Source organism: Halorubrum sp. F4 (genome assembly GCF_027257195.1).
In the GTDB taxonomy this organism is placed as follows: Archaea; Halobacteriota; Halobacteria; order Halobacteriales; family Haloferacaceae; genus Halorubrum.
This window is the reverse complement of sequence record NZ_JAPDFS010000001.1, coordinates 626,118-680,836: the sequence shown is the minus strand read 5'-3', so window position 1 is coordinate 680,836 and position 54,719 is coordinate 626,118. Positions and strand designations below refer to the sequence as shown.

Here is a 54,719-nt window from a genome sequence, read left to right as displayed (position 1 = left end):
GGCGCGCATAACGTCGCCTCCGCGGAGGGCTCCGAGTCCGACTTCGAGAGCGGTGACGCCGTCGCCGAGGAGGGTACGACGTTTGAGCAGTCCTTCGACGACACCGGGATCCAACTGTACTACTGCACGCCACACCAGTCCAACGGGATGCACGGCGCGATCGAAGTCGTCGAGTAGTCGCAGTCATCGAATCGACGCGATCGTCGGGTAACACCGACGCCAGCCGGTTTCTCTCCCGTCCGTGGGTGTACAAGTGTCCCCGGCGCGTAGCTCGGGTATGACCCAGTCCCTCGAGACGCCCGGGATCCATCACGTGACCGCGATCGCCGGCGATCCGAACGCCAACCACGCCTTCTACACCGAGACGCTCGGCCTCCGACTCGTCAAGCGGAGCGTCAACCAGGACGACGTGGGCGTCTACCACCTGTTCTACGCCGACGACGCCGGCAATCCGGGTACCAGCATGACCTTCTTCCCGTACGTCGGGGCCCGATCCGGCCGCGTCGGGGCCGGACAGGCGTCGACGGTGTCGTTCACGATCCCGGCCGCGTCGGTCGATTACTGGGTCGACCGACTCGCGGAACGAGGGCTCGACGTCGAGACGACCGAGCGGTTCGGCGACGCGGTCGTCGGCTTCGAGGACCCCGACGGACTCCCGCTCGAACTCGTCGCCCGCGAGGACGCCCCCGCGGGCGATCCGCCGACCGGCCCCGTCCCGGACGAACACGCGATCCGCGGGTTCTTCGCGGTCGAACTCTCGCTGTCCGATCCCGACGCCACGGTCGAGTTGCTGGAGGCGATGGGATACGAGGAGACCGACGGCGACGAGGCGGGCCACCGCCGCCGGTTCGAGGCCGACGGCGACCGCGGGTTCGTCGTCGACGTCGTGACCGACCCCGCGACACCGCAAGGAACTCCGGGTGCGGGGACCGTCCACCACGTCGCCTATCGCGTCACGGACGAGGAGCAGGAGGAATGGCGGACGCTGCTGCAGGAACACGGCCTCCGCCCGAGCGAGGTGATCGATCGCAAGTGGTTCCGGTCGGTGTACGCCCGCACCCGCGGCGGCGTGCTCTTCGAGTTCGCGACGGCCGAACCCGGATACGACGTCGACGAGCCGCGCTCGTCGCTCGGCGAGCGTCTCGTGTTGCCCGACTGGCTGGAGAACCGCCGTGACGAGATCGAGTCGGGACTCCCCGAACTCGAGACGACACCACCCGCGACGGAGTGACGACGGCGCCCCGCTACCGCAGACACGGCCACCGCACGTCGACGAGCCGGTCCCGCTCCCCGCTTATCGTCGGACGCGCGAGGTGGTCGTTGGCGTCGACTCCGTGTGCCGCGAGCCCGAGAAGGGCCTCCTCGAGCGAGCGGTCGGACCGCTCCACGCTGGCGTCTCGGACGTACGGCACGTCCCGCGGCTCGTCGATCGAGTTGGTCGTCTCGATCCGGTCGGTGAGGTCGCTTCCGAACGCGTAGGGGGGCTGGTGGAACTCCCAGCCGTCGACGGTGACGAGCAGCCAGACGTCGCCGTGGACCGCGTGGTACTCGCCGGTGACCGCGGCGGGATCGGCGGCGACGATCCGGTTCAACACTTCCGTCTTCGTCCGATACAGCGCGTCCTTCCGGGCGGAAGAGACGTTGCTGTCGGTGACGTCGCCGCGGTCGTAGGCGGCGGTCGCCTCGTCGGCGAGCCGCTTCGCGACCTTGTTGACGACGTAGAGCGATTCGAGCAGGTCGTCGTCGGGTTCGAGCGGTTCCACGGTGTCTCTCGTCATTCGGACCGGTGCCGGTCTCCGAACGCCGGTGGCCGGTGACCGACACGGTCCGCGATCGATAGCAGGTCCGCGCGTCACGGGCAAATGCGTTTCGGGGCGGCGACGTCCCGTGTCCTCGGTATCGTCGCGGAGTCGACGTCGATCCGCGAGCCCGACCGCCGGCCCCCCGGATGGTTAATTCTTTAAGCACGCGGACGAAGGTCATCTCAAGAAATGTCGTCCGACTCCGTCAAACTGTACTCGGCGATATACGTCGCGCTCCTGATCGCGGCGATCCTGAACTTCGTTCTCTTCGAGGTCGAGTTCTTCGGCTTCTCGTACTGGGAGGCGTTCGCCGGGACGATGATCATCTCCGTGATCAAGACCGTCCTGATCGTCGCGTACTTCCAGCACCTGCGCTGGGAGAACCCCTCGTTGACGTATCTGATGGGACTTGCACTCGCGTTGACCATGCTCCTCATGGCCGCGGCCGCGTACTCGATCTCGTGAACGCGTCGCGGATCTTTTTGTAGTCGCGGAGACACTCCTCGGTATGGACTTACGAGAGGCTACCGCCGACGACGTCGGATCGATCCGCGAGGTAGCGTTAGCGTCGCTCGCCGCGTCCTACGGCCACGCCGTGGACGAGACCCTGCTGTCGGAGGCCGTCGAGAACTGGTACGGTGCCGACGACGTGGACGAGGACATCGCGGACCCGGACACCGTCTTCCCGGTCGCGGTCGTCGCCGGCGAGGTCGTCGCGTTCGCGGAGAGCTACGTCGTCGACCGCCGCGAGCGGGTCGGCGAGATAGACTGGCTCCACGTCCACCCGAACCACCGCGAGTCGGGGATCGGATCGGCGCTGCTCGAACGCGTCGAGGACGAGCTCCGCGACCGCGACGTCGACAGCATCGAGGGGAAGGTCCTCGTCGACAACGAGGCCGGGACCGCCTTCTACGAGCGTGAGGGATACGACCTCTCGGGCGAGCGGATCGTCGACATCGGCGGAGAGGAGTTCCAGGAGCGGCTCTACCGCAAGCGGATCGGTCGCGACGGAACCCTCCGAGAGGGGATCTACGAGACCGCCGACGGCGAGACGGTGTACGTCGCCTTCGACGAGGGCGAGCGCGGCTCGAAGGCACCGTTCTACGTCGCGTACGCCGACGCGGATCACGAGAGCCGGTACGGCTACTTCTGCGGGAACTGCGAGGGAACGAACGTCGCGATCGACACGATGGACGCCGTGGAGTGTCTCGACTGCGAGAACCGACGGAAGGCGGCGCGGTGGGACGCGGCGTACTGAGGGGTACGGACGAGCGGGGCTTTCCGACTCGTCGCAGCCGACGTCGACCGCCTACAGCGTCTCCTTCACGCCCAGGACCCGCTCTTCGGCGTCGCGTCCGGGGTCCCACTCGCTCCCGTCGCGGTCCGACTCCCGGTGGTCGGCGACGCTCCGTGCCATCGCCTCCTCGACGGGCGTCGACTCCCAGCCGAGGTCGGCGAGCGCGCAGGTGTCGAGCAGATGCGGGTACTCCCGGTAGAGCGTGAAGTCGGTCGGCTCGAGCCCGCCGGCGGCGAGCGCGTCCGCGCTCGCGTGGACGACCGTGACCTCGGTGTCGGCCACGTCGGCGATCGTCTCCAGCGTCTCCTCGAGAGTGAGCGCCCGGCGGTCACCAACGTTGTAGGCGGCTCCCGGTTCGCCGCGCTCCGCGACGATCCGGAGCGCCCGCGCCACGTCCTCGACGTACGCCCGATGCCAGAGGTTGTCCCCGTCACCGGGAATGACCACGCGGTCGTGTGTGAGGACCCGATCGATCCAGTAGTCGAGTCGCTCGGTGTAGTCGTGTGGACCGTACACGATACACGGCCGGACGGCCATGGCGTTGACCCCGTCCTCGGCGGCGGCGAAGACCGCCCGGTCGCCCGCGGCCTTCCGGTTGCCGTAGGTGGCGTCGCCCTCGTCGACCGCCTGCTCGGACGTACACTCCTCGAGGGGAGTCTCACCCTCGCGTTTCGGGACGTGTTCGGCCGCGTAGGCCGCCCCGGAGGAGATATACACGTAGCCGTCGACGTCCGCGAAGACCTCGGTCGCCGCCTCGACGTCCGCCGGATGGTACGCGACGCAGTCGATCACGACGTCGGGCTCGACGGACAGCTTCGCGGCCTCCAGGTCGCGGTCGTTCGTCCGATCGCCCTCGACGTGAGAGACTCGATCCTCGTCCGCGAACGGATCCTCGCGGTTCCCGCGAGTCAGCGTCGTGACGCGGTAGCCGTTCTCGAGGAGGTCCTCGACCGTGTGCCGGCCGATGAACCGCGTGCCGCCGATGACGAGCGCAGTGTCGGTCATACCGGCCCTCCGACGGGCGGCGGCAAAAGCGTGGCCGAAGCGGAAGCCGTGGGAGGACGTCGATCGCAGGTCGATGATCAGTCGTCCGCCTCGTCGCGGTCGGCCGTTTCGTCGTCGGTGTCGCGCGGGCCGTCGCCGCGCCACCGCTTGTACAGGAGATACGCCACCACGAACCCGCCGCCCCAGTAGGCGACGGCGAGGAGGGCGATCCGCAGGCCCGTGAGGAGCTCCGTCGTCGGGATCCCGGCCATGCGTCGATTCGGCATCTCGGAGGGATAAACGCTCCGAGGGAGGGACAACTACACGGCCCCGGAGTCCGTACGCCGGGACATGAGCGAGATCCGTCGACGGCGACCGTGGCTCGCCGTCCTGTTAGCGCTGTTGATATCCGGGCTCGGCCACGCGTATCTCCGCCGATGGGCCCGCGCGTTCGGCTGGTACGTGGCCATAACGGCGACGCTCGTCTTCCTCGTGCCGGACGCGGCCGTCGACCAGTTGTTGGCCCGGGAGGCACCGCCGGTGGCCGACATCGCGCCCGGCCTGCTCGCGGTGCTCGCGAGCGTCGTCGACGCGTACGTCCTCGCGGTCCGGAACAACCGGCGCTACGATCGTCAACGAGGAACGACCGATGCAAGGGTGACGGAACCCGACGCCGACCTCGGTGATCGGACCGAAAACCGATCCGAGGAGAACGGGAACGGCTGGGGGAGCCACGACGGATCCGGGACGGGGATCGACGGCCCGATCACCGGCGAGGGTGACGTCCGGAAGCCGGCCGGGACGGAACCGAACACGGTGGAATGCCCACACTGCGGGAAACGGACCGACGCGGACCTCGACTTCTGTCACTGGTGTACCGAGCCGATCGACGTCGGCGGGGCCGACCTCGACGGCTGATCCGGGCGGCGGGGCCGGGATCCGTTCTCGTCCCTCCGCGCTACCGGAGCCGTGCCTCGACGAACGCGACCACGTCGACGAGTTCCTCCCGACCGATCCCGTGACCGGTCGCGTACGTCTCGTAGGTCACGTCCGCGCCGATCTCGGCGAGCCGGTCGGCCGCCGCCTCGACCCTGGAATCGGGGATCACTCGGTCGCCCGTGCCGGCACCGACGAAGACGGGTTTCCCCTCGATCCCGTCCGGAGCCAGATCGACGTGTGAGTCGGGCAGGTAGCCGTGGAGCCCGACGACCCAGTCGTATGAGCCGGGGTCCTCCACGAGCAGCGAGAGGCTCGTGATCGCCCCCTGGCTGAACCCGAGCAGTCCGATCCGGTCCGGATCGAGGTCGTAGGCGTCGGTCGCGGCCGCGACGCTCTCCTCGATCAACTCGAGGCTGCGCCGGAAGTCCGCGGCGTGCGGCTGGCTCTCGTGGAGCCCGCCCCCGGAGAGGTCGAGCTCGTACCACGTGTATCCGCCCTGGAGCGGGTCGGGAGCACGGAGGCTGATCACGTGGAGGTCGTCGGGGAGCGACTCGGCGACGGGGAGGAGGTCCTCCTCGTCGGCGCCGCGACCGTGAAGCACGAAGACGGCCGGCGCGGGGTCGGCGACGTCGTCGGGAGCGACGTGAACGTGTTCCAGCGGGATCTCGGTCATGGAGGACCGTTCGCCGTCTCGGGGGTTGTATCCGTCGACCGCGGCAGCGGGGTAGGCAGGGCACGAGAGGACGTAGGTGGTGACGGTGTGGGACCGGTTCGATCGCTCCCGTATCGGGTCGTCGACGGAGACGAAACGAAGGTGGCTATATCGTCGAGTCGTGAACTTACCGACGAGACTGTGAGAACTACATGCTAGTGGTGTCAGTTGAAACGATCGTCGAGATCGCTACGACGATCTTCGTCCTCTCGACCATGTTCTCCATCGGGATGGAGATGTCACCCGATCGTTTACTGATCGCGCTCCGTAAGCACCGATTGATGGCGAGATCGTTGCTCGTCAATCTCGTGGCGGTTCCGGTCTTTGCGTATCTGCTCGTTCACCTCGTTCCGATGGAAACGGGATACGTAGCAGGGGTCGTACTGATAGCTGTGGCTCCCGGGGCCCCTTTCGGTCCGAAGTTTGCTGAGATATCGAAGAGCGGCATCGAATTCGCAAGCGGCTTGATGGCCGTACTCGGGATCATCTCCGTCGTGACGATACCGGTGAGTCTGGCGCTGTTCTTGCCCGGGGACGTCACCGTGGATCCGTTCGGGATCGGGTGGATGATCTTCGGTATTCAGCTCCTCCCGTTGCTGGCTGGAATCGGGCTCGAGTACCGTTACTCCTCCGTGGCAAACTCGCTGTATCCACCGGTACAGCGTCTCTCCGATCTCTCGTTTCTCCTCTTGATCGTGCTCCTGGTAGCCGTTTATAGTGACGAGATGATCACGCTCGTCGGGACGGGAACGCCGTTCGTTTCGGTCGTCATCGTCTGTGTCTCGTTACTACTCGGGTACGTACTCGGTGGACCGGACCGGAACACACGAGAGGTGTTGGCGACGACGACCGCCGCTCGAAACGCTGCGATTGCGCTCTTTATCGCCACGACTGGCTTTTCGGACCCGAGGGTTCTGATGGTCGTCCTCGCGTTTTCGTTCATTGGCGTCGTTCTCTCCGGACTACTCGCCGGAATCTGGGCACGACAACCCACGCGATGAACGAGAGCCGAGAGAGCAGGCGTCTACGCCGGCAGCCAGTCGCTCACTCCTGGTAGGCGACCCGCACCTGCTCCCACTTGCCGACCTCCTCGAGGTGTGCCTGGAGCTCGTCGGCGTACTCCTGGACGAGCCGTTCCGCCGCCTCCAACTCCTCGTCGCTCGGGCCGCCGTTTCCGCCGCCGCCGAGACCGAGCGCGCCCTTGATCGAGTCGACGATGCCGCCCCCCGAACCACCGGAGCGGCCGCCACCCGATCCGCCGCCCCCGCCGCCCATCGCGGCGACCTGTGACCGGACGTTCTCCAACTCGGGCATGATCGCCGGCAGGCTCGAGGTGTCGGCCACGATCCGCGCCGCGTCGGGATCCTCGGAGTTCTCGATCTCGAACTCCGTCGCGGTCATGATGAGCCCCCACTCCTGGCTGGAGAACCGGGAGGCCATCACGCGGTCGTTGAACTCGTTGTCGACGGTCATCCGCTCGCCGACGATCGCGTCGGTCCACTCGCTCATGTCCGTCCCTTCGGCGCAGTCGGTGAAAAACCCGTTCCCATCGATGGGGAGTCTCCGAGACGTTTTAGCGGATCGCGCCCCACCGCTCCGCATGGTCGAACGCAGCCGTCGCGCGCTCGTCGCGTCCTGTGGCGCCGCCTCGCTTTCCCTCCTCGCCGGCTGTGCCGGGCTGACCGGCGGATCGGGCGGCGGGAGCGACGCGGATCCGGTCGACCGGACCGGTCGTGAGACGGTCGACGTCGCCGTCGGAGCCGGAAACGGGCTCTCGTTCGAGCCGGCGAACGTCCGGATCGATCCCGGGACGACCGTCGTCTGGACGTGGACCGGCGAGGGCGGCGGCCACAACGTCGTCGACGTCGACGGCGCGTTCGAGTCCGAACTGATCGACGAGGCGGGCCACGCCTTCGAGTACACGTTCGAGGAGACCGGGATCCACGAGTACGTCTGTACCCCACACCAGACGCAGGGGATGCGCGGAGTCGTCGAAGTCGTGGTGTGACGATAGGGACCGACGTGAAGGTGTGTACGTGAAAGCTTAACATACCACATCCCGTAGATGGCAAGTATGAGCCACGACTCGGGTAAACTGTACGCGGGCGTCGAGATCGGCGAAACCGTTTACGACGAGGACGGCAGGACCCTCGGAACCGTTCGCGGGATCGACGACGACGGGTTCTACGTGCTCGCCCCCGAGGACGCTCCCGAGACGTCTCTCGCGGAAGCACGAGAACTCACCGGGCGCGACTACATCATGTGGCGATGCTGGGAGTGTGGTGAGATGGGCAAGATCGAGGGAACACTGCCGCCGAACTGCCCGGAATGTGACGCACCGCGTGAGGAACTCTATTACTGGGCCGAAGACTAGCTCCTCCACCTCGTTGATCGATCCGAACGGCTCGACGACGCCCTACCAGTCGTACTCCTCTCTGGGATCGACCCCGTCGCGATCGCGGTCGAAGACGTGCTCGCCGTCGACGAAGACGTGTCGCGTCCGGCTGTCGTTCTCGTAGAAGACGCCGTCCCAGACCGCCACGTCGGCGTCGGTCCCGACCTCCAGGGTGCCGACCCGGTCGTCGATCCCGAGGATCTCGGCCGGGTAGCGCGTGACCGCCTCCAGCGCCTCCGCCTCGGGGAAGCCCTCGCGGACCGCGAGCCCGACGCAGACGTCGAGGTGCTGTTGGGGTAACACGGGCGCGTCGGTCTGTATCGCGACCTTCACCCCGGACTCGTGGAGGATCCCCGGCGTCTCGAAGGTGATGTTGCGAAGCTCGTACTTCGCGCCGGAGTACAGCGAGGGGCCGACGATCGCGGGCACGTCCCGCTTCGCGAACTCCTCGGCGATCAGGTGGCCCTCGGTGGCGTGTTCGATCGAGAGGGACTCGATCCCGAACTCCTCGGCGATCCGGAAGACGGTCATGATGTCGTCCGTTCGGTGTGCGTGCACGCGAAGGGGGAACCCCTCGGTGAGCACGCGCGCGAGGTTCTCCATGCCGAGGTCGCGCTCGAACGGCTCGCCCTCGTTGCGGGCGTGCTCGCGCCGGTCGACGTAGTCCTCGGCCTCCATCAGCGCCGAGCGGAGGGTGGCCGCGACGCCGGGACGCGTCGAGGGCTGGCGACCCTGCTCCTCGCCGTGGAAGCGCTTGGGGTTCTCGCCCATCGCGGCCTTCATCCCGTCCTCGCGGATCAGCATCCCGTCGGCGGTCAGCCCGTGCGTCTTCATCGAGCAGATGATCCCGCCGATCACGTTCCCGGAACCCATCCGTGCCGACACCGAGGTCACGCCGTTCTGGAACGCGTGTTTCAGCTCCTCGTCGCGGGGATGGAACCCGTCGAGCGCGTTGACGTGCGGGGTGACCGCCGAGGTTCCCTCGTTGTAATCGCCGTCCTCGGGCTCGCCCCACTCGGCCATCCCGGCGTGGCTGTGGGCGTCGACGAGTCCCGGCGTCACGTGGTGTCCTTCCACGTCGATGGGAGTCGCCTCCTCGGGCGGTTCGACGTCGCCGACGGCGACGATCTCGCCGTGGTCCATGACGACGGTCCCTTCGATCGTTCCCTGCTCCGTTGCCGTGTGGACGGTCCCGCCGACGAGGGCGTACATGAAACTGCGTTCGGCGGCACGGTACTAAACCGTTCAGGACGCGGCTCGGACGGCTCGAACGCGTCGGCCGTCCCGTATGCGATCAGTACACTCGCATGCGTCCGGTCCTCTCGCATCGCTTTTCACGTCGGACGGCCCACTCCGGGTAATGAGTTACCGGATCGGTCTCGTCGGTAAGCCCTCGGTGGGCAAATCGACGTTCTTCAACGCGGCGACGATGAACGACGTGCCCGAGGGAGCCTATCCCTTCACGACGATCGACCCGAGCGTGGGCGAGGCGTACGTCCGCGTCGAGTGTGCGGCACCGGAGTTCGACGAGACGTGTACGCCGAACGTCGGCGTCTGCCGCGACGGCACTCGGTTCGTCCCGATCGAACTCGTCGACGTGGCCGGGCTGGTTCCGGGCGCTCACGAGGGGCGCGGGCTCGGTAACCAGTTCCTCACCGACCTCAACGAGACGGACGCGCTGATCCACGTCGTCGACTTCTCGGGGAGGACCGACATCGAGGGCGAGCGGACGGAGGGCCACGACCCCCGCGAGGACATCGACTTCCTCGAGGAGGAGCTCGACGCCTGGTACCTCGACGTGCTCGGCAAGGGCCTCGAGAAGTACGAGACGCGCTATCAGGGCTCTGAGGCCGCCATCGAGGAGGAGCTCGCCGAACAGATGTCCGCGTTCGGGACCACGAAGGACGAGATGAAGCAGGTGATCCTCGCCGAGGGACTCGAACTCGAGCCCGAGACGTGGGACGAGGGGGACCGCGAGGAGCTCGCCCGCGAGATCAGAAAGCGCACCAAGCCGATGGTCGTCGCGGCCAACAAGACCGACACGCCGGAAGCCAGGGAGAACTGGGCCGAGATCACCGACGACCCCGACTACGACCACCTCTCGTTCGTTCCCGTCAGCGCCCACGCCGAGAAGGCGCTCAAGAACGCCGACGAGGCGGGAGTCGTCGACTACACCGCCGGCGACGACGACTTCGAGGTCGTCGGGGACGTCTCGGGCGAGCAGGCCGCGGGGCTCGACGCGATCCGCGATCACGTGACCGAGTACGACGGGACCGGCGTCCAGACGGCACTGGAGGCGGCCGTCTTCGACGTGCTCGGCTGTATCGCGGTGTTCCCAGGGTCGGCGAACGGCTCGAAGGACGAGAAGGGCGTCTTCCGCGACTGCTTCCTCCTGCCCGAGGGCGCGACGACTGAGGACTTCGCGTATCACATCCACTCGGACATCGGCGAGGGGCTGCTCCACGGCACCGACTGCCGGAGCGGCCGACAGGTCGGGACCGACCGCGAGCTCTCCCACCGCGACGTGATCGAACTGATCTCGACCAAACAGGCCGCGCCGTAGCCGGCTGGGTCCGTCCCCGCCGCTCGCGGTCGAGTCAGCGGCCGCCGGCTTCGTCCGCGACGACGGTCCCGTCCCCTGCCGTCAGGTCCAGGAGGTCGAGCCGATCGAGGAGCTCGGCCGTCGGCCGCCCCGTATCGTCCCACTCCCTAACCGCGTAGTAGCGCTCGAGGAGGGCCTCGAACGCGTCGGGATCGAGCCCGTCGAGCGGGTCCGCGTCGTCACCGGCCGCTCGCGCGTCGCCGTCCCGCGCCCCCGCGATCGCAGCCGGCAACGCGTCGTCGTCGCGGTCGAACCCCTCGCGAACGTTGTACAGTCGGGTGAGCGTCCATACCCGCTCGCCGAGGGAGGCGAGGTCCGCGAGATCGTGGTGGTACCCGCGGGCGGCGAGCCACTCGGCGACGACTGCGGGGTCGAACACGTCTTCGAGGAAGTCGTCGGCGACGAGACACCACAGCGCGGCTCGGCGGTCCTGCTCGGCCGCGACCGCGCGAGCGACGTCGTCGGGATCGCGCGAGTCGGGTGCCATCGCGTCCACCTCGACCGGCCGGGCCCGACGGTGGCACGCGCCGCGGTCGCTGGTGGCGTATGCCAGCGCCATCGAGGTCGCCCCGCGCGGATCGTACGAGGAGAGCTCCATCCCCTTCACCGTCGGGATCAGGTCGTCGCCGCCGAGACGCGTCGTGGCCGCGGAGACGCCGTCGGCGAGGTCGTCTCCGAGCCGCGTCTCCCGAGCCGCGATCTGCTCGATCAGCGAGCGTGCGGCCGCCTCGTCTCCGAAGTCGACCTCGCGGTCGATCAGTCCCTCCTCGCCCGCGCGAACCGCCCAGGCGACCGCGTTGCCCGCGGATATCACGTCCATCCCGAGCCGGTCACAGACGCCGCCCAGCGCCGCGACCGCGTCGAAGTCGTCGATCCCGAGTCCCGCGCCGAGGACGATCGGGGTCGCCCCGCGAGGGACGCTGTCGGCGGCGGACGCGTCGTCCACGTCGGCCCCGCCGTCCCCGTCGTCCTCTCCGTCCGTCGCTTCGTCCGTCTCGTCGACCCGCTCCTCCGTCTCCCCCGTCCCCTCGTCGCCGGGTATTCGGAACCCGCCGGGAACCGGGTCGTCCGCACGCTCGCGCCCCGTCGCGCGCTCCGTGGCGCGTTCGATCCCGATCGCCTCCGCGCCCTCGAAGCGTCGCTCCTGCCAGCCGCGGGTCGGGAGCACGCCCGCCTCGTTCGCGAAGTCGACCGTCTCGAGGGTGTCTCCCGCGGCCAGCCAGCGTCCCGCGTCGCTGTCGGCGAACGCCGCCCCGTCGCGCTCCCTGAGGGCCGCGAGCCGTCCGGAGGGCTCCGGCGGGGGGTCGCGTGCGACGACCGCCTTCAGCCGTTTCGATCCCATCACCGCGCCCGCACCGCCGCGCCCGGCGTGGTGGTCCCCGCCGTCGGAGGCGATCGTCGCGTACCGCACCGCGTTCTCGCCCGCCGGGCCGACGCAGGCGACGGCCGCCTCCGGGAACCGGTCGTCCGCCGCCGCCGTGTCGAGCCCCCACAGGTCGCCCGCGGGCTCGATCGTCGCCTCGCCGTCCGAAACCGAGAGAACGACCGGCTCGTCGGCCGCACCGGTGACGAGCACGCCGAGGTGCCGCCCGAGCGAGGCGGCGAGCCGCCCCGGAAAGGTGCCGCCCCCGTACGAGTCGAGGAACGCGCCCGTGAGCGGCGACTTCGTGATCGCCGCGTACCGCTGCTCGCCGGGGGTGTACCCGGTCAGGGGTCCGGTCATGAACGCGAGCGGGTTCGCGGGCGACTCCGGGTCGATCCCGCTGCCCGCCGCGTAGAGGTAGCGAGCCCCGAGACCCTTCCCGCCGACGTACTTCGTGAGCCACTCCTCGGGGACCGGGTCGCTGTCGATCCGGCGGGCCGAGAGGTCGACGCGGAGGATCCGGTCCGGTGGGTCCATCGTCGTCGTTAGCCGCCGACACGGGATTAAACCCCACGGTGTCGGCGACGAGTCGAGGACGCCCCCACGCGAACCGTTCGGCGGACTCCTCCTGCCGGGATCGACGCGCTTTCGACGCGGGAATGCCAGGAACGGAACGAACGCCACCATGAACGTCGTCGACGCGCTGGATGCGGGCGAGGGGACGACCTGTCTCGTCGGGGCCGGCGGAAAGAAGACGACGCTGTACGCGCTCGCCGCGCGTCTCGATCGAGCGATACTCACCGCGACGGTCCGGATCCCGATCTTCGACCGACAGGTCTCGACGGTACGGACGGCGGCGGATCCGGTCGACGAACTCGCAGCGGTCCGCGAGGAGTACGCCGTGCGCGAGGAAGCGGTACCGTTCCCGCTCGGACTCGTTCCCGAACAGGAGCGGGAGGACCGATATCGAGGATACGATCCGGAGACCGTCGATCGCCTCTCGGCCGCTCACGACGGCCCGGTCCTGGTGAAAGCCGACGGTGCGCGGACTCGACTGTTCAAGGCTCCGAACGACCGCGAGCCGCGGATCCCCGCCGGAGCCGACACCGTCGTTCCGGTGGCGAGCGCCCACGCCGTCGGCGAGCCGCTCTCGGAGGCGGTCGTCCACCGGCCCGAGCGCGTGGCCGCGCTCGCCGACGTCGAGATCGGAGACGAGATCACGCCCGAGCTGGTCGGTCGCGTCGTCGCCGACGAGTCGGGTGGATTGAAGGGAGTCCCATCGTCCGCGACCGCGATCCCGCTTTTGAACATGGTCGACGACGACGACGACGAGGCGGTCGCTCGGGAGATCACCGCGACGATCCACGAGCACGCCGACGTGCCGCGCGTCGTCCTCGCGCGGATGCGCGAGCCGGCGGTCGTCGCGGTCGTGACGTGATCCGGTAGCCGGCGGCGTCAGGTGCCCGGCGGCCCGTGGACCGGTGGATCCTCCGTGGTCCCGTCTGCTTCGACGGGTTCGTTCGAGTCGGCGGCCCCGTTCCCGCCGTCGGTCCCGTTCGAGTCGCCGGTCGATACCACGCTGACCGCGTCGGTCATCCAGCAGCCATCGTACCCGCTCTCGCCACCGGTGAACGAGGCGGCGGTGGCGTTCACCTTCCGCATCCGGAACTCGTATTCGGCCGTCGCGGAGCCGTTCTCGTACGTCACGACCCGCACCGTGGCCCGGTCGTCGTCGATTCCGAGCGGGGCGTACCACACGGCGTCGTGAGTGAGCATCGGCGCGTAGTTCGTCCCCTCGAAGAGGTCGACGAACTGCCCGAAGGTGCTCACGACCTGGCGGTTCCGTGGCGACGCGAACCGCCTCGTCGTCCGGATCCCGTCGTTGGTCTCCGGGTCGTTGTATCGAAGCGCGTTCATCTGGATCTGGACGACGTGAAGCGGGCCGCGCTCACAGGTCGGCTCGAGGGCGGTCGCCCGTTCGGCCGCCGACCCGTTCCGGTCCGTCGCCCCGGCGTCGTCGAACGAGCCGAACGAGTCCGTCACGCCGGTGTACGTTCCGGAGTTACCCAGATCGACCGATCCGGTCGAGTCCATCGAGGATGACTCGCTCGAACCGCTCGAGGACGACTCGCTCGAACCTCCCGGCCCCTCACCGTCGTCAACCGTGTCCTCCTCGCCCGTCGACGGCGGGTCGTTGCCCGGATCGAGACGATCCCCGACCCCCCCGCTAAGCGACGGGCCGGTCACCGACGCGGCACCCGCAACCGCCGCGAGCAGGACCACGACGACCACCGCGGTCGCGAGCCGACCACGCCGGACGTCGGGGTCGTGCCGCCGGGATCCTGCGGCCCCGTCGTCGGATGCGGCGGTGGCGACCGTGCCGTCATCGGAGCCGAGCCTCTCCTCGCCGGGAGCCGCTCGGTCCGCGGCGACGCCGCGATTCGGACGGGACGACGACGCCGTCGGCTCCGGTGCGGTCGAGGCGGATCCAGTCGGTCGATCCGTCGCGATCGGGCCCTTAGTCGTCGGATCCTCGCCAGTTCGGTCCCCAACGACTCGGTCCTCAGCGGCTCGATCCTCGACCGTCCGATCCCCGACCACTCCCGCAGTTGCGCCGTTTCCTTCCGTCGATCCCCGGCCCCTCGATCCCCGGCCTCCCGACCCTTGATCTCCCGATCTCCGGTCGTACGACTCCGAACGGGCCGGCATTCCGAGGAACCGCTCACACGCCGACTCGGCCTCGGCCACCGGAAGGGCGTACAGGAGCCGGCCTCTGAGGTCATCCGCAGAAACCGTCTCGAGATCGGCATCGGGAGATACCGATCCCTCGTCGGGGAGCACGACCGCGTCGGGATCGGCGGTAGAGTCGCCGTCACGTGGATCGTCGACGTCGCCGGCGCGAATCGCCTCGCGAACGGCGTCCGACGCCGCGGGCGCGACGACGAGATCGGTTCGACTGCCGCCGTTCCGCACCGTGACGACCGGCGGATCGGCGTCGACCTCCTCGCCGGTCGCCGCCCACAACTCGGCGACGAACGCCACGAGGTCGTCCGGGTCGAGGGAGTCGAGCGCGTCCGCGAACTCGTCGGGCGGGATCGGTGCGGGATCGGTCACTGGTGGGCCCCCATGTGATACCGTTCGTATGGGCCGTGTTCACTTCCCGCTTGCGCTGCTCGTCAGCGACTCTGGAAGGGTCTCGGAGGGCCCGCGACGATCGAGCGGCGTCGATCGCGCGACGGTCGCGACGGTCGCGACGGTCGCCGTCAGAGCCGGTCGATCGAGTGCGCCGAGACGTCGAGGTCGGTCTCGCCCTCGGTCGCGAAGTCGGCCAGGACCTCCCCGGTGGCGCTCGCGAACTTGAACCCGTGACCGGTGAACCCGGTGCCGACGGTGACCGAGTCGTATCCCGGCACGCGCCCGAGCACGAAGTCCTCGTCCGAGGAGTACGACTGGATACAGGTCCGCAACGCCAGCGTGGGGCCGGCCCCCTTCGGGAAGAACTCCTCCGCGAAGCGGCGGTGAAGCTCCTCCTCGGCCGCGGTCGGTTCCCGATCCATCCGGTCGGGATCGACGACCTCCCGCTGGTCGCCGGAGTAGCCGAACTTGAACCCCGGCACGTCGTGGACCGGGAAGCCGTAGCCGCCGCCGTCCTCGCCCCGGAGCACGAAGACGGGGAACCGGTCGGGGGAGAACAGCTCCGGGTCCGCCGGCTGGAGCCAGGCCATGAGCGCGCGGACCGGGACCGCGTCGTCGGCGACCTCGGGCAACAGCTCCGCAGTCCACGGCCCCGCCGTCACGACGAGCTCGTCCGCCTCGTAGCGTCCCTCGTCCGTGCGGACCCGGACGCCGTCGCCCGTCTCCGACCAGTCGATGGCCCGCTCACGGGCGCGGACCGTCGCGCCCTCTCCGTGGGCGGCCTCGACGTGGGCGCTCACGCAGCGCTCGCAGTCGAGGTACCCGCCCTCGGGCTGGAAGACCGCCTCGAAGTCGCTCGGCAGGTCGTAGCCGGGGAACCGCTCGTTGACCTCGTCGCCGGAGAGGTCCTCGTAGTCGATGTCGTGGGCCGCACACGCCTCGCGGGCGTTCGCGACCACGTCTGTGCCCGGCGCGCCCGCGTGGACGGACCCGGTGACGGTCAGGAGGTCGCGGCCGGTCCGCTCCTCCAGGTCGCGCCAGCGCTCGTAGGCGCGCTCGACAAGCGGAACGTACTCCGGACCCTCCTGTTGGGCCTTCCGGATGATCCGGGTGCTGCCGTGGGAGGAGCCCATCGCGTGGGGAACGTCGTACCGCTCGATCCCGAGCACGTCGAGGCCGCGCCGCGCCAGCTCGTAGACCGTCGCGCTGCCGACGCCGCCGACCCCGACGACGATCGCGTCGTACCGGTCGTTTCCGCTCCGTGTGTCGCTCATGGTACCGACAGACGGCCGGAGAGGAAAGTCCCCCGAGATCCGGCGGTTCCATCCGGGAACCGCGAGCGAACTCGATCGGGATCGCGGGCGAACCCGACGAGCACCGCTGGGAACCGACGGACGACGCCGGACGCGCTCGGACGAGAGTATAATACCCGTCGCGTCGGAACGGAGGGTATGGAACGGATCGTCGAGGTGGTGCCGGAGGCGGGGTTACACGCGAGACCGGCCTCGAAGCTCGTCAAGACGGTCAACCGATTCGACGCGGACGTCTCGGTCGGCCGCGCCGCCGACGGCGACGACGGATCGGTCCGCGCCGACAGCATGCTCGCGGTGACCGGACTCAACGTCGGACACGGCGAGTCGGTCAGGATCGTTGCCGACGGGCCGGACGCCGAGGCGGCGCTCGACGCGATCGAGGACCTGCTGACGAGCCCGGTCGAGGACTCGACTGGGGAGGAACGTACCGAGGGCGACCCGACGTGACCGGGTCGACGACGCTGACGGGGATCGGGAGCACTCCCCGCACCGGAGTCGGGACCGCGCGGTGGTACCGGCCAGGGGCGGACCTGACGCTGCCGGACCGGCCGGACCCCTCGACGGTCGCTCCCGAGGTCGAGCGCGAGCGGTTCGAGGCCGCCCGGGAGGAGGCCCGCGAGGCGATCCGACTGGCACGCGACCGGGCCGAAGTGCGCGACGGCGACGAGGAGGCGGCCGTCTTCGACGCCCACGAGGCGTTCCTCGACGATCCGGGGATCGTCGACGACGTCGAGTCGGCCATCGACGACGGAACCCCCGCCGAACACGCGGTTCACGACCGCTTCGAGGCGGCGATCGAGCAGTTCGAGGGGATGGACGGGCGGATGGCCGAGCGCGCCGACGACCTCCGGGACGTCCGGGACCGGTTGTTGCGCGCGCTCCTCGACGCCCCGACGCCGACCGACCTCTCGACGCTCCCGGCGGGCACGGTCCTGTTGGCCGAGCGGCTGACTCCGAGCGACACGGCCGAGTTGGACCCGGCGGCGGTCGCGGGGATCGCGACGGTCGGCGGCGGGCGGACCTCCCACGCGGCGATCATCGCGCGGTCGCTGTCGATCCCGGCGGTCGTCGGCGTCGGCGACGCGCTCGGCGAGGTCCCGGACGGGGCCGAGGTCCTCGTCGACGGCGAGGCGGGCGAGGTCGTCGTCGGCCCCGACGAGGATCGCCGGGCGGCGGCGCTCGGCGGGAACGACGTGCCGGTCGTCACCGAGTCGGTCTCGACCGCGGACGGTCTGGCGATCGAGGTCGCGGCGAACGTCGGGAGCGGGGCGGAGGTGTCGCCCGCGGTCGACCGCGGCGCGGACGGGATCGGCCTGTTCCGGAGCGAGTTCCTCTTTCTCGACCGCGAGTCGCCGCCGAGCGAGGAGGAGCAGTACGAGGCGGTCGTCGCGGCGCTCGAGGCGTTTCCCGACGACCGGGTCGTCGTGCGGACCCTCGACGTCGGCGGCGACAAGCGGGTCCCGTATCTCGACCTCCCGGAGGAGCCCAACCCGTTCCTGGGCCGGCGGGGGATCCGGCTGTCGCTCGAGGAACACGCCGACCTCTTCGAGACGCACCTCCGAGCGCTGTTGCGGGCGGCCGCACACGCCGGCGGTAGCGATGCTGGCGGCATCGGCGGCGACGACCGCGACGGCGATAGCGACCGCGACGGCGGCGACCTCGCGGTCATGTTCCCGATGGTCTCGCGAGTCGAGGAGGTCGACGCCGCGCTCGACCGGGTCGAGTCGGTGGCGGCCGATCTCGCGGCCGAGGGGACGGAGCACGCGATCCCGGACCTCGGCGCGATGGTCGAGACGCCGGCCGCGTCGTTCCTCGCGGACGCGCTCGCCGCCCGGCTCGACTTCCTGAGCGTTGGAACGAACGACCTCGCCGGGTACGTGATGGCCGCCGACCGCGAGAACGACGCGGTCGCCGACTACCACGACCCGCTCCATCCGGCGGTGTTGCGGGCGATCGGCCGGACGACGACGGGGGCGGAGGGGACCGACGCCTGGGTCGGCATGTGCGGCGAGATGGCGGGCGACCCCGAGTTGACCGAGCTGTTGGTCGGCCTCGGGCTCGACGAACTCAGCATGAGCGCGGTGACCGTCCCGGCCGTCAAAGAACGGGTTCGAGCGGTCGACTCGGCGGAGGCAAGCGAACTGGCCGACGAAGTGCTCGCGTGCGAGACGCGTGTCGAAGTCCGGGACGTGCTGGGTCTCGACGGCTGACGCGTCCGGTTCGGTTACCGTCCAGTCCGTCCGCCATCCGGTCCGCGGGGTCTCAGACCTTCGAGATCTCGCTCGCCGCCTCGGCCTGCTCGCGGACCGACTCGAGCGTGGTGCTCGGGTCGGTGGCGGCGACCGCGGCGTTGACCGCGCCCTCGAGGACGGGCGCGTCCGCGATGACCGCGTCGACGTCCGAGAGCTCGATGGCGACCTCGGCGTTCATCACCGCGCTCCCGAGGTCGACGAGGACGACGACGCCGTCGTCCGCACTCGAGTCGCCTCCGTCGTCGCCGACGGCGGCGAGGGCGTCCTCGATGTCGTCCGGGACGGTCCCGATCCCGCCCCGTCCGTCGCCGCCGACCGCCTCGATCCGAGTCTCGCCCGCCATCTCGGCCGCGATCTCGACTATCCCCTCGGCGGCCCGAGCGCTGTGTGAGACCACGACGAGTCCGACCGTCACTCCGCTCCCTCCGGGGTCGCGTCGTCCGAGCCCGGCTCCGACTCCGCGTCGTCCGGGATCGTCGGCGAGGTCGCGTCCGTCTCGGGCACCTCGGCGTCGAGCCGGTCGGCCGCGACCTCGAGAACCTCCTCCAGGATGAACAGCGTGCTCGTCGCGCCCGGGTCCTGGTGGCCGACCGACCGCCACCCGAGGTACGAGGCGCGGCCCTTCCGCGCCCGGATCGGGACCGTGAACGCGACGCCGCGCTCGGCCGCGTCGACGGCCTTCGCGAGCGCCTCCAGCGGCTCGAGGTCGTCTACCTCGATCGACTTCTTGAACGTGTGGACCGCCGGCGTCAGCGCGTCGACCATCGTCCCGTCGCCGATCCGGGCGTCGCCGCGGTCCTCGACCTTCTCGAGGTACGTCTCCGCGAACGCGACCGCGGTCTCGGCGGTGACCCCGTCGGCGAGTTCCGCGCCAGCGAACACGAGCGAGCCGCCGAAGAGCGGTCCGGACGCGCCGCCGACCTCGGACATGAGCGTCTTGCCGACCGTCTTCGCGACCGCCTCGGGGTCCGGATCCTCGAGGTCGCCCGCGGCGCCCGCGGCCTTCGCCCACCCGCGGGCCATGTTGCCGCCGTGGTCCGCGTCGCCGATGGCCGAGTCGAGGTCGGTCAGGTGATCGCGTTCCGCCTCGATCCGTTCGGCGACGGCCTCGACGGCCGCGACCACGGCCTCGCCGGCGTCGTGTTCGTCGTCTCCGTGCTCGTCGTTCCCGCTCATCGGACGGTGAGCGCGGGGGTGTCGGTCGGCGCGTCGAACAGCTCCTTCAGCTCGTCGTCGACGGCACACACGGTGATCGAGACGCCGGCCATGTCCAGCGAGGTCATGTAGTCGCCGACCCACGCGTCGTGGACCGAGAGGTCGCGTTCGCCGAGCAGTTCCTGGAGCCGGCGGTTGACGACGAACAGCTCCATCTGCGGCGTTCCGCCCATACCGTTGACGATGGTGACGACCTCCCGGCCCGGGTCGAGTTCGAGGTCCGCGAGGACCGACTCGGTCAGCTCCTCGGTCACCTCGTCGGCCGACATCACGTCGGTCCGCTCGGTCCCCGGCTCGCCGTGGATCCCGATCCCGAGTTCGATCTCGTCGTCGCCGAGGTCGAAGGTCGGCTCGCCCTTCTCGGGGGTGACACACGAGGTGAGCGCCATTCCCATCGTGGCGACGTTGTCGACGGTCTTCTCCGCGACCCGCTTGACCTCCGGGAGGTCCGCACCCGCCGCGGCCTTCGCGCCGGCCGCCTTGTGGACGAGGATCGTCCCACAGACGCCGCGGCGGCCGGAGGTGTAAAGCGAGTCCTCGACGGCCACGTCGTCGTCGACGACGACGCTCTCGATCGTCGCACCCTCCATCTCGGCGAGTTCGATGGCCGTCTCGAAGTTCATCACGTCGCCCTCGTAGTTCTTGATGACACAGAGGACTCCCGCGTCGCCGTCGCAGGCGGCGATCAGTTCCTCGAACTCGTCGGCGGTCGGCGAGGAGAAGACACCGCCCGCGGCCGCCCCGTCGAGCATGCCGTCGCCGATGTAGCCCGCGTGGGTGGGTTCGTGGCCGCTTCCGCCGCCGGTGACGATCCCGACCTTCCCGTCGATCGGCGCGTCCTCCCGGACGAGTACCTGCGTGTCCGGGAGCCTGCGGAGCTCGTCGGGATACGCCGCGGTCATTCCGTCGAGCATCTCGTCGACCACGTCGTCGGGATCGTTGATGAGTTTCTTCATGATCGATTAGAATGTTACTCCGCGATCAATTAAAGATAGTGGCGAGAAGGGGATCCGAACCGACGTATGCGGGCGTTTTATGCCGTTCTACGCCGATCATCGTACGAGTTGACAGCATGAGCGATCCCTCCACGGGCCCGTCGGCCGATTCTCCGATCGAGGTCGCGTACCTCCCGGGTTCCGCGGGTGCCACGGGTGGGTTCGATCGTGCGTGGCCGTCGGCCGGCGAACTCTCGGTCGGCAACGTCGAGACACTCTCGTCGATCGCGGCGCTCGAGGCTCGCGGGATCTCGACGGTCGACTGTCTCGTGGCGTCCTTCGAGCTGTCAGACGGGACCGCCGTGGATCTCCTCGACGCGCTCACGGAACGCGTCGATTCACCGCCGATCGTGCTCGTCGTCCCCGTCGAGGACGGGTCGGTTCCCGTCGAGGCGGTGGAGTTCCCCTTCGACGCGGTCGTGTCGATACGACCGGAGGCGGATGCCGCCGACGTCGCCGAGCGGATCGACCGCGCGGTCAGGCGGACGATCCCTCCGCGGTCCCCGCGGATAGAGCCGGACTTCGATCGGCGGCTCGCCGAGGGGGATCTCGACGACGAACTCGCCGAGGGGGATCTCGACGGCGTCGACGAGTGGAAACGTCGGGTTCTCGACCAGCTGTTCACCGAGATACCGCTTCACATGTTCGTGAAGGACCAGGAGGCCCGAAACGTGATGGTGAGCGAGGCGAGCGTCGGCCGACGGATACACCGGTTCAGCGACGAGTACCTCGGGCAACGCGACGTCGACGGCGTCGTCCCCGTCGAGGAGGGCAGGGAGCCGTATCTGGACGACCTCTCGGTGCTTCGAACGGGCGATCCGATCCTCGAGAAGGAGGAACACTACCCGACCAGCGACCGCTGGTTTCTCACCTCGAAGGTTCCCCTCCGCGACGACGACGGCCGAGTGATCGGCCTCGTCGGCGTCGCACAGGAGATAACCGCCCAGAAGCACCGTGAGCGCCAACTCGAGACGGTGAATCACCTCGTCCGACACACGATGCGAAACGACCTCAACGCCATCACCGGGTGGCTCGACGTGCTGCGGGAGGGTGACGTCTCCGGCGACGAAACGGACGACGAGGTGCTCGATCGGGTTCGACGGATCGCCGACGGGTTGTGCGGCAAGATCGACAAACAGCAGGCCGTCGTCGACGTCCTCACGGGGCCGAACGAGACCGAGTCGCGTGACCTCTCGTGGATCGTGGGTCGAGAAGTCGCCGCCCTCGACGAGGAACACGGGGCGGCGACGATCCGCGCGGACGTCGAGGAACGAGTGTCCGCGGTCGTGACCGACGACGTGGGACGGGTCCTCGTCGAGCTGGTCGAGAACGCGGTCGTCCACGCGGAGCGGGCGGACCCCCGCGTCGAGGTGGTCCTGGAGAACGGCGGGGACGAGGCGGTCCTCCGCGTGCTCGACCGGTGTCCGGCGATCCCGGTCGACGAGCGTGAGGTCCTCACGGGAACGCGCCCCATCGACCAGCTGAACCACAGCTCCGGACTCGGGCTGTGGATGGCGCGATGGATCGTCGAGAACGCCGACGGAACCATCGACTTCCGGGTCCGCGAGGACGGCGGCAACGAGGTCGTCGTGACGCTGCCGAGCGGGGGATGAGCCCGCCGACTCGACGTACTCGATTGCATCCGCGGGATCACGGGGAGATATATATCCTCCGGGCGCATGGGTCATGATAACATGGCCTTGTACGACCGGATCCTGGTTCCGACCGACGGCTCTCCGAAGGGGAAACGCGCCGTCGAACACGCGCTCGCTCTCGCGGCGGTCCACGACGCGGCGGTCCACGCGCTGTACGTGGTCGACACGGCGAGTTACGCCGGGACCGGCATGGAGGCCACCTGGACGGGGATAGACGAGATGCTCCGAGAGGACGCCGACGAGGCGGTCGCCCAGGTCGCGGCGCTGGCGGAGGGGACCGACGTCGCCGTCGAGACGAGCGTCGTGGAGGGGTCGCCGGGACGTGAGATCGTTCGACACGCGACCGACGCCGGCTGCGACCTGATCGTGATGGGTACGCACGGTCGCGGCGGGATCGACCGGCTGCTGCTCGGGAGCGTCGCCGAGCGCGTCGTGCGCCGCTCTCCGGTTCCGGTGTTGACGGTCCGGCTGGGCGAGGAGACGGAGGCGACGGGGACGGGCGAGGACGGCTGAGCGAGTCGGTGAAGAGTGATCCGGCGAAAGGCGAGTCGGCGAAGGGCGATCCGGCTACCGGGCGTCCGCGTCCCGCAGGTGCTCGCAGTCGCCGGCGTGGACCCGCGTTCGCCCCTCGTCGGTCTCGACGACGAGCGCGCCGGGCGGCTCGACGTCGACCGCCCTCCCGGTGACGATTCCTCCCGGCGTCTCGACGCGCACTCGCCGTCCGAGCGTGTTCGCTCGTTCCCGCCACGCCGGGAGGACCGCGTCGGGATCGGCGGCCAACTCGGCGTATCGCTCGAGGAGTCGAGCCAGGAACCGGCGGCGGTCGACGTCCTCGCCGCGTTCGGCCCGCAACGAGGTCGCGCCGGCCGGCAGCGTCTCCGGGTCGAGGTTCGCGTTGACGCCGACCCCGACGACGAGCCAGGAGACGCGGTCGGCCTCGCCCTCCATCTCGGTGAGGATCCCGGCGAGTTTGTGGCCGCCGCGACCGTCACCGTCGTTTCGGTTTCCGCGGTCGGATCCCGCCACGAGCACGTCGTTCGGCCACTTGATCGTCGCGTCGACGCCGGCCTCCCGGCAGGCGTCGGCGACGGCCACCGCGGCCGCGAGCGTGAAAAGCGGAGCGCGGGCCGGAGCCACGGCGGGGCGGGTCAGGACCGAGACCCAGACGCCGCCGCTCGGCGCGACCCACTCGCGGTCCAACCGCCCGCGCCCGCCGGTCTGTTCGTCCGCCACGACGGCGACGTCGGTCCCGCCGTCCGCCGCCAGCGTCCGCGCTCGGTCGTTCGTCGAGGGAAGGCGCTCGTGATACTCGACGACGTAGGGCGCGTCGAGTCCGAACTCGATGCCCGCCGCACAGTACGCGGGATCGGCCGGCGCGACGTAGCCGTCGGCGGCGGATTCGACCGCGAATCCCTCCTCACGGAGCCCCTCGACCGCCTTCCAGACGGCCGCGCGAGAGACGCCGAGCTCGTCCGCGAGCGCTGGCCCCGACACCGGTCCCGACTCGAGCGCGGAGAGGAGCGCGCGACGCGTGTCCATGCATCCCACATGCCGCGGGGTCCGGAAAGCCGTTCCGAGTCGACCGTGCCGGCCGGACGGATCGCTTTTCTCCGGGTGGTCGCTATCGGGTCACATGCACGGACTCGTCCTCGGCGGGACCGCCTCGGGCGTCGGGAAGACCGTCGCGGCGCTCGCCGTCTCGCGGGCGCTCGCCGACGCCGGCTACGACCCGATCCCGGCGAAGGCGGGGCCCGACTACATCGACCCGAGCCACCACGCCGCCACGCTCGACCGCCCCTCCCGGACGCTCGACACCTGGATGCAGGGGGTCGAGGGTGTCCGGCGAAACCTCCACCGGGCGGGCGAGGGAACGAATCGGGAGCCCCCGGCCGCCGATCCCGACGAGGATCCTGACGGCGTCGCGGTCGTCGAGGGGATGATGGGGTTGTACGACGGCTCGGCCACGTCGACGGCGGCGACCGCGGCGGCGCTCGACGTCCCGGTCGTCCTCGTCGTCGACGCGGGCGCGGGCATGCAGAGCGTCGGCGCGACCGCGCTCGGGTTCCGCGAGTACGCGGCGCACGCCGACCTGCCGGCGGACGTCCGGGAGAGCGTCGACGACCCCCGCGTCGACGTGGTCGGCGTGGTCGCCCAGAAGGCCCACACTGGCCGCCACGCCGACGGGATCCGCGAGGCGCTCCCCGACGGGATCGTCTGGCTGGGACACGTCCCGCCGGCGGAGGGGCTGACGGTCCCGGACCGACACCTCGGATTGGAGATGGGCGACGAGACGCCGGTCCCCGAGGCCGCGATCGCGGAGGCCGCGGAGACGATCGACGGCGAGGCGGTCGCGCGGGTCGCCGAGGCGGTCGCACGCCCGAAGCCGAGGAACGAAGGCGGTCGTCCGGGCTCCGAAACCGGCGGGAGCGACGGCGACCGCCCGACCGTCGCGGTCGCCGCCGACGACGCGTTCCGGTTCGTCTACCCGGCCACCTGGGAGCGGCTCCGCGAGCTGGCGACCGTCGAGCCGTTCGCCCCGGTCGCCGGCGACGACCTCCCCGACTGTGACGCCGTCTACCTCCCCGGCGGCTACCCCGAGAACCACGCCGCCGCGCTCTCGTCGTCGCCGGCGCTGTCGACGCTCGCGGACCGGGCCGCGGACGGCCTCCCGGTGCTCGGCGAGTGCGGCGGGTTGATGGCGCTGTCGGCGTCGCTGACGACCGTCGACGGGGAGACGCACCGCATGGCGGGGATCCTCCCGGGCGGCGTCCGGATGCACGACCGGTACCGCGCGCTCGACCACGTCGAGTTGCGTGCGACCGCCGACGGCGTCACCGCCGCGGCCGGCGAGCGCCACCGCGGCCACGAGTTCCACTACTCCAGTCACGCGCTCGGGAACGGGGGCGGAGGTCATCCCGAAACGACGCCCGACGCCGACGCCCGGTTCGCCTTCGAGGTCGAACGCGGGGAGGGGATCGACGGCGACCGGGACGGGCTCGTCGCCCACCGGACCGTCGGGACCTACGCGCACCGCCACTCGGCGAGCGGGGCGTTCGATCGACTCGTGGCGGCGGCGGCGGAGTACGCGAGGGGCCCGTGACGTCGGGAGAGGAACCGGCGATCCGGTCCGAACCGGCGTCTCTCCGGGACACACCGCGTTTCCGGTGAACTGACGGACGGCGATCGTCCCGAACCACCCGTCGGTCCGGGACGATCCCCGACACGGAACCCTCGAAAACGACCGTTTCGTGCCCATCCTCGACGGTTCGTTCCCGGTCGGCACAAGACACAAGTCCTCACGGACGGGACTCGGAGGTATGCAACCCTCCAAGGAGCGGGATGCCGGGGAGGCTCGGGATGCCGAGGACGGTGACCCGCTCGACGACCTCGACGACCTCCTCGACGACGACCTCGCGGGGGGCGGGGAGTCCGGCGGCGTCGACACCGACGCCACGTCGGAGGCGTCCTCCGGTTCGGCGGCGACTCGATCCGCTGCCGGTTCGGGTCGGATCGGCGTCGACGGTCGCTGGTTCTCGCTCAAGACGTTCGGAGTCGCCGTGCTCGCCGTCGTCCTCGGAACCGTTCTCGCCGGCATGATCCCGCTCGTCGGCGGAGCGATCGGCGGCGTGGCTGGCGTGCTGCTCGGGACGTTCCTCGTCGGCCTGGTCTTCGCTTCGCCCAACTACGTCGAGACGGGCCTCGCCGGGGCGCTCGTGGGTGCCGGAACGGCCGTCTCGAGCGTGCTCGGCGTCGGGTTCCTCCCGATCGGGATCGACTACCTCGGTCAGTGGGGGCTCCCGCTGCTCGCGGTCGGCGGCGGCGTGGGACTCCTCTGCGGGCTCGTCGGACACTACTTCGGACGCGACCTCCGTGCCGGGGTCACCGGCGAACTCCCGGAATAAGCCGCGAACTCCCCGAACCGCTCCAAAGACCGGCCGGCTACTCCGGGTCGAACTCGAAGACCAGCGCCGAACACTCCTCACAGGCCAACACCGGCAGGTCCGGGTCGCGCTGGACGCCACCAGGGCCGCCACAGCAGTTCCGTCGGACCGTCTCGGCGACGTCGCCGCCACAGACCGGACACGTCCGGACGAAGGTCCGGAGCGGTCGAGCGGCGGCCGCGCCTATTCCCGACGGGACGTCGAACGCGGCGAGCGTCTCCGCCGCCGCGGTCTCGGCGATCGCCACCGGCCGCGAGAGCCAGACGGGGTGGTCCCCCGCGATCCGGATCCGCTCCCCGTGAACCTCCCCGTCGAGGTCGTCGCCGGCGGCCGCGGCCGCCCGGTCGGCCAGCGCGGACTCCGGGAGGTCCCGCAGGTCGGCCATTCGTTCCTCGAAGGCCTCGCGGTAGTCGTCGGCCAACCGGAGGTCCTCGCCGGCCTCGACGAGGACGCCGGCCTCCAGAAGCGCCGCGAGTAGCGCCTCGGGATCGGCGGCGTCGTCGGAGCCGGCATCGAGGTAGTCGGACCCGGGATCGACGTATTCACCGGCTTCGTCGACGCGTTCACCGGACCCGTCGGCGGCCGTTTCGCGGACGAGCTCGTCGTCATCGGTCGTTTCGCGGGAGACGCCGTCGGCGATCGAGCCGCTCTCGACGCGGTCGGGCTTCTCCGGGCCGATATCGAACGGGAGCGGCTCGACGAGACGCGGCGCGAACCGCGGCGTCCCGGGGACGACGTACCCGCGAAGGTAGACGAGCGAGCCCCCGGCGAGCAGGACGAGCGGACCGAGCGGGGCGAACGCGACACCCGCGAGCGCGGCGACGACGACGACGATCACGAGGTTGACGACGGTACACGGCCAACAACGGTTCTCGCCGGTGTGTTCGGGTCGGCGAAGCGTGTCGAGTGCGGTCACGTCGATCCGTGCGTACCCCGTCGGTAAGGGCGTTCCGGGGGGTGGGCGTCCCCGCTACGAACCGAGCCCGTGGTGGCTCGCGACGTAGGCGGCGATCTCCCGGCGTTCCAGCGCCGCGAAGCCGGCGAGGATGGCGACGAATCCGAGGATCGCCTCCCCGCCGATCAGGTGACCGAGCACGATCCAGCTCCCGACGGCGGCGACGACCGGCTCGACGTAGCTCACGAGGTGGAGCTGCGTCGGGCCGACGGCGTCCAGGAGCGCGAAGTAGAGGAGGAACCCGACGATCCCGGAGAGGACGGTGAGGTACGTCAACGACACGATCGAGGTCGCGTTCCACACGATCGAGGCGGGCGACTCGCCCGTGACGGCCGCCCCGCCGAAGAGCAGTCCCGCACCGACCACCATCGCCCACCCCTGGAGGGCGGCGATCGGGAGGTCGGTTCGGAGCGGACGCAGGAGGACGGCCCCGACCGAGAAGGAGACCGCGGAGAGGAACACCAACGCGACCCCCAGAAGCTCCGGAGCGAGGACGCCGAAGCGGGTACCGTGGCCTCCGGCCGCGAGTCCCGCCCCGCCGGGGTCGGCGATCACGGCGACGCCGACCACGCCGAGGGCGAATCCGCCGATCTCGAGCGGTCCGAGCCGCTCGTTCGGCAACAGGAGCGCGGCGAACGCGGCGGTCAACACCGGCGAGAGGCTGACGATCACGGCGGCGATCGCGCCCGAGACGTGGAGTTCGCCCACGTACAGGAGCCCGTGGTACGCCGCGATCACGAGGGTGCCGGCGACGCCGACGGCGAGCCACTCGTCGCGACCGCGGGGGATCCAGCGGTCGGAGACGACGGTCGCGTACGCCAACACGGCGACCCCGGCGAGCGCGTACCGAACGCCCGCGAAGAGCAGCGGCGGGAAGTACGCCAACCCGGCCTCGATCGCGACGAACGAACTGCCCCACAGCGCCGCGAGCAGCAGGAACGCGCCGACGGCACCGGTGGGAGACGAAAGGAGATCTCTCGTGTACATTGAATACAGTAACGGTATTTCTGGATGTATTTAAACTAATCTCTAAGCAAACTAGAAATTTTGGATTATGAATTACGCATATGATGTTCGTTCAATATCCGTCCGGATCGATCGACCGATGTTGGAGTCGACTCCGAGTATGTCGGTCGGAATATATACGGATCCGTAACGTGAACCCGGAGACATGGACGAGCGCGACGTGCGGCTGTTGAAGGCGATCGCGGACCTCGGGACCGGGAGTCCGGAGGCACTTCACGAGGAGACGGAGATTCCGGTGTCGACCATTCACTACCGATTGAACAATCTCCGGGACTCCGGCGTGATCGAGAACGACCTCTACGACTTCGATCACGAGGCGCTCGGACTCGGCGTCACCGTCCTCGTCGAGGTGCTCGCCGATTACGAGTGTTCCCACGAGGAGTTCGCCGAGCGACTCCTCGACATCGAGGGCGTCACGGAGGCGTTCTTCACCATGGGCGAGACCGACTTCGTCGTCATCGCGAGGCTCTCCTCGTCGGACACCGTCGAACGGCTCATCAGCGAGTTCGAGGCGATCGAGGGCGTCGAGCGCACCAACTCGACGTTCACGATATCGACGCTGCGCGACGAGTCACGCGCCCCCGCGACCTACGAACTCGACACGCTGATCGAGGAGCTGACGGACTGAGACCCACCCTCATCGGAGCGGACGATGGATCGACGTGCCGAGAACCATCGGCCGTCGGTGGTCGGTGGTCGGTACGTGGGTAGTCGGTACGTCGGAATGGAACCCACGGAGTCCGTACGATCCCCGGACGCGAACTGCTACTCGTCGCCCTGGGCGTCGACGATAACGACCTCGCCGTCCTCGACGGTGACGTTGATGAGCGTCTTCACGTCGTAGTCGGTGCCGTCGAGCTCGTTCTCGCCCGCCTTCTTGATGACGGCGACGACGTCGACCACGTCGGCACCGACCTCGTCGGTAAGCGCGTCGAGGATCGCCTTCATCGTGCCGCCCGTCGAGAGCACGTCGTCGAGCACGAGCACGCGGTCGCCCTGTTCGACGTCGTTGATGTACATCTCCGACTCGGAGTAGCCCGTCTCCTGGAACAGCGGGACCTCGCCGTCGAGACCGTACTGGCGCTTGCGGATGACGACGAGCGGGATGTCGGTCATGAGCGAGAGGGCGGTGGAGATGTGGATCCCCATCGCGGCGGGGGTGACGATCTTGTCGACGTTCTCCAGCTCCGCCTTCCGGATGATCCGGATGACGATCTCCCGAAGCAGCTCCGGTTCGAGCATGGGGACGCCGTCGCTGATCGGGTGGACGAAGTACTGGTACTCGCCTTTCTCGATGATCGGCGCGTCGAGGAGCGACTGCCGCAACTGGTCCATGTCGCCGGTACTCGGTCGGCTTAATAAAGCGTGGCGATCACGGGTTCACCGGACGCGGTCACACGTTCTCTCGGGCGTCGATCTCGGTGTAGATGTACCACGCCGCGGTGTACGCCGACAGGAAGAGCAGGTACCCGACGACGAGCCCGGCGGTGCGTCGGGCATCGAGGCCGCCCGGGAGCGTCGCGGAGAGGACGGTGAGCGCGACGAGGAAGACGACGAACGAGAAGAGTCCCGAGAGCGCGTAGACGCCGAGATCGGACGTGAGTCGCTCGCGCATGACGCGATCCAGAGGCGCGATCGATAAACCGGCGTCGGTTCGACGGAGTCAGTTCGACCGGGTCGGTCGTCCGACGCGTTCGCGGATTGCAACCCCTATATGCCCCCGGGTTCACGAACGAGTATGAACGGGAACCGGTTCGGTCGCCTCTTTCAGGTGACCACCTACGGCGAGAGCCACGGCGACGCGATGGGCGTGACCGTCTCCGGCGTACCCGCGGGGGTCGAGCTGGACGAGGGCGCGATCCAGGCGCAGCTCGACCGACGCAAGCCGGGTCAGTCGATGATCACCACCTCGCGGGGCGAGCCCGACGAGGTCGTCGTCAACTCCGGCGTCCAGGACGGTTACACCACCGGCACGCCGATCGGGATGACCATCCAGAACAAGGACGCGCGCTCGGGCAAGTACGAGCCGTACGTCACCGCGCCGCGACCATCACACGGCGATTACACCTACTCCGCGAAGTTCGGCACGCGCAACTGGGGCGGCGGCGGGCGATCCTCCGCGCGGGAGACCGTGAACTGGGTCGCCGCCGGCGCGGTCGCGGAACAGGTGCTCGACGCCTCCGACTACGGCGTGGAGATCAAAGCCCACGTCAACCGCATCGGCGACGTCGAGGCCGACGACGTGGGCTTCGAGCAGATCCTGGAGCACAGCGAGGAGAACGACGTGCGGTGTGCCGACCCCGAGGCGGCCGCGGAGATGCAGGAGCTGATCGAACGGTACCAGGAGGAGGGCGACTCCATCGGCGGCTCCATCTACTTCGAGTGCCGGGGCGTCCCGCGCGGGCTGGGCGCGCCACGATTCGACGGCTTTCCCTCGCGGCTCGGGCAAGCGATGTTCTCCATCCCCGCGACCACCGCCGTCGAGTTCGGTCTCGGGAAGGGCGCGGTCGACGTCGCCGGCAGCGACCGCAACGAGGACTGGACGTTCGACGACGGCGAGTCGTTCGATCACGTCGAGAGCGACGAGGGTGACCCGGTTCCCGTGGGCAACGACCACGGCGGGCTCCAGGGCGGGATCACGACCGGCGAGCCGATCTACGGCGAGGCGACGTGGCACGCGCCCACCTCGATCCCCAAGAAACAGCGCTCCGCGGACTGGGAGACGGGCGAGGAGAAGGAGATACAGGTCGTCGGACGGCACGATCCCGTCCTCCCGCCGCGTGCGGTCCCCGTCGTGGAGGCGATGCTGTACTGTACGGTCCTCGACTTCATGCTGCTCGCCGGCCGGATCAACCCCGACCGCGTCGACGCGAGTCCCGGCCAGTATGACACCGAGTACCACCCGAGCAGCCCGCGGAACGAGTAGCGAGTCGGGATCGAGACGGGAGTCGGGACCGGAACGATGTCCGTTCCGGCGCGCGTGACGCGAGGACGACCGCCGGGAGTCCTCGCCGCGCGCGAGGGAGCGACGACCGCGCCGCCGCGCGGATCCGGCGGCGCGGTCGGTGCGAGGCTGGGGAGGGGTGAGGTGTTGGAGAGGGGTGAGGTGCGGACGTGGCGGTCGTACCTGTTACACCACTACGACGGCGTCGACGACGACCAACAGGACGAAGCCGACGAGGAAGGCCGCGGTCGCGGCGTCGGAGTGACCGTGACCGTGCGAGGAGGGGATCATCTCGCGGAAGACGACCGCGAGCATCGCGCCCGCGGCGAACCCGGCGGCGACGGGGAAGAGCCCGGTCGACAGCGAGACGAGCGAGAAGCCGACCGTCGCGGCGAGCACCTGCGGTATCGTCCCCGAGAGCGCCGTGTACGCCAGCACGCGGAGGTTCCCCATCCCGGTGTCGGCCATCGGGATCGCGAACGCGAAGCCGTCGGGGACGTTCTGGAGCCCGATCACGACAGCCAGCACCAGCGCGACCTCCTCGAGCCCGGAGGCGAACGCCACGCCGATGGCGAGTCCCTCCGGCGCGTTGTGGAGGGTGATCGCGCCGCCGACGAGCAGCGCCCGGCGGAGCGCGGCATCGAGGACCGCGGCCCTCCCGTCGTCCCCGCCCGAGTCGTCGGAGCCGTCGGCTCCCGCCGTCTCCTCCCTTGCCATTCCCGCGGCGTCCGCACGGGTCGCGCCACCCTCCGCGCGCCACCCGCGATAGCGAGCGTGGAGGTGCGGGATGAGCCGGTTTCCCGCGAGCAGTCCGATCCCGCCCACGAGGAGGCCGAAGAGCACCGCCTCGAGGCTTCCCTCCTCGGTTCCGGGGAGGATCAGCCCGAACACGCTGGCGGCGACCATCAACCCCGCGGCCAGACCGAGGGCGGCGTCGTACGTCCGGTGGCTCACGCGGCCCCGGACGAACACCGGAAGCGCCCCGAGGCCGGTCACGAGTCCGGTCGCGCCGGCGATGCCGATCACGGTCGGCAGCGTCGTCATGGAAGGGTCTACCGACGAAGGTGAGATAAAACCGCCACCTCGGCCTCGATTCCAGCGCGACCGGCGTCGAACGCTCTCGCGACGCTCGAGACGGGACGTTCGAGACGGAACGTCCTCACGACGCGAACGGTCTCACGACGGCACCCCATCGTCTCACGACGGCATCGCTCGGGACTTCATCGACTCCTTCGCTCACGCCCGCGCGCGTGCGCCGGGTTTATAACCCATCACGGACTATCCACGTCAAGTTCTATGCCAGAGGAGACCGAATACGGAGCCGGCCAGATACAGGTCCTCGAGGGGCTTCAGGCCGTCCGCAAGCGTCCGGCGATGTACATCGGGTCCACGGACGGACGCGGGCTCCACCATCTCGTCTACGAGGTCGTCGACAACGCCATCGACGAGGCGCTCGCGGGGTACTGCGAGGAGATCGACGTCACGATCCACGAGGACGACTCCGTGAGCGTCCGTGACGACGGACGTGGGATCCCCGTCGACACCCACGAGAAGTACGACCGGCCGGCGCTGGAGGTCATCATGACCGTCCTCCACGCGGGCGGGAAGTTCGACTCGAAGTCCTATCAGGTGTCGGGCGGTCTCCACGGCGTCGGCGTCAGCGTCGTCAACGCGCTCTCCGAGCGCCTGGAGGTCGAGGTGAAACGCGACGGCGGCGTCTACCGCCACGAGTTCGAACGGGGCGAACCCGCCCCGGACGGGTTCGAGCGCGTCCGCGATCTCGACCCCGACGAGGGGACCGGGACGCACATCCGCTTTTGGCCCGACGACGACGTCTTCGAGACGACCGGCTTCGAGTTCTCGACGCTCTCCAGTCGGCTCCGCGAACTCGCCTTCCTCAACTCCGGCGTGGCGATCACGCTCTCGGACGACCGCGACGGGACCCGCGAGACGTTCCGGTACGACGGCGGGATCCGCGAGTTCGTCGGCTACCTCAACGAGACGCGCACGCCGATCCACGACGACGTGATCTACTTCGAGGACGAGGAGGACGGCATCCACGTCGAGGTCGCGATGCAGGCGACCGAGGAGCTTCAGGGCTCCGTCCACGCGTTCGCGAACAACATCAACACCCGCGAGGGCGGCACCCACCTCACGGGATTCAAGACGGCGCTCACCCGCGTCGTCAACGACTACGCGAACGAACACGGCCTCGTCGACGACCTCGACGCCAACCTCAAGGGCGAGGACGTCCGCGAGGGGCTCACCGCCGTCATCTCGATCAAACACCCCGACCCGCAGTTCGAGGGACAGACGAAGACGAAACTCGGCAACAGCGAGGTCCGCGGCGTCGTCGAGTCCGCGACCCACGGGAAGCTCGGCACGTTCCTCGAGGAGAACCCCGACACCGCCCGGAAGATCGTCCACAAGGCCGCGGAGGCCGCCCGGGCCCGAAAGGCCGCGAAGAAGGCCGAGGAGCTGACGCGTCGGAAGTCGGCGCTCGAGTCGACGGCCCTGCCCGGCAAGCTCGCGGACTGTCAGACCCGGGACCCGACCGAGGCGGAGCTGTTCGTGGTGGAGGGCGACAGCGCCGGCGGAAGCGCCAAACAGGGCCGGAACCGCGAGAACCAGGCGATCCTCCCGCTCAAGGGGAAGATCCTCAACGTCGAGAAACACCGGCTCGACCGCATCCTCGAGAACGACGAGATCCGCGCGCTGATCACCGCAATCGGCGCTGGGATCGGCGAGGAGTTCGATCTCGAGGACGTCCGATACAACAAGATAATTCTCATGACGGACGCGGACGTCGACGGAGCCCACATCCGGACCCTCCTTCTCACCCTGCTCTACCGACACATGAAGCCGCTCTTGGAGGCGGGTTACGTCTACGCGGCGCAACCCCCGCTGTACCGGGTCCGGTACCGCGGCGAGACGTACGACGCGATGACGGAGGCCGAACGCGACCGTATCGTCGAGGAGGAGTGCGACGGGAACCCGACGCAGGTCCAGCGGTTCAAGGGGCTCGGCGAGATGAACCCCGAGCAGCTGTGGGACACGACGATGGACCCGGAGAACCGCCGACTCAAGCGCATCACGATCGACGACGCGGCCGCCGCCGACCGGATGTTCAACGTGTTGATGGGTGACGCGGTCGAACCGCGCAAGCAGTTCATCAAGGAGCACGCGACCGAGGCGGAGTGGGTGGACATATGAGCTCGGACGTCCCCGACGTCGACCCGAACGACGTCCGCGCCGCACAGGTGACGAACGCGCGCATCGAGGACGAGATGGAGCAGTCGTACATCGACTACGCGATGTCGGTCATCGCGGGTCGCGCGCTCCCCGACGTTCGCGACGGGCTCAAACCCGTCCATCGGCGTATCCTCTACGCGATGCACGAGGCGGGCGTGACGAGCAACTCCGCACACCGCAAGTCCTCCTCCATCGTCGGAGAGACGATGGGTGATTACCATCCGCACGGCGACAGCGCCATCTACGACACGCTCGCGCGGATGGCCCAGGACTTCTCGATGCGGTATCCCCTCGTCGACGGCCAGGGGAACTTCGGTTCAGTCGACGGCGACCCGCCCGCGGCGATGCGGTACACGGAGGCGCGGATGGCGCCCATCGCCGAGGAGCTGCTCGCCGACATCGAGCGCGACACGGTCGATTTCACGTCCAACTACGACGACCGCCTCGAGGAGCCGTCGGTGTTGCCCTCGGCGGTGCCGCATCTGCTCGTCAACGGCTCGTCGGGCATCGCCGTCGGGATGTCGACGAACGTCCCGCCGCACAACCTCGGCGAGGTGGTGGACGCGACCGTCGAACTGATCGAGAACCCTCACGCCACCGTCGAGGACCTGATGGAACACGTGAAGGGGCCCGACTTTCCGACCGGCGCGAACATCGTCGGACGCAACGCGGTCCACAAGGCGTACAAGACGGGTCGCGGTCGGATCCGAGTCCGCGCCGAGTTCGAGGTCGACGAGGAGGAGGGCCGGATCGTGATCACGGAGCTCCCCTTCCAGCAGAACAAGTCCCGGCTCGTCGAGCGGATCGCGGAGGACGTCAACGAGGGGGCCATCGAGGGGATCCGCGACCTCCGCGACGAGTCCGACCGCGACGGGATCCGCGTCGTCGTCGAGCTCAAACGCGACGCGATGGCGGAGGTCGTGAAGAACCAGCTGCTGGAGAGCCACCTCGAACGGACCTTCGGCGTGATCAACCTCGCGTTGGTCGACGGCTCGCCGCAGGTGCTCGACCTGAAGGAGACGCTCGAACACTACGTCGAGCACCGCCGCGACGTGGTCCGCCGACGGTCGAACCACGAACTCGCAGAGCGGGAGGACCGCGCGCACATCCTCGAGGGACGGTTGAAGGCGCTCGAGAACGTCGACGACGTGGTCGAGACGATCCAGAACTCCGACGACCGTGACGCCGCGAGGACGGCGCTGGAGGCGAACTTCGAGTTCACGGAGCCGCAGGCCGAACACATCGTTCGGATGCAGCTCGGGTCGCTCACCTCCCTGGAGACGCAGGAGATCGAATCGGAGTACGAGGAGGTCACGACCCGGATCGAACGGCTGGAGACGATCCTCGACGACCCCGACGAGCTCGATTCGGTCATCGTCGAGGAGCTGGAGGAGATGAAGGCGGAGTACGGCGACGAACGCCGGACGAGCTTCATCGAGGACACGGGGTCGGTCACCCACGAGGACCTGATCCCCGAAGCGGAGTGTATCGTCGTCATGAGCGAGGACGACTACATCAAGCGGATGCCGCTCGAGACCTTCCGGGCACAGAACCGGGGCGGCAAGGGGATCATCGGGGCGGACCTCAAGGAGGGCGACCGGGTCTCCTCGGTGTTCGCGGCCAACTCCCACGACTACCTGCTCGTGTTCACCAATCACGGACAGATCTACCGGCTGAAGACCTACGAGATCCCGGAGATGTCCCGGACCGCCCGCGGGAAGTCCGCCGTGAACCTGCTCGACCTCGACGACGGCGAGGAGATCGAGGCGGTCGTGAACACGGACGACCTCGACGACGACGAGTTCCTCACGATGGTCACCCGGGACGGGTACATCAAACGAACCGCCGTCGACGAGTTCGACAACATCCGGTCGACCGGGATCCGGGCGATCCGCCTGGAGGACGGCGACGAACTCGTCGACGTCGAGGTGACGGACGGCGGAACCCACATCGTCATCGGGAGCCGCGACGGGATGGCGATCCGGTTCGACGAGGACGACGTCAGAGCCATGGGTCGGACGGCCCGCGGCGTGATCGGGATCGACCTCCGGGAGGGCGACCGTGTCGCCGGCGTGGCCGCGGTCGACGCCGACTACCACAACTGGGTGTTGACGGTGACCGAGAACGGCTACGGGAAACGGTCGGACCTCTCGGAGTATCGGCCGCAGTCCCGAAACGGGATGGGGCTCGTCGACATCAAGACCGGCGACCGCAACGGCGAGGTCGTCGCCATCGAGGCGGTGACCCACGGGGACCACCTGATCGCGATGAGCGCGGACGGACAGATCATGCGGACTCGCGTCGAGGAGATCTCGACGGTGAGCCGGAACACGATGGGCGTCATCGTGATGGACCTCGAACCCGACGACGAGGTCGCCTCGGTGGACGTCGTCTCCGAGACGGCGTACGCCGAGAGCGGCGAGAGCGGCGAGGACGGCGACGAATAGAGCTGCCGGGTGAACCCACCCTTTCGCATCGAGACGGGGGGTCAGGAAAGTTACTTACAGTCTCCCCGGAAACGGTCGACCGAGATGGACGAGTACGAGGGGATATCCGAGGTAGCCCACGAGCCCGATCCCGAGTTCGCGGAGTCGACGAACGTCGCCGCGTTCATGCGGGAGTACGGGATCGACGACTACGAGGAACTGATCGCGCGGACGACCTCGAACGTCGCGGGCGAACCCGAGTCCGGCGTCGACTGGTTCTGGGACGAGATCGTCGACTACCTCGACATCGACTTCTACGCCGACTACGACGCGGTCCGGGACGGCTCGGACGGTCCGCAGTTCACCGACTGGTACCCCGGCGGCGAGATCAACGTCGCCCACAACGTCGTCGACCGCCACGCCGCCGTCGACTCGCCGAACCGAAACCGCGTCGCGCTGATCTGGGAGGGGGAACCCGGCGACGTTCGGGAGGTCACCTTCCACGAGCTTCACCGCGAGACCAACCGCGTCGCCAACTACCTCGAGTCCGTCGGGATCGAGACCGGCGACACGGTCGGGCTGTACATGCCGATGGTTCCGGAGGTCGTGTCGATCCTCTACGGCTGTCTGAAGGTCGGCGCGATCGCCGTGCCGATCTTCTCGGGGTTCGGCCGGGAGGCGACCGCGACGCGGATCGACGACGCCGAGCCGAGCGTGCTCTTCACCGGCGACGGGTTCTATCGTCGCGGGAAAGAGATCCGGTTGAAGGCGACCGCGGACGCCGCGATCGACGACGCCGGGCACGTCGACCACACCGTCGTGTACGACCGGCTCGGCGCGACGCCGGACGGCAACGAAAACGGTGGGGACGATGACTCGAGTGACGTCGATCCGGTCCCGTGGGACGACGACCGCGACGTGACGTGGCGCGAGGCGGTCGGATCACGGTTGTCGACGTACGACACCAAACGTCTCCCGAGCGACCGGGAGTCGTTGCTGCTCTACTCCTCGGGGACGACCGGGACGCCGAAGGGGATCGTCCACACCCACGCCGGCGTTCTCATGCAGTGTGCCAAGGAGATCCACTTCGGCTTCGATCAGAAGCCCGCCGACCGGTTCTTCTGGGTCTCCGACATCGGCTGGATGATGGGGCCGTGGACGCTGATCGGCAACCACGCCTTCGGCGGGACGGTGGTGATGTACGAGGGCGCGCCGGACCATCCCGATCCCGACCGGTTCTGGGAGCTGATCGATCGCCACGGGGTCACCCAGTTCGGCATCTCGCCGACGGCGATCCGGGCGCTCCGCAAGCACGGCGACGAGTGGGTCGAGGGCCACGACCTCTCCTCGCTCCGGATCCTGGGCTCCACCGGCGAGCCGTGGGACCCCGAGTCGTGGACCTGGTTCTACGAGACCGTCGGGGATGGCCAGTGTCCGATCATCAACATCTCCGGGGGGACGGAGATCTGCGGCTGTTTCCTGATGCCGATGCCGAACCAGCCGCTGAAGCCGTGTACTCTCGGCGGGCCGGGGTTGGGGATGGCCGTCGACATCGTCGACGAGGCGGGCGAATCGATCACGGAGACCGGCGAGCGCGGCTATCTCGTCGCGCGCGACTCGTGTCCCTCGATGACCAAGAGCCTCTGGTCGGGTGACGAGCGCTATCTGGAGGAGTACTGGTCGACGTGGCCCGACCTCTGGGACCACGGCGACTTCGCCCAGAAGGACGAGGACGGCTTCTGGTTCCTCCACGGCCGTGCCGACGACGCGCTCAACGTCGCCGGCCGGAAGGTCGGCCCCGCCGAGATAGAGGGGGTTCTCATCGACCACGACGCCGTCAACCAGGCCGCCGCGGTCGGCGTTCCGGACGAGACGACGGGGACCGCCGTCGTCGCCTACGTCGTGCTCGAGCCGGGGGTCGACCCGAGCGAGGAGCTCCGCGAGGGGCTCCGAGAGCTGGTCGGCGAGGAACACGGCAAGCCGTTCCGTCCGCGCGAGCTGCTGTTCGTCGACGCCTTCCCCAAGACCCAGTCGGGGAAGATCATCCGGCGGGCGATCGAGTCCGTCTACCGGGACGAGGACCCCGGCGACCTCTCCTCGATGGAGAACCCGGAGGCGCTCGAGGACCTGCGCGACCCGGCCTGAGGGCTGGTTCCTCGAGCGAGGCGGGTCCCGTCACTCGCCGTCACTTCACGCCGCCGCCTCCGTCACCGCCTCGTCGAGCGCGTCGTAGTCCGGCTCCCGGCCCGAATCCTCCGCGAGCCAGCGGTAGGTCACGGTCCCGTCCGCGTCGATCACGAAGACGGCGCGCCGTGCGACGGTCTCGACGCCGTAGTGCTCGAAGTCCTCGATGACGTCGTAGGCCTCGATCGCGTGGTGGTCCGGGTCGCCGACGAGTCCGAACGGGAGGTCGTACTGGGCGCGATACGCCGCGAGCGCGTGCGGGAGGTCGGTGCTCACCCCGAGGAGGGTACAGTCGTCGCGGTCGAATCCGTCCCGAAGCGCCTCCATCTCGTCGGTACACGTGTTCGAGAACGCGGCCGGGAAGAAGGCGAGCACCACGGGCTCGTCGCCGAGGTGGTCCGAGAGCCGGAAGGGTCCCATGTCGTCCGTCACGATCGAAGCGGTGAAATCGGGTGCGTCGTCGCCTACGTCGACCATACGAACGCGTCGTAGGCCGGGCGTATCACGGTTTCGACCGTCCACGCCACGTTCTACCCCCCGAGGTGATCGAACGACACGCCTATGTGAACCGAACGAAACAGCCGGACATGGCCATCGGAAGCGTCGTCTCGGGCGTCCTCGGAGGAAAGCTCCGGATCGCCCTGGTCGGGTTGCTCGTCGTCGGGGCGGCCGTGGGCGGGGCGTTCGCCCTCGGGATACTCGGCGTCCCGAGCGTCGCCGCGATCGACAACACGTTCGGCGACGTGACGAACGAGACGACGACGATCGAGACCGACCTGGTCGTCTCGAACCCCAATCCCGTCGGGGCGACCTTCGACGACGTCGCTGTGAACTACACGGTGTCGATGAACGGGATCGAGATGGCGCGCGGCGACCGCGAGGGGGTCGGGATCGCCGCCGGCAACTCGACGATCGAACTCGAGACGGCGATGCGAAACGACGCGATCCCGCCGTGGTGGACGAGCCACGTCCGGAACGGGGAACGGACGGAGCTCGTCGTCGATGCGACGGTCACCTCCGGGCGGCTCGGCCGGAGCGTCGACTTCAGCCGGAGCCACGAGATCGAGACCGACCTCATCGGCGCGTTCGAGTCCTCCGAGACGCGTCCGGTGAACGCGAGCAGCGCCCTCGTGGACGATCCGGTCCTCTACGTCAACGAGACCCGCGGTGGATGGGGAACGGTCAGCGAGACGGAGACGCCGATCGAGATGGAGTTCGACGTGTACAATCCCAATCCCGAGCCGTACGTGGTCAGCCGGATCGGGTACGACATCACGATGAACGGCGTCGAGATGGGCAGCGGCGAGACGGACTCCGAGACGGTCATCCCGTCGTACGGCTCCGAGACCGTACCGATCACGACGGTTCTCGAAAACGAACGACTCGACGATTGGTGGGTGACCCACCTCGACGAGGCGACGAACGGCCACCAGCGGAGCGAGCTCCGGATCGAGTTCTACGCGGTGATCGAGTTCCCGACCGGCGACCAAGTGACCGTCCCGCTCGACGAGTTGACCTACGAGGAGACCGTCGAGACCGACCTCTTCGACGAGGGTGACGACGTTCGCGACGGGTCGGTCTCCGGAGACGACGACGCGGACGGCGATGGAGACGGGAGCGGGACCGACGGAAGCGGGACCGATGGGGACGACGATGACACGAGCGGAACGGAGGACGACTCCAATACCGACGACGATTCCGGCACCGACGACGGGAACGGGAGCGACGACGGTGACGACGGGATCGTACCGTTGTAGTCCTCCGTGGAAGGCCGTTCGCCGGGCGAGGAGAATCGGAAAACCATCGAGTCGGGACGGTCACGCGGCGCTACGTTGCCGACTGACTCGTCCAAAAAGACTATAATCGCCACAGGGCTACCCACGTATAGAAATGGTAAACGCGATTCCACTGATCGGCGGCATTCCGGCGGGCCCGGAGCTCCTCATCATCCTACTCGTGTTGGTTCTCTTGTTCGGCGCGAACAAGATCCCGAAGCTCGCCCGATCGACGGGACAGGCGATGGGCGAGTTCAAGAAGGGCCGTGAGGAGGTCGAGGACGAACTGAAACAGATGCAGGAGGGCGATACGGACACGGACGCCGACGCGACGGCGGAGGCGGCTGACGACGACGAGGAGCTCGAAACCGAGAAGGAATCGAGCGCGTAACCGTCGGCGACGCCTCCAGAGATCCCCGCTCGATCATCCGTTTTTCCTCCCCGCCTCGGGCACGTGGCCTAGTGGACAGGGCGAGGGGTTCCTAACTCCTCGATCGCGGGTTCGAATCCCGCCGTGCCCGTTCCTTACTCCGATCGGTCACGGGCACGGCTGGTCCCCGCTCACTCGCGCTCGCGAGGATCCCGCCGTGCCCGTCACCTACGAGCAACGCGAACAGTGACGACACGGGGATTCGAACCCTATCAGCCGCGCGCAGTGAGCGGAGCGAGCGAGCACGTCTGATTTCGGTTCGAATCCCGCCGTGCCCGTTCCTCACTCCGATCGGTCACGGGCACGGCTGGCCCCCGCTCACTCGCGCTCGCGAGGATCCCGCCGTGCACTCGTCTATTCGCTCACCGACGACGACTCGCGACCCGCTCCTCCGCCGTCTCCTCCGAGACGACCTCGTAGAGTATGGCACGACCGCCGTCCTCCTTCGGTCGGAGGACTCGCCCGAGCCGCTGGGTGAACTCCCGCTCGCTGCCGGAGCCGGAGAGGACGACCGCGACGTTCGCGTCGGGGACGTCGACCCCCTCGTCGAGGACGTTCGCGGCGACCACTCGACCGTAGGTACCCGCACGGAACCGTTCGAGTATCTCGCGACGTTCCGCCGCACCCGTCTCCGCCGTGACCGCCGGTATCAGGAACCGCTCGGAGATCCGGTAGACGAGCTCGGTGTGTGCGGTGAAGACGATGACCCGGTCGTCGCGGTGGCGCTCGAGGAGGTCCGCGAGCCGCTCGAGTTTCCGGTCGGCGTTCATCATGACCTCGCGGGCGGCGGACTTCGCGAGCAGCGCCTCCCGCGCTCGCGGGTCGTTGCCCGAGCGCATCACCAGCTTCCGGTAGTCCTCCCCGCTCGTGAACGTGATCCCGGCCTCGCGGACGTACTCGAGGAAGGTGCCCTGCTTCTCGTCGTACCGCTCGCGCTCCTCGGGCGTCAGATCCACCTCGATCCGCCGGATGTCGTAGGGGGCGAGGTGGTCACCGGCGAGGTCGTCGACGTCGAGCGCGTAGACCCGGTCGCCGACGAGCTCTGCAACCGTCTCGTGGGCCCCGTCGGGCCGCTCGAACGTCGCGGTGAGCCCGAGTCGAGCGGGCGCGGCGAGCAGGCGGGCGACGTCCCGATACCCCTCTCCGCCGAGGTGGTGGACCTCGTCGAAGACGACGAAGCCGAACGCGTCGCCGACGTCCTCGGCTTTGAGGTACGCGGAGTCGTACGTCGACACCGTGATCGGCTCCCGGCGCTGCTCGCCGCCGCCGAACCGCCCGATCGGCACGTCGAACTCCGTCTCCAGTTCGCGTTGCCACTGCTCGAGGAGGTCGACCGTGGGGACGACGACGAGCGCCGGGACGCCGAGATCGACCATCGCGCGGATCGCGATCACGGTCTTGCCGGCCCCCGTCGGAAGCTCGAGGACGCCCCGGTCGTCGGCGTCGTGCCACGCCGCGAGCGCCTCGGCCTGATACTCCCGGAGGTCGTAGTCGGTCGAGAGCGACAGGCCGGGACCGCTCTCTCCGGCCCCGCTCTCCGCCAAGGACTCCCACGCGGGGACCCGGTCGTCGATCGAGATCCCGGCGACCTCGAGCGCCCGGCGGATCGCCGCGTAGCGGTACGCTGGGGCCCGCCCCGTTCCCGAACGGGGGTCCGTCTCGACGCCCGGTAGCGGCGGGAGCGTGGGAGCGTCGCGGTCGGCGTTGCGGTCGGCGTCGCCGTCGCTGCCGCGTCCACCGGGATCGGCGTCGACCCGGATCGTCCCGTTCTCGTACGACAGCCGGACCGTCATCGGTCGGAGTTACCGACCGACTGATAAAGGACCACCGCCTCGGACCGTCCATGCGCGCGGCCGAACTCGACCCCGAACTCGCGGCGGTCGTCGACGAACTCGAGACGCTCGGCCTCCCGGAGTGGCACGATCTCTCCGTGGAGGCCGCGAGACGCCTGGAGGACGAGGTGTTCTCCGGCGAGCCGGAGCCGGCCGTCGCGAGCGTCCGTGACGTGGCGTTCGACGGCCCGCACGGCGAGGTTCCCGTACGGGTGTATCGTCCGGAGAGCGCGGCCGATCCCGACGCGGCCGCCCGAACTCTCGTCTACTTCCACGGCGGCGGCTGGACGCTCGGGACGCTCGACTCCATCGACGGCCCGTGTCGCGAGCTGGCGACCCGGACCGACTCGGTGGTCGTCTCAGTGGACTATCGCCTCGCGCCGGAACACCCCTTCCCGGTCGCCGTCGACGAGGCGGCCGCCGCGGTCGAGTGGGTCGCGACGGTCGCCGAGCGGTTCGGCGGCGACCCGGACCGGCTCGGCGTCGCAGGCACCAGCGCTGGCGGAACGCTTGCCGCCGTCGCGGCGCTTCACGCCCGCGAGTTCGACGGCCCCGAGATCGCGGGGCAGTTCCTGTTGTACCCGATCGCCGGCCACGACTTCGAGACGGACTCCTACCGCGAGAACGCCGACGGGCCGCTCCTCACCCGCGCCGACATGGAGTGGTTCTACGAGCGGTACCTCCGGAGCCCGGTCGACGCGGCCAATCCCTTCGCGGTCCCGCTCCGCGCCGACGACCTCGGCGACCTTCCGCCGGCGACCGTCGTCACCGCCGGCTTCGACCCGCTCCGGGACGACGGGCTCGCGCTCGTCGACCGGTTCGCCGAGGAGGGGACGCCCGTCGAGGGTCGACACTACCCGGCGATGGCACACGGGTTCTGTAGCCTCACCGACCGCGTCGCGATCGCCGAGGAGGCGCTCTCGGCGGTCGCCGAGGACGTCCGGTCGCGGCTGTAGCGGTTCCGGTACCCTGAACCGTCTGGCGGAAGAGCGGCCCGTATGAGCCTCGTCGGATCTCTGATCGCGTTCCTCGTCGGCCTGCTCGTCGGTGGACTCGCGATCTTCGTCGCCGCCGGCGTCGTCACCGGTACCCGAGACTACAGTCACGCCGTGTTCACGGCGCTCGTCGGGGCGTTCGTCTGGGGACTCTCGGAACTGTTCCTCTCGTGGGTACCGGTCGTGGGCGATCTCATCCCGCTTCTCGCGTGGATCTGGGTGATCAAGGGACGGTACGGTACGTCCTGGCTCCACGCCGGGGTCATCGGCTTCGTCGCGTGGGGCGCCGCGATCGTCGTCCTCGCCGTGCTCCCGCTCGTCGGCGTCACCGACGCCGTCGGCGTCCCGTTCGTCTAGAGCGCCCGCGTCCCGCGGGGCGTCGGTGGCCCGTCTAGAACAGCGCCTCGCTCTCGTCGAGCGTGCGTGCCGGCCCGCCGACCTCCCAGACGTCGGTGTCGATCCCGATCTCGGCGATCCGTGACTCGACCTCGTCGACGTGCTCGGCGCGGGTGTTGACGTACACCGACGCGCCCGTATCGGTCGAGAAGTAGACGTCGACGCCCGACTCGCGGAGCTCGCGCACCGCGTTGAACACGGCGATCGTCTCGGGCTGCCAGTAGACCCAGCCCGCGGGGCCGGTCATCGTCGTCGCCGTCAGCGACAGCGAGTCGTGTTCGGCGGTCTCGTAGATCCGATCGAAGTCGCCCGCGCGGAGGGCGTCCCTCATCTCCACGAGCTGGTCCTGGACGTGGGCGGTCCGTGCCTGCATCATGTGGCTCGCGGCGGCCTCGCGGTGGGCCTCCTCGGTCTCCTTGTACGCCGGGACGTGTGCGGCCACGATCCGGAGGTCCGCCTCGGGATCGAAGCCGTCCTCGCCGACGCCGACGTCGAGCCGGCGGGAACGGCAGTCCGCGTCGTTGAGCCCGGCCTCGAGCAGCGAGTACGCGCCGGTCACGGCCCGGGCGGCCGACGAGGAGCCGCGGCGGGCGACCGTGGAGACCTCCGGAAGCGAGAGGTCGAGCCCCGCGGCCTCCGAAAGCGCCAGCGCGGCCGCGGCGAAACCCGAGGACGACGAGCCGAAGCCGATGTTCGACGGGAAGGAGTTCTCGCTCTCCAGGCGGACCGCGTGGTCGAACCCCGCCAGCTCGCGGACGTGGTCGACGACGGCGTCGATCCGCTCGGCCGCGCGCCCCTCGACCGGCTCGCCGCCGATGACGTAGGTGTCCCCCGCGGCGTCCGGCTCCCACTCGACCGTGGTCGTCGTCGCGGTCGGCGCGGTACAGAGGCTGATGCTGTCGTGGTACGGTAGTCGAAGCTCCGCGTCGCGCATCCCGTGATACTTGACGAGCCCCTGGATCGGGTGGGCCCGCGCGGTGACTTTCTCGGTCATTACTCGGGATGGCGGTCGGCGTCGGATTAGTCGTTGCGATGGCCGGGCGGGACGACGAGGACGGTTCGCATCCGCCGTCGTCACCGAGGGGAACCCTTTTGCTCCGTTGGCCGGAAGTCCGTTCCATGACCGAGTACACCGTCGAGTTCGTCGGCACCGACGAGACGATCGAGGTGTCCGACACGGAAACGATCCTCCAGCCGTGTCTCGAGGAGGGGATCGCCCAGGAGTACTCCTGCCGGGTCGGCATGTGTCTCGCCTGCTCCGCGAAGATACTCGAAGGGGAGGTGACCCAGCCGGCCGCCCGCGGGCTGACCGACGCGGAGGCCGAGGAGTTCGCGCTCACCTGCATGGCGCGCCCGCAGTCCGACCTGAAACTCGACCGCGGGAAGTACCCGCCGAGCATCGAGGGGGACGCGGAGTCCGGCGGATCGACCGCGGCCGCGGACGACGACTGAACCGGGCGGCCGGCCATCGGATCCGCTCCCGGCCCTCGGTCGCTTACAGGTCCCGCGATCGACCCAAGTGGAGCAGTTCCCCGCCGCAGTCACAGTGACCCGCGGTCTCCGAACGCGCACCGCATTCGAAACACTCGTACAGTTCCTCGCCTGCTTCCGTACAGTTCGGTCTCATGCTATGTGATATCATGCCGGATCGGATAGGTTCGTTCCTTATATCCATAGTATTCTTTGATCGGGTATGAGGAGTAGCGGTGGACGAACGATCGGATCTGTGGGCTCTCACGTCGTAAATGGAGGCCTCAGGGGAGCGATTCGCAGGCAACTCCGTCGCCGTCGCCGTCGAGTTCGTGTGGGTCCCCCGGGATCCCTTCCAACACGGTCTGGGCCTGCTCCCGTGTCTCGAAGTCCGAACAGTCGTAGTCGCCGTCCGGTGGCGGCGGCGGAACGTCCACGCCGTCGGTCCCGGTCGGCGTCAGGTCGGTCGCAGGCGACCCTTCGAAGTCCCACAGGCCGACGGATCCGAGGCGGGCGTCCCGTTCCAGCGCATCGAACTCGTCCCGCATCGAAAAGGAGCTATCGTACACGCGTGCGTATCCGTTCGAGAGGAGCAGTTCGTTGAAGTTCTCGCCGTCGACGTACACGTACGCGAGCAGCCGACCGAAGCCGCCCCGTCGGTCCGCCTCCCCGTCGACTTCGATTCGAACCTCCGTTCCGGCCAACTCGTCCGTCGCATAGCGCGTCGCCTCCTCTCCCCACTCGTAGAGGTGATACCGGCCGGCGGTCGTGTTCGGGACTCCCTCGAACTCCTCGGACGTGACGGCGTCCAGCGACGTTTCCGGGGTGTCGACGCCCAACAGCCGAACCGTGTCGGTCTCCCCGTTCGGGAACTCGACTTCGACCGTGTCGCCGTCGATCACTCGAACGACGGTTAAGGTCCACTCGGTCCCCGAATCGGGTCCACGGGGATCGGTGACGGAGCCGTCCGGAGCCGACGGCGAGGGCTGCGGCTCGTCGACGATCGTGCCACCACACCCTGCGAGAGCCACGAGCAGCAACACGACGAGGGTCGTGAGTTGTCGATTCCACATGTAGTACAACCCCCGGAGCACTGACGATCGTTCGTACTTCCCCAGGGAACGGGATGAGACCGGACGAAGGAAGCCGGAGGAGGGATTTGAACCCTCGACCTATTCCTTACGAAGGAATCGCTCTGCCAGCTGAGCTACTCCGGCGCGCATCCGTTCATACCCCGATGACGAAAATAAGGGTTCCGAAACGGAGTCGGCGACGGGACCGCCGACCGCCCGAACCGACCGTGATCACGTTCCTGAGTAGTGTTTCGGATACGGACAGATATTCGGAACTTAGGTGTCCGATCGTTCCATAATATCCCGATTTCTAATATCTGTATAAGGGAAAAGCATAAATATTCGATTGAACATCCATCGGATGCCGAAAGACACCGTGCGCCTCTCGGCGGCGGGAATCGGTCCCGCGACGGTATCCGCCCGATCGGAGCCCGTATCGGGCGGAGACGACCGCGCCGGCGACGACGTGGAGAATCCGCCACGGCATCCCCCACGACCGCGCCGGCAGTCGGTCATCGGCTGTCAGCAACGACCGCGGCCGACGTGTGATCCACGTCCCCGAGACGCCAAGCGCGAGGTCGCCTCTGGCCCCGACTCCACGGCCGCGGACTCTCGTCACGTCACGGGCCATGGTCGTCCGCCCCGACCGTCCCTCGGGGTTGACGACGTTTCTCACGCGGATCCGGTGATCGTCGAGCACGAGCGACCGGATCGCGACCGTTTTTCACGACGCCGGCACCAGACGACGTATGCGTCTCACGCCACCGGCCATGCCGGCGACAACCGAGAATCGTACGCGAGCGAGGTACTCGCCCGTCCGAAGCGAGGACACGGGGGATGGCGACCGTCGATGAACCAGGTCGTCGTCCTCGCGCTCGTGGGCGCGATCGCGTGGGGGTTCTGGGCGCTCTTCGCCGACGTGGCGACCCGAACGATGGCCCCGGAGGTGGCGATGATCGTCTCCTACTCGGTCGCCATCGCGGTCGCCGGCGTGTACGTCTGGCATCGGGGGACGAGCCTCCTCGGGAACGACCCGACCGCGCTCTGGTTCGCGGGACTCGCCGGGGTCGCCTCCGGCGTCGGCGCGGTCGCCTACTACGCGGCGCTCCAGATCGGCTCGGCGGGGATCGCGACGACGATCACGGCGATGTACTTCGTCGTCGCCGCCGCGCTCGGCTTTCTCGTCTTCGGCGACGTGCCCGAGCTCAGCGACCTGGCGGGGATCGCCGCGGCGATCGTCGCGGTCGCGCTGATCGCGTACTGATCGTCACGTCGGGTCGTGGGACGCCATCGACCCGGATCGCCCTCACGCCCGGGTCAGCCGGACGTCGAGACAGACGTTGTACTCGTGGGGCGCGTACGACCGGACGACGCGTTCGGTCTCGACCGCGACGTCGTAGTCGTCGCCGGCGGCGTCGCGGATCGCCCGTTCTCCGGGACCGAACGGGTCGTCCTCGTGTTGGATGTCGTAGTAGTGGATCACGCACTCCTCGGCCGCGAGCGACGCCGCGGTATCGAGGAACTCGTCGGCCGAGTGCGGGAGGTTCATCACGAGCCGGTCGGCCCTGCCCGCGTGGGCGTCCGCCGTCTCCCGGACGTCGCCGGCGACCGCGGTCACCCGGTCCGCGACCCCGTTCCGCTCCGCGTTCTCCTCGAGGTACGCGATCGCCGCCTCGTTGAGGTCGCAGGCGACCACGTCCGCGCCGCGGGCCGCCATCGGGACCGCGTACGGACCGACCCCGGCGAACATGTCGACGACGGACTCGTCGGGCTCCACCTGCTCGATCACGCGGTGGCGCTCGGTCGCGAGCCGCGGGGAGAAGTACACCTCGGCGACGTCGAGCGCGAACTCGTGGCCGTACTCGCGGTGGACCGTCTCGGTGCCGTTCCCCGCGAGCACCTCCCACCGGCGGACCCGTAGTTCACCCTCGATCGGCGAGGCGCGGTTGAGCACGGTCGCACACGGGAGGTCGGAGGCCATCACGGCGTCGGCGATCTCGCGGGCGCGGTCGTCGTCGTCCTCGTCGAGGATGACGATGTCGCCGAGTCGTTCGAGCGACGGCTCGTAGCCGAGCAGGTCGGCGGGCGGCCGCGGCCGTTCCCGCTCGGCCGCGTCGCGCTCGACGAGCCGGTCGGAGAACTCGACCGGAACCGCGGAGGGGTCGGTGACCGGGATGTAGATGGTCCCGCCCTCGACGGCGATCCGGTGGTCGCCGTCGAGGAGGTCGGCGTCGGCGAGTCGCTCGCGGACGGTCTCGCCGTGCTCGCGCTCGACGGCGACGCAGGGGACGCTCATTGCCGGAGGGAAGGGATCGGTCGGATAAAGCGTGACGCTTCGTGGGTCGCGGACGGCTATCTCGATCCGGTCGGTTCCGCCTCGATCGGCCTCGTCGAGGTCCCCGCCACCGCCTCGAGCAGGTCGTCCTCGCCGACGTCGGTGGGGACCTCGACGACGCGCTCCGCGGCGGAGGCGACCCCGCTCACGTCGTATTCGGGCCCGTGGGAGCCGGGCTTGTGGGAGCCGGACCCGTGGGAGCCGCGTCCGGTTTCGCCGGAGTCACCCCCGTCGCGATCGTGGACGTCTCCCCTCCCGTCGACGACGAGGGCCACGTCCGCCTCGGCGGCCAACTCGCGCGCCGCCGCCCGCGACCCGGCGTCGACGCCCGCGAACGGCGGAACGGTCACGACGGGGGCGTCCGCGTCGGCGGCGGCGACGGCGGCGGCGTCGCCCTCGGGGACGACGCCGACGGAGACCGCGTGACCGGCGGCCGCGAGCCGCGCCACCACGCGGGCCGCGTCCGGACCCGTGCCGACGACGTGGAGTCGGCGCGGGTCGACGTCCGACCGCGAGAAAGCCGTGATCGCTGGCGTCCCGGTCGCTGGATTCCGACCGACGAACGGCTCCGCGCCGAACGCCTCGCGGACCGCTCCGGCGTCGAGCACCTCCGCGGGCGGGCCGGCGGCGTGAACTCCCCCGTCGGCGAGGACGACGACCCGGTCGCAGTACCGGGCCGCCATGTCGAGGTCGTGGATCGCCGCGATCGCGGCACGGCCGTCGTCGACGAGGTCGCGGACGAGGTCCATCGTGGTTACGGCGTGGTTCACGTCGAGGCTCGCGGTGGGCTCGTCGAGAACCAGCGCCGGCGTTTCCTGTGCCAGTGCCCGCGCGAGGAGGACCCGCTGACGCTCGCCACCGGACACCTCGGCGATCGAGCGGTCGGCGAAGCGCTCGACGCCGGCGGCCGCCATCGCCTCGTCGACGGCCGCGACGTCCTCGGGCCCGTGGCCGTCGAACCGTCCGAGGTGTGGGGTCCGGCCCATCTCGACGACGTGGCGCACCCGGAAGTCGAACGCGAGCCCGGTGTCCTGTGGAACGCTGGCCACGCGCCGGCCGACCTCGCGGGCGGACAGCCCGTCGATCGGGTCGCCGTCGAGCCGGACCCTCCCCCCGTCGGGGTCGACGGTTCCCTTGATCGCCCTGAGGACGGTCGTCTTGCCCGCGCCGTTGGGACCGACGAGCCCGACGAACGATCCCGACTCGAGGGTCACGTCGACGCCGGAGACGGCCTCGAGGTCGCCGAAAGCGACGTCGAGGTCGCGGACGGCGATCAGCGGGTCCCCCGTATCGTCGTCACTCACAGCTCGTTCACCTCGCGGCTCATCAGGAGGTAGACGAAGAAGGGCGCGCCGACGGCGGCGGTCACGACCCCGACCGGGAGCTCGGCGGCCCCCGACCGCGCCGCGGTGTCGGCGGCGACGAGGAAGGTCCCGCCGGCGAGCGCGGCGGTCGGGAGCAGGACCCGGTGGTCGGGGCCGACGAGGAGCCGGAGCATGTGCGGGACGATCAGGCCGACGAAGCCGATGACCCCCGCGAACGCGACCCCCGCGGCCGTGATCAGCGCGCTCGCGGCGAGCAGCACCCGCTTGGTGCGCTCGACCTCGATCCCGAGCCCGTGGGCCTCCTCCTCGCCGAGCAGGAGGACGTTGAGGTCTCGAGAGTACACGAGGAGCACGGCGAAGAGCGGCGGGACGACGAGCGCGGTGGCCGCGACCTCATTCCAGGAGGCTCCCGAGAGATGGCCCATCAGCCACGCGACGATCCGCCGGAGCGACTCGCCCGCCTGCAACTGGAGGTACGAGATGACCGCGCCGAGGAACGTCTGGACGGCCACCCCCGCGAGGAGGAGGGTCGCGACCGGGGTCCGACCGTGTCGCGTCGCGATGGCGTAAACGCCGAACGCCGCGACGAGCGCGCCGACGAACGCGAACAGGCTCACGCCCGCTCCGTACGAGAGGCCGAGGTCGACCGCGCCGACGAGGGGCAGCGTCAGCGTCGCCGACAGCGCGGTCGGGAAGACGATGAACGCGACCGCGCCGACGGCCGCGCCCGAGGAGACGCCGATGATCGACGGGTCCGCCATCGGGTTCCGGAAGAACCCCTGCATCACGGTGCCCGCGGCCGCGAGCGCGAACCCGACGAGTGCCGCGAGAAGGATCCGCGGAAGCCTGACGAGCAGGACGATCCGGCGGTGGACGTCGTCGACGGGAAAGGCGAACGGCGAGCGGTACGCGAGGTCGATCCCCGGGAGCGCGAGCGGTCCGACCCCCCGCGTCCCGAGTTCCACGCCCGCGGGGAGGACCGCCGCGTTCAACACGACCTTCAGGACCTCCGCGGGGGGGATCCGCACCGGCCCGATCCCGGCGCTCACGACGACGACGACCGCCAGCGCGGCGGCTAGGACGGCCGACCAGGTCGCGGCTCGACGCCGGACACGCATTCGATAGGCAACAAAACTTGTAGTAGGTAAATACTTATTGGACCAGGCGTGTCGATACACCGATGCGAGACAGCTTCGCGGTCGTGGTCGCCTTACTCGTGACGACGGCCCTCGTGGGCGGCGTCGCGGGCGGGGCAGCGGGCGCACAGCCGGCACCCGATCTAGCGGGGGCTTCGGACAGCCACCAGACGGACGGCTCCGGGGAGTGTTCGTTCCCGCTCGAGGTGACCGACGCGACGGGCGAGACGATCACGCTCGAGGAGCCGCCCGAGCGGATCACGACGACGAACCCCTCGGCCGCCCAGGTCCTGTGGGAGGTCGGTGCGGAGGACCGCGTCGTCGGCGTGACCCAGTACGCGGCGTACCTCGACGGGGCGGAGGAGAGGGCGAACGTCTCGGCGGAGGGGCTCGGCGTCAGCATCGAGCGCGTCGTCGGTACCGAACCCGATCTCGTGTTAGCCCCCAACGCCTCCGCTGACCAAGTCGAGGCCCTCCGGAACGCCGACCTCACCGTCTACCACTTCCCCGAGGCGACCGGCGTCGCCGACATCGCCGATAAGACGGAGACGATCGGCCGGCTGGTCGGCGAGTGTGACGCCGCCGCGGAGACCAACGCGGAGATGAACGACACCGTCGAGGAGGTCCGGGACCGGACCGCCGACCTCGACCGGCCGGCCGCGCTCTACCCGCTCGGGAGCGGCTACGTCGCCGCCGGGAACACCTTCATCGACGAGCTCATGACGATCGGCGGGCTCGAGAACGTCGCCGCCGCCGAGGGCGAGGGGTACCCGCAGCTCTCCGACGAGGTCGTCCTCGAGATGGATCCCGAGTTGATCCTCGTCAACGAGCCGGACTCGCCGATCATGGAGGAGAGCCCGTACGCGGACACGACCGCCGGTCGGGAGGGGAACGCGGTCGTGGTCGAGGTCCACTGGCTGAACCAGCCCGCGCCGCGCAGCGTGATGGAGACGACCACGACGATCGCGGACGCGGTCGAGGAGTACGCCGCGGAAGAGGAGAGTGAGGGCGACGAGGCGTCCGAAACCAGCGAGGGCGTCCCCGGCTTCGGCGTCGTCGCGGCGGTCCTCGCGGTCCTCGCAACGCTCGCCGCGGGCGTGGGCCGTCGGCCGTAGGCGACGCGGATCCTCTCGGAGTTCGGAGCCCTTCGCCGGCTCAGATGCCCTGTCCCATCAGGTGGCTCCGCAACACGTCGGGCGTCTTGAGTCCGGCATCGGTGTTGAGCAGGACGACCGTCTCGTCGCCCTCGAAGTAGTCCTCCTCGGCGAGTTCCCACGCACCCGCGGGTGCGGCCCCGCCGGCCACGCCCATCTCGATCACCTCGTTCTGGGCGACGGCGACCGCGCTCTCGAGGACGTCCGCGTCGTCGGCCGTCACGGCGGTTCCGCCGCTCCGCTCGACCGCCTCGACCGCGGCTCGGCCGCCGGCCGGGTCGGGGATCTCCAACTCGCCGCAGATGGTGTCGGGCGTCGACCACGGTTCCGGCTCGTCGAGCCCGCGCTCGACTGCCGCCGCGATCGGGGCACAGCCGCTCGCCTGCGTCGCGACGAGCCGGGGAACCGAACCGATCGCGTCGATCCGCGCCAGCTCGGAGAACCCCTTGTACACGCCCGCGAGCACCTCGCCGGAACCCGTCGGGACGACGACGACGTCGGGCGCGCCGCCGAGGTCTGCGACCAGCTCGAACGCGACCGTCTTGATCCCCTCGTGACGGTAGGGAGTCGCGAACTCGTTCAGGTCCGTGTACTCCGTCTCCAGCTGGTCGTCCACGGCGGCGGCCGCGTCGGGGTATCGTCCCCCCACGACCCGCATGTCGCCGCCGTGGACGTTGGTCATCGCCTTGTTCGAGAACGCACACCGCGAGGGAACGAACGCGTACGACCGCAGGTCCGCGCGGCCCGCGTACGCCGCCATCGACTGCCCGGCGTTGCCGGGGCTCGCGCACGCGAGCGGCTCGACGTCGCGATCGTCGGCGACCGCCGCGACCGCGGTCAGCGCGACCGAGAGCCCGCGGTCGAGGACGGTCCCCGTCGGGTTCCGTCCCTCGTCTTTGACGTACACGCTCGCGACGCCGAGTTCGTCGGCGAGCCGCTCGGTCGGCACGAGCGGGGTCTCACCCTCGCTTCCGGAGAGCCCGGTCGAGGCGGGAAACGGGAGGAGCGCGTCGAACCGCCAGTGGCCCGCCGGGATGCCGGTCGAAGCCGAGAACAGGTCGTCCGGATCGACCGCGTCGTAGTCGTAGATCGGGTCGACACGCCCCACGTCGTCCGGGAGGTCCGCCGGGTCGGCCGTCTCGTACACTCGACCGGACGCGCGACTCTCCAGTCCGCGGAACGTCTCCGTCGTCTCCATGCGGAACCTTGCGGCGGCCGCGACTAATCGCTTCCCACTTCGGTCGGCGCGACGCGAGAGACGAGTCCGAGTCGACGATCCATCGGTTGAGCGGTGGCGTCGCCGGCGCAGAGCGCCGGCTTCAAGCGAGAGCTTTGCTCTCGCCCTGCGCCCGGGAGCGGGCCGGAGGCCCGCGACCGGAACGCGAGGGAGTCGGTCGCCGTAGGCGGCCGA

General features: G+C 69.3%; 54 protein-coding genes and 2 tRNA genes (1 of these 56 only partly in view). 29 read left to right on the top strand and 27 right to left on the bottom strand.

Translation table 11 applies throughout. The features are described 5' to 3' along the window. Together OKW78_RS03475 and OKW78_RS03470 are read left to right on the top strand one after the other, a co-directional pair. Positions 1 to 177, top strand: partial view of a halocyanin domain-containing protein gene (locus OKW78_RS03475; RefSeq protein WP_281193912.1) — the 3' end only. It extends 336 nt beyond the left edge of the window; the window shows 177 of its 513 coding nt (coding positions 337-513); its start codon lies off the left edge, out of view; the stop codon is at positions 175 to 177. 100 nt (positions 178 to 277) lie between these two features. Beyond that, positions 278 to 1,231 carry a VOC family protein gene (locus OKW78_RS03470; RefSeq protein WP_281193911.1) on the top strand — a complete coding sequence of 318 codons (954 nt, stop codon included), beginning with the start codon at positions 278 to 280 and terminating at the stop codon, positions 1,229 to 1,231. Between the two features lie 13 nt (positions 1,232 to 1,244). Here OKW78_RS03470 and OKW78_RS03465 read toward each other — a convergent pair whose 3' ends face one another. After that, entirely contained in the window at positions 1,245 to 1,763 is a 519-nt protein-coding gene (locus tag OKW78_RS03465) for a hypothetical protein (protein ID WP_281194142.1), read from the bottom strand. A 228-nt stretch (positions 1,764 to 1,991) separates the two neighbouring features. Between OKW78_RS03465 and OKW78_RS03460 the strand changes: the two genes are divergently transcribed. Together OKW78_RS03460 and OKW78_RS03455 are read left to right on the top strand one after the other, a co-directional pair. Further along, positions 1,992 to 2,267: a cytochrome C oxidase subunit IV family protein gene (locus tag OKW78_RS03460; protein WP_281193910.1), complete on the top strand. Its 276-nt coding sequence runs from the start codon at positions 1,992 to 1,994 to the stop codon at positions 2,265 to 2,267. A gap of 43 nt (positions 2,268 to 2,310) precedes the next feature. Further along, on the top strand, positions 2,311 to 3,060 hold the full coding sequence (locus tag OKW78_RS03455; protein WP_281193909.1) for a GNAT family N-acetyltransferase: 750 nt from the start codon (positions 2,311 to 2,313) through the stop codon (positions 3,058 to 3,060). Between the two features lie 51 nt (positions 3,061 to 3,111). Here OKW78_RS03455 and OKW78_RS03450 read toward each other — a convergent pair whose 3' ends face one another. After that, positions 3,112 to 4,104, bottom strand: a complete 993-nt coding sequence (locus OKW78_RS03450; RefSeq protein ID WP_281193908.1) for an NAD-dependent epimerase/dehydratase family protein — start codon at positions 4,102 to 4,104, stop codon at positions 3,112 to 3,114. Between the two features lie 77 nt (positions 4,105 to 4,181). After that, positions 4,182 to 4,355, bottom strand: coding sequence for a hypothetical protein (locus tag OKW78_RS03445; RefSeq protein WP_281193907.1), 174 nt, complete (start codon positions 4,353 to 4,355; stop codon positions 4,182 to 4,184). A gap of 79 nt (positions 4,356 to 4,434) precedes the next feature. Here OKW78_RS03445 and OKW78_RS03440 point away from each other — a divergent pair, with 79 nt between their 5' ends. Then, a complete protein-coding gene (locus OKW78_RS03440) occupies positions 4,435 to 5,001 on the top strand; it encodes a DUF6677 family protein (RefSeq protein WP_281193906.1) in 567 nt (188 codons plus the stop codon). A gap of 40 nt (positions 5,002 to 5,041) precedes the next feature. Here OKW78_RS03440 and OKW78_RS03435 read toward each other — a convergent pair whose 3' ends face one another. After that, complete coding sequence (locus OKW78_RS03435) at positions 5,042 to 5,695, bottom strand: alpha/beta hydrolase (RefSeq protein ID WP_281193905.1); 654 nt, start codon at positions 5,693 to 5,695, stop codon at positions 5,042 to 5,044. A gap of 191 nt (positions 5,696 to 5,886) precedes the next feature. Between OKW78_RS03435 and OKW78_RS03430 the strand changes: the two genes are divergently transcribed. Further along, entirely contained in the window at positions 5,887 to 6,735 is an 849-nt protein-coding gene (locus OKW78_RS03430; protein ID WP_281193904.1) for a bile acid:sodium symporter family protein, read from the top strand. Between the two features lie 43 nt (positions 6,736 to 6,778). On the opposite strand, the gene OKW78_RS03425 is transcribed toward OKW78_RS03430, so the two are convergent. Then, positions 6,779 to 7,243 carry a DUF5799 family protein gene (locus OKW78_RS03425; RefSeq protein ID WP_281193903.1) on the bottom strand — a complete coding sequence of 155 codons (465 nt, stop codon included), beginning with the start codon at positions 7,241 to 7,243 and terminating at the stop codon, positions 6,779 to 6,781. Positions 7,244 to 7,334: 91 nt separating this feature from the next. Between OKW78_RS03425 and OKW78_RS03420 the strand changes: the two genes are divergently transcribed. Then, positions 7,335 to 7,742, top strand: a complete 408-nt coding sequence (locus OKW78_RS03420; protein WP_281193902.1) for a halocyanin domain-containing protein — start codon at positions 7,335 to 7,337, stop codon at positions 7,740 to 7,742. A gap of 66 nt (positions 7,743 to 7,808) precedes the next feature. Beyond that, positions 7,809 to 8,108, top strand: coding sequence for a hypothetical protein (locus tag OKW78_RS03415; protein ID WP_281193901.1), 300 nt, complete (start codon positions 7,809 to 7,811; stop codon positions 8,106 to 8,108). 42 nt (positions 8,109 to 8,150) lie between these two features. Here OKW78_RS03415 and OKW78_RS03410 read toward each other — a convergent pair whose 3' ends face one another. Then, positions 8,151 to 9,341 (bottom strand): amidohydrolase family protein, encoded by a 1,191-nt coding sequence (locus tag OKW78_RS03410; RefSeq protein WP_281193900.1) that lies wholly within the window; start codon positions 9,339 to 9,341, stop codon positions 8,151 to 8,153. A gap of 148 nt (positions 9,342 to 9,489) precedes the next feature. Between OKW78_RS03410 and OKW78_RS03405 the strand changes: the two genes are divergently transcribed. Continuing rightward, positions 9,490 to 10,692, top strand: a complete 1,203-nt coding sequence (locus OKW78_RS03405; RefSeq protein WP_281193899.1) for a redox-regulated ATPase YchF — start codon at positions 9,490 to 9,492, stop codon at positions 10,690 to 10,692. A 34-nt stretch (positions 10,693 to 10,726) separates the two neighbouring features. Here OKW78_RS03405 and OKW78_RS03400 read toward each other — a convergent pair whose 3' ends face one another. Then, positions 10,727 to 12,631, bottom strand: a complete 1,905-nt coding sequence (locus OKW78_RS03400) for an aldehyde ferredoxin oxidoreductase family protein (protein WP_281193898.1) — start codon at positions 12,629 to 12,631, stop codon at positions 10,727 to 10,729. Between the two features lie 148 nt (positions 12,632 to 12,779). On the opposite strand from OKW78_RS03400, the gene yqeC reads away from it, so the two are divergent. Beyond that, entirely contained in the window at positions 12,780 to 13,532 is a 753-nt protein-coding gene (yqeC, locus tag OKW78_RS03395) for a selenium cofactor biosynthesis protein YqeC (protein ID WP_281193897.1), read from the top strand. A 17-nt stretch (positions 13,533 to 13,549) separates the two neighbouring features. Here the strand turns inward: yqeC and OKW78_RS03390 are convergent, their stop codons facing one another. Both OKW78_RS03390 and solA read right to left on the bottom strand, forming a co-directional pair. Beyond that, positions 13,550 to 15,208 (bottom strand): hypothetical protein, encoded by a 1,659-nt coding sequence (locus OKW78_RS03390; RefSeq protein ID WP_281193896.1) that lies wholly within the window; start codon positions 15,206 to 15,208, stop codon positions 13,550 to 13,552. Positions 15,209 to 15,357: 149 nt separating this feature from the next. Beyond that, a complete protein-coding gene (gene solA / locus OKW78_RS03385; protein WP_281193895.1) occupies positions 15,358 to 16,503 on the bottom strand; it encodes an N-methyl-L-tryptophan oxidase in 1,146 nt (381 codons plus the stop codon). Positions 16,504 to 16,680: 177 nt separating this feature from the next. Here solA and OKW78_RS03380 point away from each other — a divergent pair, with 177 nt between their 5' ends. Together OKW78_RS03380 and OKW78_RS03375 are read left to right on the top strand one after the other, a co-directional pair. Further along, positions 16,681 to 16,989 (top strand): HPr family phosphocarrier protein, encoded by a 309-nt coding sequence (locus OKW78_RS03380; RefSeq protein ID WP_281193894.1) that lies wholly within the window; start codon positions 16,681 to 16,683, stop codon positions 16,987 to 16,989. After that, the gene (locus OKW78_RS03375; RefSeq protein ID WP_281193893.1) at positions 16,986 to 18,752 is read left to right on the top strand and encodes a putative PEP-binding protein; all 1,767 of its coding nucleotides are present in this window, start codon (positions 16,986 to 16,988) and stop codon (positions 18,750 to 18,752) included. The genes OKW78_RS03380 and OKW78_RS03375 overlap by 4 nt, the downstream gene beginning before the upstream one ends. A 52-nt stretch (positions 18,753 to 18,804) precedes the next feature. Here OKW78_RS03375 and OKW78_RS03370 read toward each other — a convergent pair whose 3' ends face one another. From OKW78_RS03370 to dhaK, 3 genes are read right to left on the bottom strand one after another with little or no spacing between them, the layout of a single operon-like run. Continuing rightward, a complete protein-coding gene (locus OKW78_RS03370) occupies positions 18,805 to 19,209 on the bottom strand; it encodes a PTS mannose transporter subunit IID (RefSeq protein WP_281193892.1) in 405 nt (134 codons plus the stop codon). Then, positions 19,206 to 19,970 carry a dihydroxyacetone kinase subunit DhaL gene (gene dhaL / locus OKW78_RS03365; protein ID WP_281193891.1) on the bottom strand — a complete coding sequence of 255 codons (765 nt, stop codon included), beginning with the start codon at positions 19,968 to 19,970 and terminating at the stop codon, positions 19,206 to 19,208. The genes OKW78_RS03370 and dhaL overlap by 4 nt, the downstream gene beginning before the upstream one ends. Beyond that, the gene (gene dhaK / locus OKW78_RS03360; RefSeq protein ID WP_281193890.1) at positions 19,967 to 20,965 is read right to left on the bottom strand and encodes a dihydroxyacetone kinase subunit DhaK; all 999 of its coding nucleotides are present in this window, start codon (positions 20,963 to 20,965) and stop codon (positions 19,967 to 19,969) included. Before dhaK ends, dhaL begins: the two co-directional genes overlap by 4 nt. A gap of 116 nt (positions 20,966 to 21,081) precedes the next feature. On the opposite strand from dhaK, the gene OKW78_RS03355 reads away from it, so the two are divergent. Further along, on the top strand, positions 21,082 to 22,617 hold the full coding sequence (locus OKW78_RS03355; protein ID WP_281193889.1) for an ATP-binding protein: 1,536 nt from the start codon (positions 21,082 to 21,084) through the stop codon (positions 22,615 to 22,617). An 81-nt stretch (positions 22,618 to 22,698) separates the two neighbouring features. Next, positions 22,699 to 23,172, top strand: coding sequence for a universal stress protein (locus OKW78_RS03350; RefSeq protein ID WP_281193888.1), 474 nt, complete (start codon positions 22,699 to 22,701; stop codon positions 23,170 to 23,172). A 54-nt stretch (positions 23,173 to 23,226) separates the two neighbouring features. On the opposite strand, the gene OKW78_RS03345 is transcribed toward OKW78_RS03350, so the two are convergent. Next, a complete protein-coding gene (locus OKW78_RS03345; RefSeq protein ID WP_281193887.1) occupies positions 23,227 to 24,198 on the bottom strand; it encodes a biotin--[acetyl-CoA-carboxylase] ligase in 972 nt (323 codons plus the stop codon). 94 nt (positions 24,199 to 24,292) lie between these two features. Here OKW78_RS03345 and OKW78_RS03340 point away from each other — a divergent pair, with 94 nt between their 5' ends. Further along, positions 24,293 to 25,759: a cobyrinate a,c-diamide synthase gene (locus tag OKW78_RS03340; protein WP_281193886.1), complete on the top strand. Its 1,467-nt coding sequence runs from the start codon at positions 24,293 to 24,295 to the stop codon at positions 25,757 to 25,759. Positions 25,760 to 25,976: 217 nt separating this feature from the next. Further along, positions 25,977 to 26,561, top strand: a complete 585-nt coding sequence (locus OKW78_RS03335) for a hypothetical protein (protein ID WP_281193885.1) — start codon at positions 25,977 to 25,979, stop codon at positions 26,559 to 26,561. Between the two features lie 37 nt (positions 26,562 to 26,598). Here OKW78_RS03335 and OKW78_RS03330 read toward each other — a convergent pair whose 3' ends face one another. Both OKW78_RS03330 and OKW78_RS03325 read right to left on the bottom strand, forming a co-directional pair. Further along, positions 26,599 to 27,516, bottom strand: coding sequence for a hypothetical protein (locus OKW78_RS03330; RefSeq protein WP_281193884.1), 918 nt, complete (start codon positions 27,514 to 27,516; stop codon positions 26,599 to 26,601). 54 nt (positions 27,517 to 27,570) lie between these two features. Beyond that, positions 27,571 to 28,542: a DMT family transporter gene (locus tag OKW78_RS03325; protein ID WP_281193883.1), complete on the bottom strand. Its 972-nt coding sequence runs from the start codon at positions 28,540 to 28,542 to the stop codon at positions 27,571 to 27,573. Between the two features lie 184 nt (positions 28,543 to 28,726). On the opposite strand from OKW78_RS03325, the gene OKW78_RS03320 reads away from it, so the two are divergent. Continuing rightward, positions 28,727 to 29,209, top strand: coding sequence for an Lrp/AsnC family transcriptional regulator (locus OKW78_RS03320; RefSeq protein WP_281193882.1), 483 nt, complete (start codon positions 28,727 to 28,729; stop codon positions 29,207 to 29,209). Between the two features lie 137 nt (positions 29,210 to 29,346). Here OKW78_RS03320 and hpt read toward each other — a convergent pair whose 3' ends face one another. Beyond that, the gene (gene hpt, locus OKW78_RS03315; protein ID WP_281193881.1) at positions 29,347 to 29,916 is read right to left on the bottom strand and encodes a hypoxanthine/guanine phosphoribosyltransferase; all 570 of its coding nucleotides are present in this window, start codon (positions 29,914 to 29,916) and stop codon (positions 29,347 to 29,349) included. A gap of 58 nt (positions 29,917 to 29,974) precedes the next feature. After that, the gene (locus OKW78_RS03310) at positions 29,975 to 30,196 is read right to left on the bottom strand and encodes a hypothetical protein (RefSeq protein ID WP_281193880.1); all 222 of its coding nucleotides are present in this window, start codon (positions 30,194 to 30,196) and stop codon (positions 29,975 to 29,977) included. 123 nt (positions 30,197 to 30,319) lie between these two features. On the opposite strand from OKW78_RS03310, the gene aroC reads away from it, so the two are divergent. After that, the gene (gene aroC / locus OKW78_RS03305) at positions 30,320 to 31,507 is read left to right on the top strand and encodes a chorismate synthase (protein WP_281193879.1); all 1,188 of its coding nucleotides are present in this window, start codon (positions 30,320 to 30,322) and stop codon (positions 31,505 to 31,507) included. Positions 31,508 to 31,711: 204 nt separating this feature from the next. On the opposite strand, the gene OKW78_RS03300 is transcribed toward aroC, so the two are convergent. Continuing rightward, positions 31,712 to 32,569, bottom strand: coding sequence for a ZIP family metal transporter (locus OKW78_RS03300; protein WP_281193878.1), 858 nt, complete (start codon positions 32,567 to 32,569; stop codon positions 31,712 to 31,714). 252 nt (positions 32,570 to 32,821) lie between these two features. Here OKW78_RS03300 and gyrB point away from each other — a divergent pair, with 252 nt between their 5' ends. From gyrB to OKW78_RS03285, 3 genes are all read left to right on the top strand, one after another. Further along, positions 32,822 to 34,738, top strand: coding sequence for a DNA topoisomerase (ATP-hydrolyzing) subunit B (gene gyrB, locus OKW78_RS03295; protein WP_281193877.1), 1,917 nt, complete (start codon positions 32,822 to 32,824; stop codon positions 34,736 to 34,738). Then, the gene (gene gyrA, locus OKW78_RS03290) at positions 34,735 to 37,224 is read left to right on the top strand and encodes a DNA gyrase subunit A (protein WP_281193876.1); all 2,490 of its coding nucleotides are present in this window, start codon (positions 34,735 to 34,737) and stop codon (positions 37,222 to 37,224) included. The genes gyrB and gyrA overlap by 4 nt, the downstream gene beginning before the upstream one ends. An 84-nt stretch (positions 37,225 to 37,308) precedes the next feature. Continuing rightward, complete coding sequence (locus OKW78_RS03285; protein ID WP_281193875.1) at positions 37,309 to 39,348, top strand: AMP-binding protein; 2,040 nt, start codon at positions 37,309 to 37,311, stop codon at positions 39,346 to 39,348. A 45-nt stretch (positions 39,349 to 39,393) separates the two neighbouring features. Here the strand turns inward: OKW78_RS03285 and OKW78_RS03280 are convergent, their stop codons facing one another. After that, positions 39,394 to 39,864, bottom strand: coding sequence for a redoxin domain-containing protein (locus tag OKW78_RS03280; protein ID WP_281193874.1), 471 nt, complete (start codon positions 39,862 to 39,864; stop codon positions 39,394 to 39,396). A gap of 110 nt (positions 39,865 to 39,974) precedes the next feature. On the opposite strand from OKW78_RS03280, the gene OKW78_RS03275 reads away from it, so the two are divergent. The 3 genes from OKW78_RS03275 to OKW78_RS03265 all read left to right on the top strand — a co-directional run bounded on the left by OKW78_RS03275 (position 39,975) and on the right by OKW78_RS03265 (position 41,683). Continuing rightward, positions 39,975 to 41,144 carry an LEA type 2 family protein gene (locus tag OKW78_RS03275; protein WP_281193873.1) on the top strand — a complete coding sequence of 390 codons (1,170 nt, stop codon included), beginning with the start codon at positions 39,975 to 39,977 and terminating at the stop codon, positions 41,142 to 41,144. A gap of 133 nt (positions 41,145 to 41,277) precedes the next feature. Continuing rightward, on the top strand, positions 41,278 to 41,553 hold the full coding sequence (locus tag OKW78_RS03270) for a twin-arginine translocase TatA/TatE family subunit (protein ID WP_281193872.1): 276 nt from the start codon (positions 41,278 to 41,280) through the stop codon (positions 41,551 to 41,553). Between the two features lie 57 nt (positions 41,554 to 41,610). Then, positions 41,611 to 41,683: transfer RNA gene (locus OKW78_RS03265), tRNA-Arg, on the top strand. 271 nt (positions 41,684 to 41,954) lie between these two features. On the opposite strand, the gene OKW78_RS03260 is transcribed toward OKW78_RS03265, so the two are convergent. Beyond that, positions 41,955 to 43,385 carry a DEAD/DEAH box helicase family protein gene (locus OKW78_RS03260; RefSeq protein ID WP_281193871.1) on the bottom strand — a complete coding sequence of 477 codons (1,431 nt, stop codon included), beginning with the start codon at positions 43,383 to 43,385 and terminating at the stop codon, positions 41,955 to 41,957. A 50-nt stretch (positions 43,386 to 43,435) separates the two neighbouring features. Between OKW78_RS03260 and OKW78_RS03255 the strand changes: the two genes are divergently transcribed. After that, a complete protein-coding gene (locus tag OKW78_RS03255) occupies positions 43,436 to 44,380 on the top strand; it encodes an alpha/beta hydrolase (protein ID WP_281193870.1) in 945 nt (314 codons plus the stop codon). 42 nt (positions 44,381 to 44,422) lie between these two features. Beyond that, positions 44,423 to 44,776 (top strand): hypothetical protein, encoded by a 354-nt coding sequence (locus OKW78_RS03250; RefSeq protein ID WP_281193869.1) that lies wholly within the window; start codon positions 44,423 to 44,425, stop codon positions 44,774 to 44,776. Between the two features lie 34 nt (positions 44,777 to 44,810). Here OKW78_RS03250 and mvaD read toward each other — a convergent pair whose 3' ends face one another. Continuing rightward, positions 44,811 to 45,809, bottom strand: coding sequence for a phosphomevalonate decarboxylase MvaD (gene mvaD / locus OKW78_RS03245; protein WP_281193868.1), 999 nt, complete (start codon positions 45,807 to 45,809; stop codon positions 44,811 to 44,813). Between the two features lie 125 nt (positions 45,810 to 45,934). Between mvaD and OKW78_RS03240 the strand changes: the two genes are divergently transcribed. Further along, positions 45,935 to 46,267: a 2Fe-2S iron-sulfur cluster-binding protein gene (locus OKW78_RS03240; protein ID WP_281193867.1), complete on the top strand. Its 333-nt coding sequence runs from the start codon at positions 45,935 to 45,937 to the stop codon at positions 46,265 to 46,267. A 302-nt stretch (positions 46,268 to 46,569) separates the two neighbouring features. Here OKW78_RS03240 and OKW78_RS03235 read toward each other — a convergent pair whose 3' ends face one another. Both OKW78_RS03235 and OKW78_RS03230 read right to left on the bottom strand, forming a co-directional pair. Next, a complete protein-coding gene (locus OKW78_RS03235) occupies positions 46,570 to 47,358 on the bottom strand; it encodes a thermonuclease family protein (protein WP_281193866.1) in 789 nt (262 codons plus the stop codon). Between the two features lie 71 nt (positions 47,359 to 47,429). After that, a tRNA-Thr gene (locus OKW78_RS03230) sits at positions 47,430 to 47,502 on the bottom strand. 706 nt (positions 47,503 to 48,208) lie between these two features. On the opposite strand from OKW78_RS03230, the gene OKW78_RS03225 reads away from it, so the two are divergent. After that, on the top strand, positions 48,209 to 48,622 hold the full coding sequence (locus tag OKW78_RS03225) for an EamA family transporter (RefSeq protein WP_281193865.1): 414 nt from the start codon (positions 48,209 to 48,211) through the stop codon (positions 48,620 to 48,622). 42 nt (positions 48,623 to 48,664) lie between these two features. On the opposite strand, the gene OKW78_RS03220 is transcribed toward OKW78_RS03225, so the two are convergent. From OKW78_RS03220 to btuC, 3 genes are read right to left on the bottom strand one after another with little or no spacing between them, the layout of a single operon-like run. Further along, complete coding sequence (locus OKW78_RS03220; RefSeq protein WP_281193864.1) at positions 48,665 to 49,654, bottom strand: class I SAM-dependent methyltransferase family protein; 990 nt, start codon at positions 49,652 to 49,654, stop codon at positions 48,665 to 48,667. Positions 49,655 to 49,710: 56 nt separating this feature from the next. Next, positions 49,711 to 50,997: an ATP-binding cassette domain-containing protein gene (locus tag OKW78_RS03215; RefSeq protein WP_281193863.1), complete on the bottom strand. Its 1,287-nt coding sequence runs from the start codon at positions 50,995 to 50,997 to the stop codon at positions 49,711 to 49,713. After that, positions 50,994 to 52,136, bottom strand: a complete 1,143-nt coding sequence (gene btuC / locus OKW78_RS03210) for a vitamin B12 ABC transporter permease BtuC (protein ID WP_281193862.1) — start codon at positions 52,134 to 52,136, stop codon at positions 50,994 to 50,996. The genes OKW78_RS03215 and btuC overlap by 4 nt, the downstream gene beginning before the upstream one ends. 62 nt (positions 52,137 to 52,198) lie before the next feature. Here btuC and OKW78_RS03205 point away from each other — a divergent pair, with 62 nt between their 5' ends. Beyond that, positions 52,199 to 53,269, top strand: a complete 1,071-nt coding sequence (locus tag OKW78_RS03205) for a PGF-CTERM-anchored ABC transporter substrate-binding protein (RefSeq protein WP_281193861.1) — start codon at positions 52,199 to 52,201, stop codon at positions 53,267 to 53,269. Between the two features lie 40 nt (positions 53,270 to 53,309). Here the strand turns inward: OKW78_RS03205 and OKW78_RS03200 are convergent, their stop codons facing one another. Then, complete coding sequence (locus tag OKW78_RS03200) at positions 53,310 to 54,506, bottom strand: pyridoxal-phosphate dependent enzyme (protein WP_281193860.1); 1,197 nt, start codon at positions 54,504 to 54,506, stop codon at positions 53,310 to 53,312. Positions 54,507 to 54,719 lie beyond the last annotated feature (213 nt).

What these genes read in the sequence shown, in the direction of transcription:
- dhaK (WP_281193890.1), bottom strand. Translation starts at nt 20,965, where the DNA reads ATGAAGAAACTCATCAACGATCCCGACGACGTGGTCGACGAGATGCTC.
- OKW78_RS03450 (WP_281193908.1), bottom strand. Translation starts at nt 4,104, where the DNA reads ATGACCGACACTGCGCTCGTCATCGGCGGCACGCGGTTCATCGGCCGG.
- OKW78_RS03460 (WP_281193910.1), top strand. Translation starts at nt 1,992, where the DNA reads ATGTCGTCCGACTCCGTCAAACTGTACTCGGCGATATACGTCGCGCTC.
- OKW78_RS03400 (WP_281193898.1), bottom strand. Translation starts at nt 12,631, where the DNA reads ATGGACCCACCGGACCGGATCCTCCGCGTCGACCTCTCGGCCCGCCGG.
- mvaD (WP_281193868.1), bottom strand. Translation starts at nt 45,809, where the DNA reads ATGACCGAGAAAGTCACCGCGCGGGCCCACCCGATCCAGGGGCTCGTC.
- OKW78_RS03220 (WP_281193864.1), bottom strand. Translation starts at nt 49,654, where the DNA reads ATGAGCGTCCCCTGCGTCGCCGTCGAGCGCGAGCACGGCGAGACCGTC.
- OKW78_RS03380 (WP_281193894.1), top strand. Translation starts at nt 16,681, where the DNA reads ATGGAACGGATCGTCGAGGTGGTGCCGGAGGCGGGGTTACACGCGAGA.
- OKW78_RS03435 (WP_281193905.1), bottom strand. Translation starts at nt 5,695, where the DNA reads ATGACCGAGATCCCGCTGGAACACGTTCACGTCGCTCCCGACGACGTC.
- OKW78_RS03455 (WP_281193909.1), top strand. Translation starts at nt 2,311, where the DNA reads ATGGACTTACGAGAGGCTACCGCCGACGACGTCGGATCGATCCGCGAG.
- OKW78_RS03280 (WP_281193874.1), bottom strand. Translation starts at nt 39,864, where the DNA reads ATGGTCGACGTAGGCGACGACGCACCCGATTTCACCGCTTCGATCGTG.
- OKW78_RS03335 (WP_281193885.1), top strand. Translation starts at nt 25,977, where the DNA reads ATGCAACCCTCCAAGGAGCGGGATGCCGGGGAGGCTCGGGATGCCGAG.
- OKW78_RS03405 (WP_281193899.1), top strand. Translation starts at nt 9,490, where the DNA reads ATGAGTTACCGGATCGGTCTCGTCGGTAAGCCCTCGGTGGGCAAATCG.
- OKW78_RS03300 (WP_281193878.1), bottom strand. Translation starts at nt 32,569, where the DNA reads ATGACGACGCTGCCGACCGTGATCGGCATCGCCGGCGCGACCGGACTC.
- OKW78_RS03260 (WP_281193871.1), bottom strand. Translation starts at nt 43,385, where the DNA reads ATGACGGTCCGGCTGTCGTACGAGAACGGGACGATCCGGGTCGACGCC.
- aroC (WP_281193879.1), top strand. Translation starts at nt 30,320, where the DNA reads ATGAACGGGAACCGGTTCGGTCGCCTCTTTCAGGTGACCACCTACGGC.
- OKW78_RS03445 (WP_281193907.1), bottom strand. Translation starts at nt 4,355, where the DNA reads ATGGCCGGGATCCCGACGACGGAGCTCCTCACGGGCCTGCGGATCGCC.
- OKW78_RS03275 (WP_281193873.1), top strand. Translation starts at nt 39,975, where the DNA reads ATGGCCATCGGAAGCGTCGTCTCGGGCGTCCTCGGAGGAAAGCTCCGG.
- OKW78_RS03410 (WP_281193900.1), bottom strand. Translation starts at nt 9,341, where the DNA reads ATGTACGCCCTCGTCGGCGGGACCGTCCACACGGCAACGGAGCAGGGA.
- gyrA (WP_281193876.1), top strand. Translation starts at nt 34,735, where the DNA reads ATGAGCTCGGACGTCCCCGACGTCGACCCGAACGACGTCCGCGCCGCA.
- gyrB (WP_281193877.1), top strand. Translation starts at nt 32,822, where the DNA reads ATGCCAGAGGAGACCGAATACGGAGCCGGCCAGATACAGGTCCTCGAG.
- OKW78_RS03205 (WP_281193861.1), top strand. Translation starts at nt 52,199, where the DNA reads ATGCGAGACAGCTTCGCGGTCGTGGTCGCCTTACTCGTGACGACGGCC.
- OKW78_RS03325 (WP_281193883.1), bottom strand. Translation starts at nt 28,542, where the DNA reads ATGTACACGAGAGATCTCCTTTCGTCTCCCACCGGTGCCGTCGGCGCG.
- OKW78_RS03270 (WP_281193872.1), top strand. Translation starts at nt 41,278, where the DNA reads ATGGTAAACGCGATTCCACTGATCGGCGGCATTCCGGCGGGCCCGGAG.
- OKW78_RS03200 (WP_281193860.1), bottom strand. Translation starts at nt 54,506, where the DNA reads ATGGAGACGACGGAGACGTTCCGCGGACTGGAGAGTCGCGCGTCCGGT.
- OKW78_RS03255 (WP_281193870.1), top strand. Translation starts at nt 43,436, where the DNA reads ATGCGCGCGGCCGAACTCGACCCCGAACTCGCGGCGGTCGTCGACGAA.
- OKW78_RS03225 (WP_281193865.1), top strand. Translation starts at nt 48,209, where the DNA reads ATGAACCAGGTCGTCGTCCTCGCGCTCGTGGGCGCGATCGCGTGGGGG.
- OKW78_RS03440 (WP_281193906.1), top strand. Translation starts at nt 4,435, where the DNA reads ATGAGCGAGATCCGTCGACGGCGACCGTGGCTCGCCGTCCTGTTAGCG.
- OKW78_RS03355 (WP_281193889.1), top strand. Translation starts at nt 21,082, where the DNA reads ATGAGCGATCCCTCCACGGGCCCGTCGGCCGATTCTCCGATCGAGGTC.
- OKW78_RS03345 (WP_281193887.1), bottom strand. Translation starts at nt 24,198, where the DNA reads ATGGACACGCGTCGCGCGCTCCTCTCCGCGCTCGAGTCGGGACCGGTG.
- btuC (WP_281193862.1), bottom strand. Translation starts at nt 52,136, where the DNA reads ATGCGTGTCCGGCGTCGAGCCGCGACCTGGTCGGCCGTCCTAGCCGCC.
- OKW78_RS03240 (WP_281193867.1), top strand. Translation starts at nt 45,935, where the DNA reads ATGACCGAGTACACCGTCGAGTTCGTCGGCACCGACGAGACGATCGAG.
- OKW78_RS03340 (WP_281193886.1), top strand. Translation starts at nt 24,293, where the DNA reads ATGCACGGACTCGTCCTCGGCGGGACCGCCTCGGGCGTCGGGAAGACC.
- hpt (WP_281193881.1), bottom strand. Translation starts at nt 29,916, where the DNA reads ATGGACCAGTTGCGGCAGTCGCTCCTCGACGCGCCGATCATCGAGAAA.
- yqeC (WP_281193897.1), top strand. Translation starts at nt 12,780, where the DNA reads ATGAACGTCGTCGACGCGCTGGATGCGGGCGAGGGGACGACCTGTCTC.
- OKW78_RS03320 (WP_281193882.1), top strand. Translation starts at nt 28,727, where the DNA reads ATGGACGAGCGCGACGTGCGGCTGTTGAAGGCGATCGCGGACCTCGGG.
- OKW78_RS03310 (WP_281193880.1), bottom strand. Translation starts at nt 30,196, where the DNA reads ATGCGCGAGCGACTCACGTCCGATCTCGGCGTCTACGCGCTCTCGGGA.
- OKW78_RS03285 (WP_281193875.1), top strand. Translation starts at nt 37,309, where the DNA reads ATGGACGAGTACGAGGGGATATCCGAGGTAGCCCACGAGCCCGATCCC.
- OKW78_RS03235 (WP_281193866.1), bottom strand. Translation starts at nt 47,358, where the DNA reads ATGTGGAATCGACAACTCACGACCCTCGTCGTGTTGCTGCTCGTGGCT.
- OKW78_RS03430 (WP_281193904.1), top strand. Translation starts at nt 5,887, where the DNA reads ATGCTAGTGGTGTCAGTTGAAACGATCGTCGAGATCGCTACGACGATC.
- OKW78_RS03420 (WP_281193902.1), top strand. Translation starts at nt 7,335, where the DNA reads ATGGTCGAACGCAGCCGTCGCGCGCTCGTCGCGTCCTGTGGCGCCGCC.
- dhaL (WP_281193891.1), bottom strand. Translation starts at nt 19,970, where the DNA reads ATGAGCGGGAACGACGAGCACGGAGACGACGAACACGACGCCGGCGAG.
- solA (WP_281193895.1), bottom strand. Translation starts at nt 16,503, where the DNA reads ATGAGCGACACACGGAGCGGAAACGACCGGTACGACGCGATCGTCGTC.
- OKW78_RS03470 (WP_281193911.1), top strand. Translation starts at nt 278, where the DNA reads ATGACCCAGTCCCTCGAGACGCCCGGGATCCATCACGTGACCGCGATC.
- OKW78_RS03415 (WP_281193901.1), top strand. Translation starts at nt 7,809, where the DNA reads ATGAGCCACGACTCGGGTAAACTGTACGCGGGCGTCGAGATCGGCGAA.
- OKW78_RS03425 (WP_281193903.1), bottom strand. Translation starts at nt 7,243, where the DNA reads ATGAGCGAGTGGACCGACGCGATCGTCGGCGAGCGGATGACCGTCGAC.
- OKW78_RS03350 (WP_281193888.1), top strand. Translation starts at nt 22,699, where the DNA reads ATGGCCTTGTACGACCGGATCCTGGTTCCGACCGACGGCTCTCCGAAG.
- OKW78_RS03250 (WP_281193869.1), top strand. Translation starts at nt 44,423, where the DNA reads ATGAGCCTCGTCGGATCTCTGATCGCGTTCCTCGTCGGCCTGCTCGTC.